The sequence below is a fragment of the Rhodococcus sp. NPDC057529 genome (assembly GCF_042802055.1).
Lineage (GTDB): Bacteria > Actinomycetota > Actinomycetes > Mycobacteriales > Mycobacteriaceae > Rhodococcus_F.
In genome coordinates this window covers 1-40,860 of the sequence record NZ_JBHVEY010000021.1, presented here as the reverse complement: position 1 = coordinate 40,860, position 40,860 = coordinate 1, and the positions used below count along the sequence as shown (strand labels likewise).

Sequence of the window (40,860 nt, the reverse complement as noted above, 5' to 3'; positions counted from 1 at the left end):
CCCCTCCCCGCCCCCCCCTGCTGCCCGCGTCCACACCCCCCTTCTTTTCCCCTGGCCCCTTGTGGTTCTGCTGCCCCCGTGAGTACTTCTCAACCGCCCGCGGTTGAGAAGTACTCACGGGGGTACTGGCCTGGGTATGCGACGTGTAGTTGCCCGGGCGTACGGAGGGCCGGAGGTCCTCGCGGTCGTCGACGCGGAACCGGAGGGTCCCGCACCGGGTGAGGTGGTGATCGAGGTCCGCGCGATCGGGGTCAACCCGATCGACTACAAGCTGTACAGCGGCGCGTTCGGCGCCGACCCGGACGCCCTACCGATGCGGCTGGGCAGCGAGGCGGCGGGCGTCGTCGCGGAGGTGGGTGACACTGCCACGGGACCTGCGGGCCCGATCGCGGTGGGCGACGAGGTGATCGCGTACCCGGTGTCCGAGTCGTACGCGGACCGGCTTGTGGTGTCCGGTGATTCGGTGGTCCCGAAACCGGCGTCGTTGCCGTGGAACGAGGCGGCCGGACTTCTCGCGGTGGGTGCCACCGCGATCGACACCCTCGACACGGCGACCGTCGGCACCGGCGACCTGCTGCTCGTGCACGGGGCGGCGGGCGGCGTGGGGTCGTTGGTCGTGCAGTTGGGGCGGGCCCGCGGCGCCACGATCATCGGCACGGCGCGCCCCGAGCACCACGACTACGTGCGGTCGCTCGGCGCGACCCCGGTGTCGTACGGGGACGGCCTGAGCGACCGGATCCGGGTTCTGGCACCGGACGGGGTGGACGCCGTGATCGACACCGCGGGCAGCGACGAGGCCGTCGACGTGTCCGTGGACCTGGTGCGCCACCCGTCGCGGTTGGTGACGACCGTCCCCGGGCCACGGCCGGTCGAGGCGGGGTTCCGGATCGTGGGGACTCTGGGCGCGGAAGGCATGGAACTGCGTAAACGGTTCCGAGCCGCCCTCGTCGACCTCGCCGGCAACGGCGACGTACGGGTGCGGGTCGCGCGCACGTACGCGCTGTCGGAGGCGGCGCGCGCGCATGCCGATCTCCGGAAGCCGCACGCGGCGGGCAAGTTCATCCTGTTGCCGTAGACGGAACCCGTTCAGTGGAGCAGACTCGCCCGGATCGTCGCCTTCACCCAGTTCCGGTAGTCGTCGACATCCCACCCGCACTGCAGGCGCAGCATCGAATACACCTGCGGCGACACGACCGTGAACAACACGTCGGCGGCCCGCTGAACGGAGATCTCGGGACGCAGCAGTTCGTGCGCCGCGAGTCCCTCGGCGAGGGTCACCGCATTCTCGGCGGACGCCCGTGCCCCCTCGTTCGCGAACCGCCGCATGTCTGCATCCGCTCCCGAGGATTCGATCGACGTCGCCATCAGGGCGCCGGCCCGCTCCAGCACGTCGGTGCTGTACTCCACCATCTGTTCGAGGATCCGCTCCACGGGGTCGCCGTCCCGGGGTGTGCGGGCGGCAGGAGCGGCGTCGGTGTCGCCCTGGATCGCGGCGTGCAGTGCCTCGTGGAACAGTTCCGCTTTGCCGCCCGGGAACGCGGTGAACACCGTGCGGGCCGACACCCCGGCCGCCTCGGCCACGTTCCGCACCGTGGTGCTGACGTATCCCTGCTCGGCGAACAGCCGGGCGGCGGCATCCCGGACGAGGCCGCGGGTCCGGCGCGCCGATTCCGCACGCAGCGGCGAACTGTAGGGCCTCTTGGCGGCATCGGGCACGGTCTCACGATAGACGCATTCGATTCATCGATCGTGCAACCAATGCGGCACGGCGATCCGCCGCGCCTGGACCAGGCGACGCGTTCGGTGCCTACGACTTCGGGTGTTCCACCCAGGCGTCGGAACCGGGAAACACGAGGGCCTCGTGGCCGTCGTCGTATCGGACGAGATAGGGCGGTTCGCCGTTCTCCCCGTGTACCTCCACGACCTCGGCGGTCGTCTCGTGCACCCCGACCACCCTGCCTTGTACGTGCAACCGGTCTCCCACTGCTACGTGCATGACTGCTCCTCGCGACGTTCGAGTCCGTACTCTCAGCTTGCTACTTCCGGAACCGGGGCGAAAGGGCCGACTCGCCGCCATCTCCGCCGCCGTGTGCCATCGTGGGGGCATGGCTACGTATCGATACCTCGACAAGGACCGTAACGTGCTCGAGGAGCAGGACTTCGGCACCGTGCAGGACGCCGAGGAACACCGGCTGTCGGTCCTCGGCGCCGAGATCATCGAGGAGGTCGAGGACTCCGGCCCGCCCGAGAGCTGACTGCCCTGCGCGGCCCGCCCGGTCGAGGCATGCTGATCGGGTGCACACATTCGAGGTATGGGCCCCGATCCCGGCATCCGTCTCCGTGGAGGTCGACGGCAGGCGCCACGACATGACCCCGTCACCCGACGGGTGGTGGCGGGCCGACGTCGACGCGTCACCGGACTCCCGGTACGCGTTCCTCCTCGGCGACAGCGACACCCCGCTCCCCGATCCCCGGTCGCCGCGCCAGCCCGACGGCGTGGACAGCGCGTCCCAGCTCCACACGCTCGACGAGAGCCTCTGGACCGACTCGCAGTGGACCGGGCGGCAGCTCGCCGGTTCCGTCGTCTACGAATTGCACGTCGGCACGTTCACCCCGGAGGGCACGTTCGCCGCTGCGGTCGGCCGGCTCGACCATCTCGTCGACCTCGGTGTCGATTTCGTGGAACTGATGCCGGTCAACGGGTTCAACGGAACCCACAACTGGGGATACGACGGCGTCCTCTGGTACACGGTGCACGAGGGCTACGGCGGACCGGACGGGCTGCAGACCCTCGTCGACGCGTGTCACGCCCGCGGTCTCGGCGTGGTCCTCGACGCCGTCTACAACCACCTCGGACCGTCGGGGAATTACCTCGACCGGTACGGCCCGTACCTGGCGCAGGGCGCCAACACCTGGGGCCGGAGCATCAACCTGGACGGACCGGACAGCGGCGAGGTGCGGCGCTACATCATCGGCAACGCGCTGCGCTGGTTCCGCGAATTCCACATCGACGCGCTCCGCCTCGACGCCGTCCACGCGCTCGTCGATCACACCGCCACTCACCTTCTCGAGGATCTGGCCGTCGAGACCCGCCGGCTGTCCGCGCACCTGAGGCGGCCGCTGACGCTCGTCGCGGAGAGCGACCTCAACGACCCGCGCCTGATCACGTCGCGGTCGGCGGGCGGCTACGGCCTCGACGCCCAGTGGGACGACGACGTGCATCACGCCATCCACGCGGCCGTCTCCGGTGAGAGACAGGGCTATTACGGAGATTTCGGTTCGATGGCCTGCCTCGCGGACACGCTGCGTCACGGTTGGTTCCACGCGGGCACGTTTTCGACGTTCCGGGGTCGCATCCACGGCAGGCCGCTGGACACACGGCGGATCCCGGCGAGTTCGCTGGTCACGTACACGTGCACGCACGATCAGATCGGCAACCGGGCAATCGGCGACCGCCCCGGCACGTATCTCGATTCCGGGCAGCTCGCCGTGAAGGCGGCGCTCGTGCTCTGCTCGCCGTTCACGCCGATGCTGTTCATGGGCGAGGAATGGGGGGCGAGCACCCCGTTCCAGTTCTTCACCTCACACCCGGAGCCGGAGCTCGCGCGGGCGACGGCGGAGGGACGCAAGGCCGAGTTCGCCGAGCACGGCTGGAGCACGGACGACGTTCCCGACCCGCAGGACCCGGCGACGTTCGAGCGGTCCAAGCTCGACTGGGACGAACCGGCCCAGCAGCCGCATGCCCGGCTGCTGGACTGCTACCGCTCGCTGCTGCGACTTCGCCGGGGGCGCGCCGAGCTGACGGACCCGTGGCTTGAGAACCTGTCCGTCGACTACGACGAGGCGCAGCAGTGGATCGTGGTGCACCGCGGCGCACTTCGCCTGGCCTGCAACCTCGGTGCCGAACCGGTGACCGTCCCGGTCGGCGGCTCCCCCGTGGTGTGGTGGGAGCCGCCGACGCAGGACGAGACCGGGTCGGCGACGGTACTACCGGGTCATTCGTTCGTGGTGCTCGACAGCTCACCCTGACGGTCGCGCAGCATCCGCAGGACGAGGATCGCGGTCGCGAACAGGATCACGGCGGTCGCGCCCGCGGCGACGTGCATGCCGTCGACGAAGGCAGACTGCGCGGACTCGAGGAACACCGTCCGCGCCGCCTCGGGGAGATGCTGCGCCTCCGCGACCGCGGCGCCGAGCGTGCCCTGGGCGGGCTCGATCTGTTCCTGCGGCAGCATCGACGTGTCGAGGCCGTTCCGGAAGATCGCCATGACGACGCTGCCGAGCACGGCGACACCGAGTGCGATGCCGAGTTCGTACGCGGTCTCGGACACCGCGGAGGCGGCGCCGGCCCGTTCGGGCTCGACGGCGCTCACCACGAGGTCGGACGTCAGTGTCAGCGCGATACCGACACCTGCTCCGGCGAGACCGAAGCCGACCACGAACATCGTCGGGGCACCGTCCACGCCGAGCGTGAGCATCAGTGCCGCACCCACACCCGCGACGGCGAGACCGCCGCCGAGCACGTGGGAGGTGGCCCAACGGCGCACCATCCAGGCCGCCGCGAGCGCGGTGACCGCGCTCATCAGCATGCCGGGCAGCATCAGCACACCCGATTCGAACGCAGTGTTACCCAGCACCAACTGCAGGTACTGCGAGCCGAAGAACAGCACACCGGCGAGCGCGAAGATGGACAGCAGGTTGGTGAGGACGGCGGTCGAGAACGCGGGCTTCGCGAACAGGCCGATGTCGATCATCGGGTCCGTCATCGACCTCTGCCTGCGCACGAACACCACGCCCGACAGGACGCCGACGAGACCGACGCCGAGGAGCAGCGGGTCGATGCCGTGCACCACGGTCTCCTTGACCGCGTACACCAGCGGCAGCATCGTCGTCATCGACAACGCGGCGCTGAGCAGGTCGAACCGTCCCGGTGCGGGGTCCTTCGACTCGGGGATCACGAGCGGTCCCACGGCGATCAGCACGAGCATCACGGGGAGGTTGATCAGGAACACCGAGCCCCACCAGAAGTGCTCGAGCAGCCAGCCGCCGATCAGCGGGCCGGCCGCGGTGCCGCCGCCGGCCATCGCGCCCCACACGCCGATGGCGAGGGTCCGCTGGCGCGGGTCGACGAAGATCGTGCGGATCAGGCCGAGGGTCGCGGGCATCAGCGTGGCGCCGGAGATTCCCTGCAGCACGCGGGCCGCGATCAGCATCTCGGGTGTCGGCGCCCACGCCGCGATCAGCGAGGCGATACCGAATCCGGCGGCGCCGAGGAGCAGCAGGCGACGCCGTCCGATGCGGTCGCCGAGGGTGCCCATGGTGATGAGCAGTCCGGCGAGGACGAACGAGTAGACGTCGATGATCCACAGCAGCTGCGTGCTGCTGGGTTCGAGGTCGGCGCTGATGAACGGCAGGGCGAGGTCGAGCACCGTGCCGTCGACGGCGATGAGGAGGACGGCGAATGCCAGGACGACGAGTCCGAGCCAGTCTCGGCGCGACGCGGAGGGCTGACCTGGTGCGCCGTAGGCGTCGTTGATCCCGCGATCCGTGGAGACAGACATTTATCTTCCTGCGACTTTCCGTTTCGAGAGCTGGCACGAATGTATGAACCGTCCAGCCGGTACAGTTCTGTTACCTTATCGTGAACCGTCCGGACGGTAAAGTTATTTCCCGGGTACAGTCCCTCTCCATGGCTGCCGGTACGCGCGATCGAATACTCGACGCCCTCGAGAAGCTGCTACTCGACGTGGGAATAGCCCAGGTGACCCTCGAGGCGGTCGCCGCGGAGGCCGGGGTGTCCAAGGGCGGGCTGCTCTATCACTTCCCCAGCAAGGAAGCCCTGCTCGCCGCCATGGTGCGCCGGCTCGGCGAGCGGGCCGACGCCCAGCTCGCCGACGCCGTCTCCGGGGGCACCTCGATGTCCGAGTGGTATCTGCAGGTCCCCGACGCGAGCACCACCGAAGAACTCGCCCTCTACCGTTCGACCATCGCCGCGCTACGGAGCGTCGACGGTCAGCACGACGAGATCCAGAAGGCCGTCACCGACGTCATGCGCAGCTGGGACGAGGGCCTTCAAGACGAGATCGACGATCCCGTGCAGGCCGAGATCGTGCGCCTCGTCGGCGACGGCATCTACCTGGCCGCGCTGCTCAGGCTTCCCATGCCCGAGCCCGAGCTGTACAAGAAGGTCGTCGCGCGGCTGCTGCAGAAGGAGCGGCTCAGGTGAGGTAGCGGTACGCGGGGCTTCCCGGCTCCAGGCGTTCCACCTGCATCCGGGACTGCTCCATCCGCTCGAGCAGCTCGCCGAGCCCCTCTGCCTTGCCGAGTTCGATACCCACCAGGGCGGCGCCGGTCTCCCGGTTGTTGCGCTTCACGTACTCGAACAGGGTGATGTCGTCCTCGGGGCCGAGCACCTCGTCCAGGAATCGGCGCAGCGCGCCCGGCTCCTGCGGGAAGTCGACGAGGAAGTAGTGCTTGAGCCCGAGATTCACCAGCGAACGTTCCAGAATCTCGCCGTACCGCGAGACGTCGTTGTTGCCACCCGAGATCAGGCACACCACCGTGGAACCCGGCTCGAACGTGATGTTCGCGAGCGCCGCCACCGACAGCGCGCCCGCCGGCTCGGCGATGATGCCCTCGTTCTGATACAGCTCGAGCATCGCGGTGCACAGCGCGCCCTCGTCGAGATTGGTCATCACGAAGCTCTCCGGATCGAGCCGGATCGTGGACGCCCCGCCGGCCTGGCCCAGCGACGTGTGCGTCACCACCTCGGCGCCGAGGGCGGAGACCACGGCGTAGGGCAGGTCGCCGACCCGCTTGACCGACGCGCCGTCGACGAACGGATCGATCTCCGTCAACGTCACGGGACCACCGGCCACCAGGGCCGCCGTCATCGACGCCGCCCCCGTCGGTTCCACGCCGACGATGGCCGTGCGCGGTGCGTGCGCGTGCAGATATGTCGCGATGCCGGCGATGCACCCGCCGCCGCCGACCGGGACCAGAACGGAATCGGGGGCCGCGCCGAGCTGGGCGAGGATCTCGGCGGCGATGGTGCCCTGACCGGCCGCGGTCCGGGCGTCGTCGAACGGCGCAACCATCGTCGCGCCCGTCCGCCGCACGTCGGCGGCGGCCGCAGCAGCGGCGGCGTCGTACGTCTCCCCCGTCAGGATCAGCTCGACGAACTCGCCTCCGTGCGCACGGATGCGGTCACGCTTCTGCTTGGGGGTGTTCGACGGGACGTAGATGCGGCCGGTGATTTCCATTGTCCGGCAGGCGAACGCGACGCCCTGCGCATGGTTGCCGGCACTGGCCGTCACGACTCCGGCGGCACGCTCGCCGGCGTCGAGCTGGGCCATGAGGTTGTAGGCGCCACGGAGTTTGTAGGAGCGCACGACCTGCAGGTCTTCACGCTTGAGGTAGACGTTCGCGCCGGTCAGGGAAGACAGGCGTTCGCTCCACTGCAGTGGGGTCGCGTCGATCACGTGGGAAATTCGCTCGATGGCCGCGTCGATATCGCCCACTGTCAGGGGCGAGGCGATGTTCTGGGCTGCGGTATCGGGCGATGTGGACACCCGGATATGTTCCCACTCTCCGGCCATGGGATACCAGTCGGGTTCAGCCGCGCGGATCGAAGCGGGACGGTCGCGGCACGTTCCGGGCGTTCGACTTCGCCATTGTCACGGCCTCACCGACACCCCCGTTCGTCACCGTCCCCGACAACGCCGACGCTTTCGCTCTCATCGGGACTCAGGCCGGTTCGAGCACGAACACCGGGATCTCCCGGTCGGTCTTTTTCTGATACTCGGCGTAGTCCGGGAACGCGGCGACGGCACGCTCCCACCACGCAGCCTTCTCGTCGCCCGTCACCTCACGGGCCACCATGTCGCGGGTCGACGAGCCGTCGCGGAGTTCGACGTGCGGCTCGGCCTTCACGTTGTAGTACCAGACCGGGTTCTTCGGGGCGCCGCCGAGCGAGGCGACGACCGCGTACGTCCCGTCGTGCTCGACGCGCATCAACGGCGTCTTGCGGATCTTGCCGGATTTCGCGCCCCGGGTGGTCAGCAGGACGACGGGCCTGCCGCCCAACGTCGTGCCCTCGGCACCGTCGGTGGATTCCATCAACTCGGCCTGATCCGCTGCCCACTTGGACGGACTGGGTTCGTATTCACCTGTGAGTGGCATGCGTCCAGTCAACACCCGCTCCGTGAGAGCCCGCCACCGATTCCACCGAACCAGCACGCATGCGAACGACCGCATCTGTTTGTTCGTTGCGCCGAACTCCGGATTCCGAGTACCCTGATCGCACGCGGGGACGTCCGCTTCCCCCGACCTTCTCCAGTGAGGTGACCTGCGATGACGACACACGACGCTTGGGTGCGCCGCGATGTGCCCCGCAGCGCTCCCGCCCGGACCGTCGATCTCGCCGGCACCGAGTGGCCCCTCTACAAGCTGGAGGCCCTGGCAGTCGCACTGCTGGTGTTCGTCACGATCCTCGTCGTCACGCAGACGCTGCAGGCGGCCGTTCTCACGGCCGCCGCGGCCGCCGTCGTGGTGTGGTGGGCGCGGCGGCTCTTCCCGCCGCGCTCCTGACCTCACCCATCGAAGCGATCATACGGACAGGCAACTCGGTCCGAGCAGCGCCTTGAGGTCGCCCATCAACGCCGACGACGGTTCCACCCGGAGTACGTCGTCCACCTTCCACAACGTGACCTCGGTGCCGCCGATCAACCGCACGTGCACGTCCGACGTGCCCGGATGGCGGGTGAGCACCTGACGCAGCGCGCCGATCTTGTCCTTGGTGCACTGACGCAGCGGCAGACTGACCGCCAACGGCTTCGCAACCCCCACCGCCGAGAGGTCCGGCACCGCAAGGTCGTTGGCGATGAGGGAGATCCGGTCGTCACGGATCGACACACGCGCCTTGACGAGCACCACCGAGTCCTCGGTGACGTCCATCCCGTACACCGAGTAGGCCTGCGGGAAGAACAGCACCTCGATACCACCGGTCAGGTCCTCGAGCTGCGCGGACGCCCAGGTGAGACCGTTCTTGTTGATCCGCCGGTTCACCGACGCGAGAATGCCGCCGACGGTGACCTGGGTGCCGTCCTTGACGTCGCCTTCGAGGATGGTCGGGATCGCGGTGTCGGACTGCGCCGACAGCACGTGCTCGACGCCGTTGAGCGGGTGCCCGGACACGTACAGTCCCAGCATCTCCCGCTCCAGCGCCAACCGGTGCTTGGAGTCCCACTCCTCCTCGGGGATCTTCACGTTGAACACCGAAGCGATCGACTCGTCGGCGTCGTCGCCGCCGAACAGGTCGAACTGGCCGATCGCCTCCGCCTTCTTGGTGCCCATCACCGCGTCGATGGCGTCGGCGTGGACGAGCATGAGCCCCTTGCGCGGGTGGCCCAGCGAGTCGAATCCGCCCGCCTTGATCAGCGATTCGGTGACCTTCTTGGAGCAGGCGGCCGCGTCGATCTTGTTGAGGTAGTCGGAGAAGTCGACGAACTTGGACTTCTCCTTGCGCGCCTTGATGATCGAACCCACCACGTTGGCACCGACGTTGCGGACGGCGCCCATGCCGAACCGGATGTCCTCGCCGACGGAGGCGAAGTTGACCTCCGATTCGTTGACGTCCGGCGGGAGCACGGTGATGCCCATCTTGCGGCAGTCCGCGAGATAGACGGCGGCCTTGTCCTTGTCGTCACCGACCGAGGTGAGCAGACCGGCCATGTACTCGGCCGGATAGTTGGCCTTGAGGTACCCGGTCCAGAACGACACCAGGCCGTACCCGGCGGCGTGCGACTTGTTGAACGCGTACCCGGCGAACGGGAGGATGGTGTCCCACAGCGCCTTGATGGCGGGCTCGGAGAACTCGTTGGCGAGCATGCCCTCGCGGAAACCGGCGTACGCCTCCTCCAGCACCGACAGCTTCTTCTTACCCATGGCGCGGCGGAGAATGTCGGCCTGTCCGAGCGAGTACCCGGCCACCTTCTGCGCGATCTGCATGATCTGCTCCTGATAGACGATCAGGCCGTACGTGTCGGCCAGGATCTCCTTCAGGGGCTCCTCGAGTTCCGGGTGGATGGGTTTGACCTCTTGCCGCCCGTTCTTGCGGTCGGCGTAGTCGTTGTGCGCGTTCATGCCCATCGGACCGGGCCGGTACAGCGCGAGCACCGCGACGATGTCCTCGAAACCGGTGGGCTGCATGCGGCGCAGCAGGTCGCGCATCGCGCTGCCGTCGAGCTGGAACACACCGAGAGTGTCGCCACGCGAGAGCAGTTCGTACGTGGCCGTGTCGTCGAGCGCGAGGGTGTCGAGATCGAGTTCGATCCCCCGGTTCGCCTTGATGTTGTCGATGGCGTCACCGATGACGGTGAGGTTCCGCAGTCCGAGGAAGTCCATCTTCAGCAGGCCGATGGCCTCGCACGACGGGTAGTCCCAGCCGGTGATGATGGCGCCGTCCTGGGCGCGCTTCCACACGGGAATCGCGTCCATCAGCGGTTCGGACGACATGATCACCGCGCAGGCGTGGACGCCGGCGTTGCGGATCAGGCCCTCGAGCCCCTTGGCCGTCTGGTAGATCTTCGCGACGTCCGGGTTGGAGTCGATGAGGGCGCGAACCTCCACCGCTTCCTTGTAGCGCTCGTGATTCGGGTCGGTGATGCCGGACACCGAGATGTCCTTGGCCATGATCGGCGGCGGCAGCGCCTTGGTGATCTGGTCGGCGATCGCGAAACCGGGCTGACCGAACTGGACTCGGGCGGAGTCCTTGATCGCCGCCTTCGTCTTGATGGTGCCGAACGTGATGACCTGTGCGACGCGGTCGCTGCCCCACTTGTCCGTCGCGTAGCGCACCATCTCGCCGCGACGGCGATCGTCGAAGTCGATGTCGATATCGGGCATGGACACGCGCTCGGGGTTCAGGAACCGCTCGAACAGCAGGCCGTGCGGGATGGGGTCGATGTTGGTGATGCCCATCGCGTAGGCGACGAGCGAACCGGCGGCCGAGCCTCGGCCGGGGCCGACCCGGATGCCGACCTCGCGCGCGTGGTTGATGAGGTCGCCGACGACGAGGAAGTAGGCGGGGAAACCCATTTCGAGGATGACGCCGATCTCGTAGTCGGCGCGGGCCAGGTACTCCTCGGGCGGGCCGGCGGGGAACCGGCGGTCCAGCCCGCGCATGACCTCCTTGCGCAACCAGGTGCCCTGCGTCTCGCCCTCGGGGACCGGGAAGATCGGCATCCGGTCGTGGTGCGCCCACACGTCGTCGTAGGACTGGACGCGCTCGGCGATGAGAAGGGTGTTGTCGCACGCGCCGGGGACCTGGTCGTCCCACAGGGCCCGCATCTCCGCGGCGGACTTGAGGAAGTAGCCGTCACCGTCGAATTTGAAGCGGGTGGGGTCGGACAGCGTCTTGCCGGTCTGGATGCACAGGAGCGCCTCGTGGTTCTCCGCGGCGTCCTTCGTGACGTAATGGCAGTCGTTGGTGGCGAGCGGCGGGATCTCGAGCTTCTTGCTGATCTCGAGGAGGCCCTCACGCACGCGTCGCTCGATCGACAGTCCGTGGTCCATCAACTCGAGGAAGAAGTTGTCCTTGCCCCAGATCTCCTGCCACTTGGCGGCCGCCTCGAGCGCCTCCCGGTCGTGGCCGAGGCGCAGCCGGGTCTGGATCTCGCCGGACGGGCAGCCCGTGGTCGCGATGATGCCCTCGTGGTGGGTGGCGATGAGGTCTTCGTCCATGCGCGCCCACTTGCCGAGCTGACCCTCGATCGACGCGAGCGAGGACAGCTTGAACAGATTCCGCAGACCGGTCGCGTTCTCCGCGACCATCGTCATGTGGGTGTATGCACCGCTACCGGAGACGTCGTCGGACTTCTGGCTGCGGTCGCCCCACAGCACACGCTTGGTGTTGAAGCGGGACTCGGGCGCGACGTACGCCTCGATGCCGATGATCGGCTTGATGCCCTGCTTCTTCGCGACGTTGTAGAACTCGCTGGCGCCGTACATGTTGCCGTGGTCGGTCATGCCCACCGCCGACATCTCCAGCCGCGCGGCCTCTTCGAACAGGGGGCCGACCTTGGCCGCACCGTCGAGCATCGAGTACTCGGTGTGATTGTGCAGATGTACGAACGAGTCAGCCACGTGCGCCTCTCTGAAGGTCTGGGAGCCTCACGAGTGTAGGCCCTCGGACCGACAGGTCCGGTCGTCGACGGCGGGTGTCGGCGAAGTCGTGACGCGAGTTACGGGACGGGCGCCTGGGACGGGTCGGGATTGCGGCGCTCGCGCCGGACCCGTACCAGCGCATCGGTACTGAAGATCGCCAGCGCCACCCAGATCAGGGCGAAACCGATCCACCGCGACGCGGGCATGTCCTCGTGGAGAACGGCGACGCCCCACGCCATCTGCAGCGCCGGTGTCAGGTACTGCAGCATGCCGAGTGTGCGCAACGGCACCCGTTGCGCCGCGGCGCCGAACAGCAGCAGCGGCAGGGCGGTCACCGGACCCGCGGCCATCAGCAGCAGGGTGTGCCCGGCGCCGAATCCCAGGAACGTGCCTGCGCCGGTGAGGGCGAGGAACACGAGATAGCCGATCGCGACGGGTGCGGCGACGATGCCCTCGGCCGTGAGGCTCGTCCGCGGGTCGAGCGGCATCACCTTCTTGCACAGCCCGTACAGCGCGAACGAGGCGGCCAGGGTGAGCGCGATGTACGGCGGATGCCCGTAGTCGACGGTGATCACGATCACCGCGACCGCGGCGAGAGCGAGCGCGACGATCTGGGCGGGAACGAGCCGTTCCCGGAAGATCACGACGCCCAGCAGCACGCTCACCAACGGGTTGATGAAATACCCGAGCGCGGTCTCGACCACCCGGTCCGACGTGACCCCGTAGATGTAGGTGCCCCAGTTCACGGCGATGGCCGTCGAGGCGGCCGTGACCAGCAGCCAGGTGCGCGCGCTCAGCCCGCGCAGCGAGTGGAGCCGGCCGGAGACCGCGAGAACGAGAAACATGAGTGCGAGCGTCCACACCACGCGGTGCGCGAGGATCTCCACCGACCCGGCCGGCCCGAGCAGACCGAAGAACGCCGGAAACGCGCCCCACAGCACGTAGGCACCGACCCCGCAGGCCGCGCCCACGGTTTCCGCCTTCCGCGCCGTCACGAATCGGTCCCCGGGACGACCCCGTCGTCGGGTCCGGGCGCGACGGTCTCGACCTGCTCCGGCAGCAGCGGGCGCACCGCGAACCGCCCGGCGACGGCGTCGGCGCCGAGCGCCTCGACCACCCGGACGTCCGGTTCGGACCGCAGCGCGGACAGGGTGTCGTGATCACCGCGGACGACGACGCCGATGACGCACGCGCAGTTCCGGGCGAGTGCCGCCGACGAGACCGCCGCGATCTGCGCCTGTCGCTCCGTCTCGCCCGTCATTGCCTGGGCGCGGCCGGCGGCCAGGACACTCGCCCGGGCGAGGGCCGCGTCGCCTGCCGCGACGGACACGGGTACGAGCGGCGTCTGTACACGGTCGAGCGGCACGCGGAACAGCACCTGCGACACCCGGGCGCCGGATGCGGCGTCCCGGACGGCCTCCGTGGTCACCGGACGCGTGAACGAGACCAGCGCCCAGCGCTCCTGGCCACCGTCCGCCTCGTCGAGCGATCGGTCCGCCCTGGCCAGGTAGTCGGCCACCACTTCCCCGTTGTCCGGGCCCAGTGTGTCCGTCGACACGGGCGTCCGCCGAACGGGGTTCAGTGCCCCGAGTACGACCGTCACCGCGATCAGGACGCCAGCGGTGAGCACCGCCGCCACCGCGGTACCGCCGGGGCGCGGGAACCGCACCTCAGCTCGCCCGCAGAACCCCGAGAGCGTCCTCGAGATCCTTCGGGTACTTGGACGTGATCTCGACCCACCGCCCGTCCGCGGGATGCGCGAAACCGAGCGACCGGGCGTGCAGCCACTGGCGCTCCAGCCCGAGGCGCTCCGCCAGCCGCGGATCGGCCCCGTACGTGAGGTCGCCGCAGCACGGGTGCCGCAGCGCCGCGAAGTGGACGCGGATCTGATGGGTCCGGCCCGTCTCCAGGTGGATGTCCAGCAGGCTCGCTGCCTGGAACGCCTCGACCGTGTCGTAGTGGGTGATGCTGGGTTTGCCGTCGGCGGTGACCGCGAACTTCCAGTCGTTGCTGCGATGTCTGCCGATGGGCGCGTCGATGGTTCCGCTGCTCGGATCCGGGTGGCCCTGCACCAGCGCGTGGTACCGCTTGTCGATGGTCCGCTGCTTGAACGCGCGCTTGAGGAGCGTGTAGGCGCGCTCCGACGTGGCCACCACCATCACTCCGGACGTGCCGACGTCCAGCCGGTGCACGATGCCCTGACGCTCGTGCGCCCCGGACGTCGAGATCCGGAAGCCGGCGGCGGCGAGGCCGCCGATCACCGTCGGACCGGTCCACCCCACGCTGGCGTGGGCCGCGACCCCCACGGGCTTGTCGACGGCGACCACGTCGTCGTCGGCGTACAGGATGTCCATGCCCTCGACGGGCTCCGCCTCGATGGTCAGCGGCCGCGGCGGTTCGGGTAGTTCCACCTCGAGCCACGTGCCTGCGGACAGCCGGTCGGACTTGCCGACGGGCGCGCCGTCGACGAGCACCGAGCCTTCCTCGGTGAGCTGCGCGACCGCGGTGCGCGACAGACCGAGCAGCCGGGCGAGGCCGGCGTCGACCCGCATCGCCTCGAGCCCGTCCGGGACCGGCATCGACCGTGTTTCCCTCACTTCTCTACCCCCTTGCGCGTTCCGTCCGGTTCCAGCCCCACCAGGGTGAGCACGACGAGCAGGATCGCACCGCACACGATCGCGGAGTCCGCCACGTTGAACACCGGCCACCAGCCGACGGAGACGAAATCGACGACGTGCCCCTGCATCACTCCGGGGGCCCGGAAGAACCGGTCGACGAGATTGCCGAGCGCGCCCCCGAGCACCAGCCCGAGACCGAGCGCCCACCACGGCGACCGCAGCGTCCGTCCGATGCGGACGACGCCGATCACCACACCCACGGCGACGAGGGTCAGCAGCCACGTCATGCCGGTGGCCATCGAGAACGCCGCGCCCGGGTTGCGCACGAGCCGCAGCGAGACGAGGTCCCCGATCAGCCACACCGGGCGGCCGGGCTCGATGTGGGCGACGGCGAGAATCTTCGTCAGCAGGTCGGTCGCGAGGATCGTCCCAGCGATCGCGAACAGCAGCAGCCTGCGCTGATGCGTCGCCGGCCGGGGGGCTTCGGCGCCGGACGTGTCACCGTCGTTCCGGTCTTCGGCGTCGGTCTCGTTCTCTGCCGTGGGGTCTTGACTCACCCGTTCATCATCCACTACGGAGGCAAGCCTCCGTTCACGCGCTCCCGCGCGCACTAGCCTGGGGGCGTGCCACTGTTCTCGAAAGCTCTGCGACCCGGATTCTGCCTACTCGCCGCAACCCTCTCCCTGGTCGCTCTGACCGCCGGGTGCGGAGGTGACGGCGACTCCTCGGAGTCGACCCCCGCAGGGTCCACGTCCACTCCCGCCGAAGTGACCGTTCCGATCTCCGCCACCACCGTCGAACTGATCCAGCCCGGCGAGGAACCGCGGGAGGTGATCTCGCGCAGGCCGCCGGCAGGGGTCACGCAGGACGTCCAGCTGACCACGGACGCGCAGGTGTTCCAGCAGATCGACGACCAGCCCGCCCAGGATTTCTCCTCCCCCCAGGTGACGCTCCCCCTCACCGCCGCCGTCGGCAGGGCGACCGACGACGCGGACGGCGGCACCACCGTCGACCTCACGCTCGGCGACGTCACCAGCCCCGACGACCGTCTCGGCAGCGCGCTCGAAGCCAGTGCCGGTTCCGGCGCCGGTTTCACCGTCGATCCCACCGGAGCGATCACGGCGCTGCGACTGCGACCGGACGCCGAAGCCCAGGACATCGCCCGCTCCGCGATCGAGCAGGCCTTCTACCAGGCCGTATACCGCACGGTCCCGTTTCCGGCGGAACCGATCGGCGTGGGCGCCCGGTGGACGATCCGCCAGCAGGTGATGAGCGGCATCGCCCTCGACCAGACGACCGTGGCCACGCTGACCGCGCGGGACGGCAACCGCCTCACCGTCGACTACACGATCGACCAGAAGCCGAAGTCCCCCGTGTGGGAGCTGCCCGGAGAGGCAGGCACCCTGAACGTCGACCAGTACGTGATGCAGGGGTCGGGCACCATGACCGTCGACCTCGGCCTGCCGCTGCCGGTGTCCGGGACCGTGACCGTGGGCGGCGACCAGCAGTACAGCGACCCCGACGGCGCCACCCGCCTGCACCAGACCACGTCGAACTCGGTCCGGTGGGGTTCCTGATGCGCCGCGGACCCGTCGCCGCCTCCTGTTCCCTGCTGGCCGTGCTCGTGCTGTCGGCGTGCTCGTCGAACGCGTCCGGCGACGCGGGCGACGCCGAGTCGCTGCAGCCGCTCGGTCCGGTGGTGACCGCCGCGCCGGACGCGGCGGGCGCACCGTTCGCCGATCCGGCATCGCTGAAGGCAGCGCTCCTCGACGTCGGCGACCTGCCCGTCGGATTCACGCCCGTCCCGGATCCCGAGGACGATCTGGGGCTGCCGCCGGCATCGGAGTCGGCGGACTCCGACAAGTCGAGCACGGATCCCACGGATTGCGGCGCGGTGCTGTCACCGGTCGCGGACCAGCGCGCGGGAGCGGCGGCGTCGGCGTCCGGGTGGTTCACCGGCCCGGGCTTCGCGACCATCGACCAGGATGCGGCGAGCTACACCACCGGCGCCGACGCGTCCCAGGCCTTCGCCGCGGTGCAGGAGCGGCTGGCCGGTTGCACCGAGTACACCGGCACGGACGCCGACGGCGTGCAGGTGCAGTACCGGATCGGGGGCCGCGAGCAACAGCCCGCGGGCGACGCGTCGACGGCGTTCCGGCTCGTCACCACCAGCGAGGGCGTCAGTCTCGTCTCGGACGTGGTGGTGGCCGTCGTCGGCAGCACCGTCACTCAACTGGTCGCGACGGGACAGGATCCGATCGACGCCGGCGTCTTGACCGACCTGACGAGCACCGCCGTGGCGAAGCTCGCGCCCGCACCCGCCGGCTGAACCGGCCCCCAGAGACGACCGATGCCGGCGTCCCCGAGGGGACACCGGCATCGGTGTGGAAACGCGGCGATCCGTCAGGACCGCACGGTTCGGCCTGGAATCAGGCAGGGCATGCAGGCGAGGTCAGCTGCGCGAGCGACACGATCTGGCATGCGGTGATCTTCGACAGCTTCCACGTTCCGTTCTCGCCGGGAACGAAGATGGCCGGAACGCCACCCTGCTGGACCTGGCCGTTGACGGTCAGCTGCAGCTGGCCGCTGGCGGTGCCGTCACCGTTGTCGATGACCGGGTCGAGAACGGTGACCTCGGCGTTGTTCGCCTTGGCGGCCGCGGCGACCTGGTTGATGAGCTCCGGATCCTGCTCCGAGCCCTCGACCATCGCGGACTTGACCTCGAGCGGCGTCGCCGGGTCGAGGCCCTGCACCAGAAGCGCGTTGAGATCGGCCGCGGTGGGCACCTCGATGGCTTCCGAGGTCTCGGCAGCTGCGGAAGTCGTCGTCGTGGTCTTGGCCGCCGTGTCGCCGTCGTCGGAGCCACACGCGGACATCGTGAGGGCTGCGGCGATTGCTACTCCGGCAACCGTGATCTTACGAAGCTTCAACTCAATAACCTCTTCATTCTCGGTGTTCGTTCTCGGACGATCTGAGCTCGTTCGCTACCCGGGCGACATTACCCAAGGGTAGGCATCAGCGCCCGAGGCTACCTTCTCGTGGAGCCGGTCTCCACTCCCTCCTCCGGGCGGCGGGTCCGGTCACGCGAGCGAGCCTTCCACATCGGCCGGTTCGAGGTGCCCGTCGTCCTCCTTGAAGGTGCGGGCCTTCCCCGGACCCGTTGTGCGCGTTTCGAATCGGACGGTCACGACACCGTGCCCGGCACCCTGCACCCAGCCGTGGCCGAAGTCCGGGTGCGTCACGTCGAGCCCGGGATGCCACCGGGTGTCGATCGCCCGGGCGGGCACGGGGACGGGCGTGGAGAGGCCGTCGTCACCGGCCGCCTCCGTGATCTTCGACTCCTGGTAGCCAGGGACGTCCAGGTCCAGTTCGGGGAACAGCGAGCCCTGGCGCACCGTCGACAGTCCGGCGTACCCCACCCCGACCAGACGCACCGGGCCGAGTTCGATCGGGTCGATCACCTGCCGCTGCGCGGCAGCGACGAGGATCTGACGATCGAGTGTCGCGTAGGGCAGCGTGACCGAGCGCGTCACGATGCTCATGTCCGCCTTCTTCAGCTTCAGCACCACCGTGCGCGCGGCCCGGCCGTCCTTCTGCAGGCGCACGAACGCGGACGCCGCGCTCGACTCGACAGCGCCCCGCAACTCCGCCATCGTGACGATGTCGGTGGCGAAAGTCGTCTCCGCACTGACCTGTTTGGACTCGGCGCGCTCGGCGACCGGCCGGTTGTCGATGCCCTGCGCCAACCGGTGCAGGCCCGGTCCGATCGTGGTGCCCAGAATCGACGCGACCTCCGATTCGGGGGTCCGCGCGAAACCGCCGATGGTCTCGATGCCGAGCCGCTTCAGTTTCTCCTCCGCGACCGGGCCTATGCCCCACAGCTTCCGCACCGGGAGCTCGTCCAGCACCGCGTGCTGCTCGTCCGGTGAAATCACCGTGATCCCGTCGGGTTTGGCGAGACCGGACGCGATCTTGGCCACCTGTTTCCCCGACCCGGCCCCGATCGACGCGACGAGCCCCGTCTGCTCGAGGACCAGGGCCCGCAGACCCTCGCAATAGCGCCCCACCGCGGCCGCATCCGCTCCGGCCAGTTCGGTGGGTTCGCCGAACGCCTCGTCCATCGACAGTTGCTCGAGCACCGGCATCGGCCCGCGGAGCGCGTCGAACACGGACTTGCTCAGCATGCCGTACAGCCGGCCCCGCGGCGGCAGCACTACCGCGCCCGGGCCCACCAGTCTCCGGGCCTGATGCATGGGCATGGCCGACCGCGCGCCGAACACCCGGGCCTCGTAGCTGGCCCCGGCGACGACCCCGCGTCCACCGAGACCACCGACGAGAACCGGGCGGCCACGGAGCGTCGGCCGGGTGAGCTGCTCGACGGACGCGAAGAACGCATCCATGTCGAGGTGCAGCACCCACCGACGACTCACCTGGTGCAAAATACCCGCCCGGTCCGACAGGTCACGCCTTCGTGATCGCCGCCCGCACACCCTCGCCGAGTTCGACGGCGCCACCCGGCGCCTCGGCCAGTTCCAGCTCGACGGCGAGGATCTCGCCCGCGATCAGTTCCCGGTGTGCGAGCGCCCAGTCCCGCCGTTCCGCGGGCACGTCGAGGACGACGGTGATCCGATCGGACACCTCGAGCCCGGCCGCGCGGCGCGCGTCCTGCAACTCGCGGATCCGGTCCTTCGCCCAGCCCTCGGCTTCCAGTTCCTCGGTGACCGCCGAGTCCAGGACCACCAGACCGGCACCGTCGGGCAGGGCCGCCGTCGACTCCGGTTCGGCGGCGACGAGCCGCTGCGTGTACTCCTCCGGCAGCAACTCGATCCCGGCCGCGACGACGACGCCGTCCGAATTCTCCGACCAGTCACCGGACTTCACGGCCTTGATGACGGTCTGCACGTCCTTGCCCAGCCGCGGCCCCGCGGCACGCGCGTTGACGACGAGCTCGAAGCGGCCGTGCACGTCCACGTCGGTGGTGAGGTCGACCTTCTTGACGTTGACCTCGTCGGCGATGAGACCGAGGTACGGGCGCAGCCGCTCCGCGTCCTCGGACGCGACCGTCACCTCGGGCAGCGGCAGCCGCACCCGCAGATTCTGCGCCTTGCGCAGACCCAGCACCGTCGAGCACACCGACCGGACCTCGTCCATCGCCGACACCAGCTCCACATCCGCGGGCAGCTCACCCTGGGCCGGCCAGTCCGCGAGGTGCACGGACCGTCCGCCGGTCAGTCCCCGCCAGATCACCTCGCTGATCAGCGGCAGCAGCGGAGCGGCGAGCCGGGTGACCACCTCGAGCACGGTGTGCAGGGTGTCGACAGCGTCCTTGTCCTCGTCCCAGAAGCGCGAACGCGACCGCCGCACATACCAGTTCGTCAACGCGTCGCAGAACGTGCGCAGTTCGTCGCACGCCCCGGCGATGTCGTTCGTCTCGAGCGCGCCGGTGATGACGTCCCGGGTGCCTGCCAGCTTCGCGAGGATGTACCGGTCCAGGACGTTCGTCGAATCCGTGCGCCACTCACCGGACGTCGGCGCGTACAACTGCAGGAAGCTCCACGCGTTCCACAGCGGCAGCAGCGCCTGCCGGACACCCTCGCGGATGCCCTGCTCGGTGACGACGAGGTTTCCGCCGCGCAGGATCGGCGACGACATGAGGAACCAGCGCATGGCATCGGAGCCGTCGCGCTCGAACACCTCCTTCACGTCCGGGTAGTTGCCCTTGGACTTGCTCATCTTCAGGCCGTCCTCGCCCAGGACGATGCCGTGGGCCGCAACGGTCTTGAACGCGGGACGATCGAACAGCGCCGTCGCCAGTACGTGCAGCGTGTAGAACCAGCCGCGCGTCTGCCCGTTGTACTCGACGATGAAATCGCCCGGGAAGTGAGCAGTGTCATCCCCCGTCGCTCCGCTCGCCCCGATGAACCATTCCCGGTTCTCGAACGGGTAGTGCACCTGCGCGTACGGCATCGACCCGGACTCGAACCAGCAGTCCAGGACCTCCGGCACGCGCCGCATCATCGACTTCCCGGTCGGGTCGTCCGGGTTCGGGCGCACCAGGTCGTCGATCATCGGGCGGTGCAGATCCGTCGGCCGCACCCCGAAGTCACGCTCGAGTTCGTCGAGGGAGCCGTACACGTCCGTGCGCGGGTACGCCGGGTCGTCGGACACCCACACCGGAATCGGGCTGCCCCAGTACCGGTTGCGGCTGATGTTCCAGTCGCGGGCACCCTCGAGCCACTTGCCGAACTGACCGTCGCGGATGTGCTCGGGCACCCAGGTGATGTCCTGGTTCAGCTCCACCATGCGGTCGCGGAACTTGGTGACCGCGACGAACCACGACGGAACCGCCATGTAGATCAGCGGCTGTCCGCTGCGCCAGCTGTGCGGGTACGAGTGCTCGATCGTCTCGTGCCGCAGCAACTTTCCAGCAGCCTTGAGGTCCTTGATGATCACCGGGTTCGCGTCGAACACCAGGAGACCCTCGTACGGCGGCACCATCGCCGTGAACTTGCCGCCCGGGTCGAGCGGCTGCACCAGTTCGATGCCGTTGCGGACGCAGTAGTCGTAGTCCTCCTCACCGAAAGCCGGTGCCATGTGGACGATTCCGGTACCGGACTCGGTGGTCACGTAGTCGGCGGACAGCACCACGTGCGCGTTGGCGTGGCCGGCGAAGAAGTCGAACGGCGGGTCGTAGCTGAGCCCGACGAGCTCGGCACCCTTGTGCTCGGACAGTACCTCGGGCGCCTCGCCGAGTTCGCGGGCATAGTGCCCCAGCCGGTCCTTCGCGAGTACGTACCGCTTCCCGTCACCGCCCGCGACCTGCACGTAGTCGATGTCCGGGTGCACCGCGACGGCGAGGTTGGACGGCAGTGTCCACGGCGTGGTGGTCCAGATGACGGCGTTGGCGCCGTCGAGCGGGCCCTCACCGCGCAGCGGCATGTCGACCGTGACGGCGGGATCCTGGCGCATCTTGTAGGCGTCGTCGAGCCGCGTCTCCTGGTTCGACAGCGGCGTCTGCTCGTACCAGCTGTACGGCAGCACGCGGAAGCCCTGGTAGATCAGGCCCTTGTCGAACAGTTCCTTGAACGCCCACATGACCGACTCCATGAAGTCGAGGTCCAGGGTCTTGTAGTCATTGTCGAAGTCGACCCACCGGGCCTGACGGGTGACGTAGTCGCGCCACTCGTCCGTGTAGCGCAGCACCGACGACTTGCAGTACTCGTTGAACTTCTCGAGACCCATGACGTCGATCTCGGACTTGTCCTTGATGCCGAGTTGCTTCTCCGCCTCCAGTTCGGCGGGCAGCCCGTGACAGTCCCAGCCGAAACGTCGCTCGACCTTCTTGCCGCGCATGGTCTGGAACCGCGGCACCAGGTCCTTGACGTACCCCGTGAGGAGGTGGCCGTAGTGCGGGAGACCGTTCGCGAACGGCGGACCGTCGTAGAACACGAACTCGGGGGCGTCGCCGCGCTGGGCGACCGAGGCGCGGAAGGTGTCGTCCTCGTCCCAGCCGGCGAGCACCCGCTGCTCGATCTGGGGGAACCGGACGCCGGCGTCCTGGGAGACGCCGTAGTCGACCTTGGGGTACGACTCGTTGCTGCTGGTCACGTTGCTGGTGTCGGTCACCGCGATCTCCTCGTGCCTGACGTACTCGGCACGGGGACGACGGGGACGCCTCCTGCGTCACCACCGCGGTACCACCCCGCTTGCGCCCCGGAGGGCGCCTCTCGGTGCCGGGCTGTGACGGGCCCACCCGTTCGGTTCTACTGAGCCAGCGTGCCGGCCGTTCTTCCGAAGGCTCCCCGGTGATGGCCGGATCGTCGCCGCGAAACTCGGTGCATGTGAATTATTCGCTGAATGCAGTCTAGCCGCCACCGCCGGACGGCAGCTCAGTCGGTCTCGTCCGACCCGGACGTCGTGTCGGTATCCGCCGCCGGACCGCGTTCACCGGAGACGCCGCTCGCGGGTTGCCCCGGGACGACCGCGGCCTTCTTACCCGCGAGGGCGCTGACGAGCAGCAGGACCGCCCCGGCGACGCACACCACGATGCATCCCCAGGCCCACACGACCGAACCGGTCATGAGAGCCACCACCAGGAGAGCGAACCCCACCGCTGCAAGAGCGAGTGTCACGACCAGCACGGCTCAACCTCTATCCGGGCCGCTGGCTGGGCAACTACCGCGCGCTCAGTCAGCTATTGCCCTTGGCGTAGGACTGGCTGTAATTGGACTGCGATCCACCCTGCGCGAACGAATCCTGACCGCCGTCCACCGGAACCGCGGATCCCCGCTGCTCCAGCTCCTCGAGCTGCGATTCCAGGTACGACTTCAGGCGCACACGGTATTCGCGCTCGAACGTCTTCAGCTGCTCGATCCGGCCTTCCAGCACCGAACGCTGCTGGTTGATCGTCGCCATGATCTCGGTGTGCTTCTTCTCCGCGTCCGCCTGCAGCGCGTCGGCCTTCTCCTTGGCCTGGCGCAGCTGGGTCTCGGAACGGGTCTGAGCGTCGGTGATCAGTGCTTCCGACTTCTGGCGGGCGTCCGAGATCATCGTCTCGGAACGGGTCCGCGCGTCGCTGACCAGCTGCTCCGAGTTGGTGCGCGCGTTGCCGAGCAGCTGCTCGGATTCGGTCTTCGCGTCGCTCGTGAGCCGGTCTGCCATCTCCTGGGCGAGACCCAGGACCTTGGCGGCCTGCATGTGAGCGTCGGCGCCCTGGGCGGGAGCGGCGGCAGCCGCGGCGGCCGGAGCCGGAGCGGGCGCCGGAGCCTTGGGCTGCTCGGCGACGCGAGCGGGCTCCGCCTTGGGGGCCGGAGTCGGTGCTGCGGACGCGGAGCGGGGAGCCTTCTTCGCATCGGCGAGCTCCTTGTCGAGCTCCCCTACTCGCTGCCGAAGGTCGGCGTTCTCCTCGATCAGGCGCGACAACTCTTGCTCGACGAGGTCGAGAAACGCATCGACTTCGTCTTCGTTGTAGCCCCGCTTACCGATCGGTGGCTTGCTGAACGCGACATTGTGCACATCAGCGGGAGTCAGCGGCATGGAAGGATCCCTTCACGCGTCATTTGGCGGTCTAGCAAGCATTCAGTTACAGCGCAGTCTACGTAACGGTGAAACAAGACTGGATCAATGGGGTCCATTCTGTCACACCACTCCCGTGGCACGCGCTTGTCCCTGAACGATCGACATCAGGATGAAGACGATGAACAGCAAGACCATGATGGATAGATCCAACCGCACCCCACCGAGATTGATCGGGGGGATCAACCGCCGGAGCAGTTTGACCGGTGGATCGGTGACCGTAAAAATCGCTTCGAGAATGACGACCACGACGCCGGTTGGCCGCCAGTCTCGTGCGAAGGTCCGTACGAACTCGACAATGATTCTGCCGATGAGTAGCAGCCAAAAGACAAACAGTATCAAGTAGATCACCGAGAACAAGGCCACACCTTCACTCTGCCTGAGAATGTCCGGCCGATCAAAACGAGCCGCGTGGCCAGGGCGTTCTGCGCCACAGCCGTCGCGGCTCGCGTCGTGTCGGACGTTCGGATCCCGATGGTCGTTTCCCCCGCTCCCCGGCCTACTTCTGGCTGTAGAAGCCGGTTTCCGCGATGCGGCGGCGTTCCTCGGCGGACACGTCGATGTCTGCGGGTGAGAGCAAGAACACCTTCGTGGCCACCTTGTCGAACGACCCGCGCAGCGCGAACGCCAGCCCGGCGGCGAAATCCACGAGGCGCTTGGCGTCGGCGTTGCTCATCTCGACCAGGTCCATGATTACGGGGGTACCGTCCCGGAACCGCTCGCCGATGGTGCGGGCCTCCCCGTAGTCGCGGGGGCGGAGCGTGGTGATCTTGGACAGGGGTCCACCTTCGTCGAAGAGGGGTCCGCGACGGCTCTCGACCCGGTCGGATCGCGTGTCGACGGCGAGCGCGCCGCGGGTGCTGCCGCGCACAGCACCGCTCGCGCTGGGACGGGCCGACCGGACGGCCACCGGTTCCACCCGGGACGAGTGCCGGGGGCCCTCGTACCGGTCGAAGTCGTCGTCGAGGTCGTCCCGGCGGCCGGGCGCGTAGGCGGCCTTGCTGAAGGCCGGCTCCGCGAAGTCACGGTCGTCACGGTCGAGGTAGGGGTCGCGTCCACTGTCACGCGCCGGTCGAGCGGGCCTGCGCGCAGGTTCCGGCTCGTCCAGGTACTCGTCCTCGTAGTCGTCGAGGGGAACCATGCCGAAGTAAGCCTTGAACTTGTGCAGACTGCTCATTGATCGACCTTCCTTGGCGCGGCGGACAGGATCCAACTGCGACCGGTCGCAGCGGTGTGGACGGGTTGGCGATCACCTGGGCGATCTATTTCGAGGTTATAGGCCTCGCACCCAACAGCGCGGTTCCGACACGCACGCAGGTGGACCCGTGTCGGACGGCGTGCTCGAGATCATTCGTCATGCCTGCCGAGAGTTCCGTCGCATCCGGATGGTCGCGCTGCAGCCGCGCGTGTATGTTGTGCAGTTCCTCGAAGGCCGCGTCCGGGTCGGCCTCGATCGGCGGAACCGCCATCAGCCCGCGGTACTCGAGTCCCGGCGACGATTGCACCTGCGCGGCAAGACGATCGAGGTCGCCGATCGCGGCGCCGCCGCGCTGCGGGTCGCCGTCCAGACTGACCTGCAGCAGCACCCGCAGCGGCGCGGGCCGCTCCCCCGCCTCCAGTGCGGTGGCCGCCGCGCGGCCGAGGGCGCCGACGAGCCGTTCGCTGTCCACCGAGTGGATGGCGTACGCCCAGTGCGCGACGGCCTTCGCCTTGTTGCGCTGCAGGTGCCCGATCATGTGCCACCGCACCGACGGGTCCGGCACCGCCGTGCGGAACTCCGCGATCTTGGCGGTGGCCTCCTGCTCGCGCGACTCCCCGAATTCCCGGCAGCCGAGGTCGTACAGGATCCGCGCATCCGATTCGGGGAAGAACTTGGTGACGGGCAGCAGCGAGACCTCCGCGGGATCGCGACCGGCGTCCCGGCACGCCGCGTCGAGCCGTGCGCGCACGGCACCGAGCGCAGCCTCGATGTCCCCGACCCTGCTCATCGTGTCCACTCCCACACCCGAATCCCTCGCCGTCGCCGCCAGTCGAAACCGGCGATCGTTCACTCGCTGTCCTGCCCAGTATCCATCCAGATCACCGCCGCGAGCCGACCGGTCGGGGCCTGGCGGCGATGACTGAACAGCGTCTGGTCCTCGATGGTGCAGCGCGGATCCTCCGCCACTCCGGCGACACCCGCGTCGAGCAGTTGCTTCCGCAGGCCCGCCCGCAGATCCAGACCGGGGGTCCCCTTGACGGTGCGGACGGCACTGCCGGGAAGGAATTTCTCGACGTCCGCCTGCATCGCCGCGGGCACTTCGTACTGCCTGCCGCTCGCCGCCGGACCCAAAAACGCGCCGATCCGGTCGATCCGCGCTCCCTGCTCGACCATGACGTCGAGCACCCGCGGAACGATGCCGATCCGGGCGCCGATCCGCCCGGCGTGGACGGCGGCGATCACCCCGGCCTCGTCGTCGGAGAGCAGCACCGGGACGCAGTCGGCGCTGAGGGTCGCGAGCGCGAGCCCCCGCACCGTCGTCACCAGCGCGTCCGTCGCGGGCACCGCCGTGTCGGTGGGCCCGTCGACGACGGTCACGTTGCGGCTGTGGATCTGCTCCATCCACACGAGGTGGTCGAACGGCACGCCGATCTCGCTTGCGAGCCGGCGCCGGTTCGCCTCCACCGCAGCCGGATCGTCGCCGACGTGATCACCGAGGTTGAACGTGTCGTACGGTGCGACGGAGTGTCCTCCGGCGCGGGTGGTGACGACCCGGCGAACCCTGAACTCGGGGGCGGTCGGCGAACTCAACGACGCATGAAGGAGGGCACGTCGACTTCGTCTTCACCCTCCTCGTCGGACACCGGCACCGCGCGGGACTGCCCGTTTCCGGGAAGCGGCGGCAGACTGCTCGGGCTCTGGTGCGAGCTGATCGTCTCGCGGGTTACCGACATCGGTTCACTGCCCTGCTGCTCGGCGGACTGCCCGACCTCGCCCGCCCTCCCGGCGCCGATGGCGCTGCGCCCGGCAGCACCCGACTCGACCGGCCTGCGGGTGGGGGTGCCGCCGTCGAACCCGGCGGCGATGACGGTGACCCGCACCTCGTCGCCGAGCGAATCGTCGATCACGGTGCCGAAGATGATGTTGGCGTCGATGTGGGCGGCTTCCTGCACCAGCGACGCAGCCTCGTTGATCTCGAACAGGCCGAGGTCGCTGCCACCGGCGATCGAGAGCAGCACGCCGCGCGCACCCTCCATCGACGCCTCGAGCAGCGGGGAGTTGATCGCCGATTCCGCGGCCTTGATGGCCCTGCCCTCGCCGCGCGAGGACCCGATGCCCATCAGCGCGCTACCCGCGCCGGACATGACGCCCTTGACGTCGGCGAAGTCGACGTTGATCAGTCCGGGGGTGGTGATGAGGTCGGTGATGCCCTGAACACCGTTGAGCAGGACCTCGTCGGCGCTGCGGAACGCGTCCATGAGGCTGACCGCGGCGTCGCCGAGCTGCAGGAGGCGGTCGTTGGGGATCACGATGAGGGTGTCGCACGATTCGCGCAGCGACTGGATGCCGGTGTCGGCCTGGCCTCCGCGGCGCTTGCCCTCGAAAGAGAAGGGCCGGGTGACGACGCCGACGGTGAGGGCCCCGAGCTTGCGCGCGATACTCGCCACGACCGGTGCGCCACCGGTGCCGGTGCCGCCGCCCTCGCCTGCGGTCACGAACACCATGTCGGCGCCCTTGAGGACTTCCTCGATCTCGTCCTTGTGGTCTTCTGCGGCCTTGCGGCCGACTTCGGGATCCGCGCCGGCGCCGAGCCCGCGGGTGAGTTCCCGGCCGACGTCGAGCTTGACGTCGGCGTCACTCATCAGCAGTGCTTGCGCGTCGGTGTTGACGGCAATGAACTCGACTCCCTTGAGTCCCTGCTCGATCATCCGGTTGACTGCGTTCACGCCGCCGCCGCCGATGCCGACGACCTTTATTACGGCGAGGTAGTTGTGCGGGGGCGTCATCGGCTCTCGCCTTCCATGAGTGTGTATCACGCTTTCGTACAGATCAGCCCAGCCTGAACCCTCAACCTCAACCATAGGGTTACGGTTATGTCAAGTGGTGCTCGACTAGAGCGAAACGCTATGCACCGTCATACGGATACGCCATTAGGCGCGCCGAGACGCGCCGAGTTATTTGACGAACTCGCCCGCAACTGTTTCGCATCCGGGTCACGACCCCTCACCGCACCGTCGGCAGGTCCGGACTCGACACGTCGTACGTCTGCCCGGGCTGCGTGAGCAGCGGCAGGGTGACCGCAGCCTTGCGCTCGGACTTCTCCGTGCCACCCCACACCACGATCCGGCCGTCGAGCAGCGTCACCGCGATATCCGAAATCGACTTCGCGGCAACCTGTCCCACCTGACCGCGCAGCTGGGGCGGCATCGACTCCAGCACCTCGATCGCCGCCTCCGTCGACGGGTCGCCCCACCCCGGCTTCTCCGTCACCAGACGCGGCACCCCGGGCGGCGGCGGCGCGATCTCGTAATCCACGGCCTCCGCGTCGAGGAGGTGGGTGCCACCGGGGCTGTCGACGAACACGACGGGCACCCGCTCGGTTACCGTCACGCGGATGGTGGACGGATACACCCGCTGCACCCGGGCGGACGCCACCTTCGGGATCGCGGCGACCCGCAGGGCCGCGCCCTCCGTGTCGACGCGGAGCAGCGGCTGTCCCTGCGGCACCGCCAGCGTCTGGCGGATCTGCTCCTCGGAAATCGACGTCGCCCCCGCGACGTCCGTCTGACGCACCGACAGCAGCGGCGTGAACCACGCGACGAGACCGAGCGCCACCACCACGACGACACCGACGACACCCATCACGGCGGGCCGCCGGTACCACGGACGGCGCGGCGTCTCCACCACCGCGGACTTCCGTGCCGCCGAAGCCGATTCGCGCGTGCGCCGCGTGCCGGGGTCGGTGACGGTCGAGCCGCGCCTGCGCGAGGACGTCCGGTCGCCCGCCGCCGCGCGTGCGCCGGGTCGCGGACTGCGCTCGGCGTCGCGGCGGACGGGGCGGTCCGGCCGCTCGGACCGGCCGCGGCGCTCCCGTGTCATCGCGACGGGTGGTGGTGCGGGGCCGCACGCAGAGCGTCGAGGATCTGGTTCCCGAGCATCGTCACGTCGCCGGCACCCATGGTGATCACCACGTCACCGGGGGACGCGAGTGCCGCGACCTGACGCGGCGCCTGCGACAGGTCCGGCTGGTAGTGCACCGGCTTCGACACCGACAGCGCGACCAAGGCGCCGCTGACGCCCGGGAGCGGTTCTTCCCGCGCGCCGTACACATCGAGCACCACGACCTCGTCGGCGAGGTCCAGTGCGTGCCCGAATTCCTCGGCGAATGTTGCTGTGCGGGAATACAGGTGCGGCTGGAAGACCACGATGACGTTGCCGCTGCGCACCGAGTCCTCGGATTCGCGGCGGTCGGCCTCGTGGGGCTGGCGCACCAGATCGGCGGCGGCGCCGAGCACGGCCCGCACCTCGGTCGGGTGGTGCGCGTAGTCGTCGAACACGCGCACCCCGTGCTCGCGGCCGGTGAACTGGAACCGGCGGTGCACTCCTCCGAAACCGGCGATGCCCTCGAGGATCTCGTCCACGTCGGCGCCCGCCTCCCGGGCGGCGAGGAGCGCGGCGAGCGCGTTGAGTGCCATGTGCCTGCCGGGCACATTCATCCGGATCGTTCTCGGCGCCTGCTCCTCGGCCAGCTGGAACTGCAATACCCCGCCGACGTCCCTGGCCTCGAAACTCAGCAGCCGCGCACCGACCTGCACACCGTCGCTCGGAGCGAATGCCCCGTCCGCGTCCGCGGCGCTGCCGTAGCCGAGCACCCGCACCCCGGGCAGTCCCCGCGCCGCCACCCGCTGCGCGAGCGCCGCCGACCCCGGGTCGTCGAGACAGGCGACGAGCAGCCCGCCGTGCGACAGCCGGGCCGCGAAATCGTCGAACACCTGGATGTACGCCTCGGGGCTGCCGAAGTAGTCGAGGTGGTCGGCCTCGACGTTGGTGACCACGACGACGTTCGGGTCGTATTGGAGCAGCGAACCGTCACTCTCGTCAGCTTCGGCGACGAACACGTCGCCGCTGCCGTGGTGGGCGTTGGTGCCGGCCTCGTTCAGTTCGCCGCCGACCGCGAACGACGGATCGAACCCACAGTGCTGCAGCGCCACCACCAGCATCGACGTCGTCGACGTCTTGCCGTGAGTGCCCGACACCAGCAGGGTGCGGTGCCCCTGCATCAGCGAGGCCAGCACGGCAGGCCGCAGGATCACGGGAATCCCGCGCCGGGCCGCCTCCACGAGTTCCGGGTTGTCCTTGGGGATGGCGGCGTGGGTGGTGACCACGACGGTCGGGCCGCCGGGCAGCAGGTCGAGTGCGGAGGCGTCGTGGCCGATGCGGACCTGCGCGCCGCGGGCACGCAACGCGAGGACGCCGCGGCTCTCCTTGGCGTCCGAACCGGACACCTGTCCGCCTCTGGCCAGCAGGATCCGAGCGATTCCGGACATTCCGGCGCCGCCGATCCCGACCATGTGGACACGTTCCAACTGCGCGGGCAGGTCGGTCATCGGGTTCCCCTCGTCTGCGCGGCCACGTCGATCACGATGCGCGCAACCTCGGCGGCTGCGCTGCGGTGACCCGCGCCGGCCGCGCGTCGCCCCATGTCCTCGAGCTGTGCGGGGTCGCGCAGCAGGGGGATCACGGTCTCCGCGACGAATCCGGCGGACAGGTCTCCGTCGGCCACAATCATTCCACCTCCGGCGGCCACGACCGGCCGCGCGTTCAGTTCCTGCTCACCGTTGCCGTGTGGCAGCGGCACGTACACCGCGGGAAGGCCCACCGCCGACACTTCCGCCACCGTCATCGCCCCGGACCGGCAGATCACGGCGTCCGCCGCCGAATACGCGAGGTCCATCCTCGACAGGTAGGGAACCGCCACGTACGGCGGGCCGCCCGGGGTCGCCGGAACGTCGAGGGTGTTCTTCGGTCCGTGCGCGTGCAGTACAGCCACCCCGGCCGCCGCGAGGGACTCCGCCGCACCCGACACGGCCTCGTTCAGCGACCGCGCGCCCTGCGAACCGCCGAACACGAGCAGCACCGGGCCGTCGGCGGGGAGGCCGAAGTGTGCTCGCGCCTCCGCGCGCAACGCCGCCCGGTCGAGACCGGTGATCGACGCCCGCACCGGGATACCGAGGATCTCGGCGTCGGAGCGCCCCCGTGCCGACACGCCGGAACCGGCGACCGCGGCCAGGACGCGGGCGGCGCGGCGGGCGCCGATCTTGTTCGCGATCCCGGCGCTGGCGTTCGCCTCGTGCACGACGATCGGAATGCGGCGCCGGCGGCGGAGCAGGCCGGGGCCTGCCGCGAGGTATGCGGGCAGCGCGACGTACCCGCCGAAACCGACGACGACGTCGGCACCGGTCGCGTCGAGCACCGCGCGGGTGCGGCGCACCGACGCGCGCACGCGCCCGGGCAGCCGCAGCAGGTCGAGGGTGGGTTTACGGGGCAGCGGCACCGGCGGAACGAGCTCCAGGGGGTAGCCGCGCTCGGGAACCAGCGTGGTTTCGAGGCCACGCGCCGTGCCGAGAGCGGTCACCACCGCGGTGTCGTCGATCGCCTTGATCGCGTCGGCCACGGCCAGGGCCGGTTCGATGTGCCCGGCGGTACCACCGCCGGCCACGATCACCGACAGGGTGGACTTGTCGCCGTTCACCTACGAAATCCTCGCTCTCCTGCTCGGCCACCCGAGCTTCGCTGTTGACGTGCACCGCGTTCGGGGGTGCGGCCCTTGCCGCGTTCGGGGCGGCCTTTCTCGTATGTGATGCTGCGGGTCCGCGGGGCCATCTCGCGACCGGCCCGGCGACGCGCCTCGGCCCGCCGCACCGCCTCCGCGCGCGCCGCGTCCGCACGCACCGGTGAATACGCCTCCGGTTTGCGGAGCCTCAGCAGACGGCCGAACGGGCCGTCCTGCCCGGAGTGCAGCGCGGCGACCGCCTCCGGTTCGTGCCGCGCCGCGTTGGCGACGAGACCGAACATGAACAATGTGGTGGCCGTCGACGTGCCGCCCGCCGACACCAGCGGCAACTGCAGACCGGTGACGGGGAGCAGCCCGATCACGTATCCCACGTTGATGAACGCCTGCCCGGTGATCCACACCGTCGCGGTTCCGGTGAGCAGCCGCAGGAACGGGTCGGCGGATCGGGCGGCGATGCGCAGGCCCGTGTAGACGAACAGTCCGAACAGGCCGAGGACGGCGGCGCCGCCGAGATATCCGAGTTCCTCGCCGATGATCGCGAAGATGAAGTCGTTGTGCGCGTTCGGCAGGTAACTCCATTTCGCGCGGCTCTGCCCGAGTCCGCGTCCGAGGATCCCGCCGTCCGCGAGCGAGTACATCGCCTGCCGCGACTGGTATCCGATGCCCTGCGGGTCGGAACCGGGATTGAGGAACTCACGCACGCGGGCGGAGCGGTAGCCGGCGGTGAGCGCGAGGATCACGATTCCGCCCAGGCCGGTGCCGAGAATGGCGACGAACAGCTTCAGCGGCAGACCCGCGAACCACAGCAGCGCCATCAGGATGATTGCCAGCGAGACCGTCGTCCCGAGGTCCGGCTGCAGGATGATCAGGACGAACGCGACGAGCGCGGCAGGCACCAGCGGCACCAGCATGTCCCGGATACTCGAGATGTCGCTGCGCCGCGACGCCAGGATGTGCGCGCCCCACACCGCCAGTGCAATCTTGGTCAGCTCGGCGGGCTGCAACGAGAATCCGGCGACCACGAACCAGCCACGGGTGCCCTGGGACACGGTGCCGATGCCCGGTATCAAGACCAGGACCAGCAGGATGATCGTGACCGCGAACGCCGGGAACGACAGTGCGCGCATCACCCGGACGGGGATCTGCAGCGCCGCATAGAACAGACCGAGTCCGAGAGCCGCGAACAGCGCCTGCCGGGTGAAGAGGGTGTAGGCGGAGCCGTCGGAGGCGTAGGCCTCGACGCTCGAGGACGACAGCACCATCACCAGGCCGAGGACCGTCAGCAGAAACGCGATGGTCACCACCAGGTGGAACGATGCCAGCGGCCGCGACAGCCACGCCCCGATCCGGGTGCGCGGACCGCGGGGAGGGGTCGTCCGCGTGCGGGGACTCGACGGTGCGCGCTTGGCGACCCCGGGTGCGGTGGCGGTGCGGGCCGGGGACCGCTGTCCTTCGGGGACGCGGCGGGTGCGGGCTCCGGCGGAGGTCATCGCAGCGTCCTGGAGATGTCCGAGTCGCCGAGCCTGCCGACGGCGTCCGCGAAGCTGCGCCCCCGGTGACCGTAACTGTCGAACATGTCGAGCGACGCCGCCGCGGGCGCCAGAACCACGGCATCGCCTGCCGTTGCCAGCGCAGCCGCCTCACGCACGACGACACCCATCACGGCGTCGCTGTCGGTGTCCGCCGGCAGCACCACCCGGTGCGTCGCGGTCTGCGGGACTGCACTCACACCTGCATCGTCTCCCGTTTCGACGGTGACCACGGGAACCTCGGGGGCGTGTCGCGCAAGCGACTCTGCGATCTGCCTCGCATCGCGGCCCAGCAGGACGGCGCCCGCGAGGCGGCCGGACACCTCACGGACGAGGTCGTCGACCCGCGCACCCTTCAGCAGACCGCCGGCGATCCACACCACCCGGTCGTGGGCGAGTATCGACGGGCGGGCGGCGTGCGGGTTGGTCGCCTTGGAGTCGTCGACGAACGTCACGCCCCCGACCTCGGCGACGCGCGCCGCCCGGTGCGGTCCGACGACGTGGGCGGCCAGGCCTGCTGCGACAGCGGCAGGCGGGACCCCGATCGCCCGGGCGAGAGCCGCCGCGGCCAGCGCATCCATCAGTCCGGCGGGCCCGGGCGGGGTGATCCCGTCGGCCGGGGCCAGCCGCTCGCCGTCCGCGAACGCGCGGTCGACGAGATGCCCGTCCTCGACGCCCAGTTCGCCCTCCGCGGGCACTCCCAGCCGGAAACCCAGGGTGCGCGCAGCGAGGGACGAGGAGAAGAGTGAGGACGCGACTTCGTCGTCGAGGCCGAGCACCGCGACCTCACCGGTCAGGGCGCGGGCCTTCGCGTCGATGTACGGCTGCATGCCGCCGTGCCAGTCCAGGTGATCCTCGGCGATGTTGAGGATCGCGCCCGCGGTGGGCCGGATCGACGGCGCCCAGTGCAGCTGGAACGACGACAGTTCGACCGCCAGCACGTCCGCCCGCGGTTCGGTCCGCCGCAGCGCGTCGAGCACCGGCAGCCCGATGTTGCCGCAGGCCAGGCTCGGCAACCCGGCCGCCTCGAGAACGGACTGCAGCATCGAGGTCGTCGTGGTCTTGCCGTTGGTCCCGGTGACCACCAGCCATCGCCGCGGCGGACCGTAGAGCCCGGCCCGGTCCACGTGCCAGGAGAATTCGATGTCGCCCCAGATCGGCACCCCGTCGCCGGCGGCGACCGACAGCAGCGGTGCGTCCGGGCGGAACCCCGGGCTTGTCACGACCAGCGCGAACTCGGCGACCTTCTCCCGTTCGGCGAGCAGATCGTCGATCGGGACGGTCGCCGCCCCGAGCCGCGCACATTCGGCGAGCGCGTCGACGTTCGAGTCGGTGACGGTGACGTGCGCTCCGAGGTCACGGAGAGGGTCGATGGTGGCGCGGCCCGAGACACCCGCACCGGCGACGAGGACACTGTGGCCCCGCAACCAGTCGAGCCCGCCGTGTTCCTCCGTCATGGCGTCAGCCCCCGATCGCTGCCAGGTACTCGCTGTAGAACAGCGCGAGGCCGATCGCGGAGGCGATGGCGGCCAGCAACCAGAAACGGATGATGACCGTGGTTTCCGCCCACCCGGCGAGTTCGAAGTGGTGGTGGAACGGCGCCATCCGGAACACGCGTCTTCGGCTCGACCGGAACACCGCGACCTGGATCACCACCGACGCCGCCTCGGCGACGAACAGCGCGCCGATCACGACCATCAGCAGTTCGGTGCGTGTCGTGATCGACAGTCCGGCGAGCATGCCGCCGAGTGCCAGCGAACCGGTGTCGCCCATGAAGATCTTCGCGGGCGCCGCGTTCCACCACAGGAATCCGATGCACGCACCGGCGCCGGCCGCGCAGATCAGGGCCAGGTCGAGCGGATCGCGGACGTCGTAGCAACCCTTGCCGGGGCTCGTCTCGCACGCGTTGCGGTACTGCCAGAACGTGATGATCACGTATGCACCGAGCACCAGGCTCATGGAACCGGCGGCGAGGCCGTCGAGGCCGTCGGTGAGGTTGACCGCGTTCGACCACGCGCTCACCAGCAGGTAGCAGAAGGCGACGAACACGACGGAGCCCATGGTGACCGTCGCGATGTCACGGACGTACGAGAGGTGCTCGCTGCCCGGGGTGAGGTCGTTCGCGCCCCGGAACTGCAGCGCGAGGATTCCGAACGCCACCGCCGCGATGAGCTGCCCGACGAGCTTCGCCGTCTTGTTCAGTCCGAGGTTGCGCTGCTTGCGGATCTTGATGAAGTCGTCGAGGAACCCGACACCGCCGAGCGCCGTCGTGAGACCGAGCACGAGGAGTCCCGACGCCGACGGCCCGTCCGCGTCGTACCCGATGCCGATCAGGTGCGAGCCCCAGTAACCGGCCCACAGTCCGGCGAGGATGGCGACGCCGCCCATCGTCGGGGTGCCGCGCTTCGACTGGTGACTCGCCGGACCTTCGACGCGGATCTCCTGGCCGAACCCCTGACGGGAGAAGGCCTTGATGAGGACGGGGGTCAGCAGAATCGAGACGGCGAGCGCGATGCCCGCCGCGAAGAGGATCTGTCTCACCGCGTAGCCTCCGAACCCTTCTGTCCCGTGCTTCCCGCCAACACCGTGTCCGCGACCTCCCACAATCCGATGGACTGCGACGCCTTGACCAACACCAGATCGCCCGGCGCCAGTTCCTTCTCGAGCAGTGCGACCGCACCGGCGATGTCGGGGACGAGGATCGACTCCTCACCCCACGAACCCTCCATGACCGCACCCTGGTGCATGGCACGGGCGGGCCTGCCGGTTCCGACGACGATCAGCCTGGTGACATCGAGCCGGACCGCGAATCTGCCGATGGCGTCGTGTTCGACCACTGATTCTGGACCCAGTTCGGCCATCTCTCCGAGCACCGCCCAACTCCGGCGCGCCGATTCCCGGCCCGACCTGGCCATCGAGACCAGAGCTTTGAGGGCGGCCCGCATCGAGTCGGGGTTCGCGTTGTACGAATCGTTGACGACGGTCACACCGTCCGGCCGGTCGCGGACGTCCATCCGGCGCCCCGAGACGGCGGCGGCGCCGGAGAGCGCCTGCGCGATCCGGCCGAGGTCCGCACCGCATTCGAGCGCTACCGCCGCTGCAGCGAGTGCGTTGCCGACCTGGTGCTCACCGTGCACGGCGAGTTCGACGGGGACGCTGCCCGCTGCCGTCGTGAGAGTGAAACGCGCCCTTGCCCTCTCGTCGAGCACGATGTCGGTGGCCCGCACGTGCGCGGACTCCGACCGGCCGACGAGCACCACCCGCGCCGACGTGCGCGGGGCCATCGCCACCACCAGCGGATCGTCCGCGTTGAGGATGGCGACGCCACCGTCTTCCGCCGAGGGCAGCGACTCCGGGAGTTCGCCCTTGGCGGCGGCGATCGCGTCGCGCGACCCGAACTCGCCGAGGTGCGCCGTGCCCACGTTGAGGACCACCCCGATCTTCGGAGGCGCGATCGCGGCGAGGGACGCGATGTGGCCGCGGTCGCGGGCCGACATCTCCAGAACCAGGAATCCCGTGTCTGCGTCCGCGCGCAGCGCGGTCCACGGGTGGCCGAGTTCGTTGTTGAACGATCCGGGCGGCGCGACGACGGGACCGAGCGGGCGCAGGACCGCGGCGAGCAGATCCTTCGTCGACGTCTTGCCCGCCGATCCGGTGACGCCGACGACGGTGAGGCCCTTCGCGGTGAGGTCGTCGACGGACGCGCGCGCGAGCTTCGCGAGTGCCGCGAGCACGGCGGCGCCCGATCCGTCCGTGTCGTGTTCGAGCGCCATCGCCTTGCTCGGACCGGCGCCGGGAGTCGGGGTGACGACGACGGCGGGTACCCCGACCGGACGCGCGGCCAGCACTGCGACCGCGCCGGCCTCGACTGCCGCTGCCGCGTGATCGTGTCCGTCGACGCGGGCGCCGGGCAGGGCGAGAAACAGTCCGCCGCCGGTGACCTTGCGCGAGTCGAACTCGACCGTTCCCGTCACCTCGGCCGACGGGTCGGCGACGTCGTGCAGTTCGCCGCCCACGATCTCGGCGATCCGAGCGAGTGTCATCGGGATCATCGTGCTCCTCCGACCTGTCGCTCGATCGCGTCGCCCAGTACGTCGCGGTCGTCAAATGGGTACTTCACCCCGTGTATCTCCTGACCGATCTCGTGTCCCTTGCCTGCGACCAGAACCACGTCGCCTGCCTGCGCCCAGCCGACGGCGTCGGCGATCGCCTTCGCTCGGTCCGCTACTTCCCACACCTGTCCCCGCTCGGATTCGGGCACCGCGAGAGCGCCCTCACGGATCGCGGCCCTGATCGCTTCCGGATCCTCGGTGCGCGGGTTGTCGTCCGTGATGACGAGCAGGTCGGCTCCCCGCGCGGCCGCGGCGCCCATCAGGGGCCGCTTACCCGCATCGCGATCACCCCCGGCACCCACGACGACGGCGACGCGGCCACGCACCTGCTCGCGCAGCGTCGCGATCACGGCCTCGACCGCTGCCGGCTTGTGCGCGTAGTCGACGACGGCGAGGAAGTCCTGCCCCCGGTCGATTCGCTGCACCCGCCCCGGCACGTCGACCCCGGCGATGCCCGCGACGGCGTCGCGCGGATCGACGCCCAGCGCGGCGCACAGCGCGACGGCGAGAGAAGCGTTCGCGACGTTGTACTGCCCCGGCAGCCGGAGTTCCACGTCGAGCGTCGTGCCTTCGGCGGTGGTGAGCGCGAACGTCTGCGAGCCCGCGGGTGACACCGTCGCCGGGCCCGCCGTCCACACCGCGCCGTCGGCGTCCGGCGTGGTCGCGACCGTCGTCACGATCGAATGAGCGCCGCGCGCGACCTCGGCCATCCGCCGGCCCCACACGTCGTCGACGCAGATGACCGCGTGCTGCGCGTGCACGGACGAGTCGGCCGCGAAGAGTCGCGCCTTGGCGGCGAAGTAGTCCTCGAAGTCGCGGTGGAAGTCCAGGTGGTCCTGGGAGAGGTTCGTGAACGCGCCCACGTCGAAACGGACTCCGTCGACGCGGCCGAGAGACAGCGCGTGACTGGACACTTCCATGACGACGGTGTCGATCCCCTGCTCGAGCATCACGGCGAACAGCGCGTGGAGTTGCGGCGCCTCGGGGGTGGTCAGGGCACTCGGCACCCGGCGGCCGCTCATCCGGGTCTCGATGGTGCCGACGAGACCGGTCGTCCGGCCGGCCGCGTTGAGGGCGCCCTCGACGAGATACGACGTCGTGGTCTTCCCCGACGTCCCGGTGATGCCGATGACCTGCATCTTCTCCGAGGGCCGGCCGTAGATGGTGGCCGACAGCTCACCGAGCACACCGCGCGGGTCGTCGTGGACGAGCACCGGGGCGTCGGAGCCCAGCGCGGACACCAGCGCGAATCCTGCCTCGTCGGTGAGGATCGCGGTCGCTCCACGGTCGAGAGCGGCGGCGGCGAATTCCGCGCCGTGTGCGCGGGCCCCCGGAAGGGCCGCGAACAGATCACCCTCCACGATCCCCTGGGCGCGCAGATCCACTCCGGTGACGATGACGTGCTCGGCGGTGCCGGTGGGTGCCTCGACCCTCGCTCCGGCGAGCGCGGCCAGAGCGCTCACCGTGGTACGGACCGGCTGGGTGGGGCGAAGACCGTCTGTGACCTTCACCTCCACTGACGCCGACTGCGGGCGGGACGGAACAGGCACCGGGCTCCTCTCGGATGTCGACTCTCACTGACAACGGCGTAGTGCACGGATCGATACAGCGTGCTACCTCGGCAGTTCCCTGCATCCACGGCAAATGCGCGTGTCCGCTGAACGGCCGACGTGTCAGATTACCGCGAGCGCTCCCGGAACCCGATTCGGCCGACCTTCGCTCAATCGGCCTGCAGCACCAGCCTGCGTCCGGGGTCCGGGGACATCGGCACGCTGTCGCGCTGCAACATCCACGACGCGATGTTGTGGAACAGCGGGGCGGCGGACTGCCCACCGGAGCCGTCCGCGCTGCGTGTCGGCGCGTTGAGCATGATCCCGACGACGTACCGCGGATTGTCGGCCGGGGCGATGCCGGCGAACGTGATCCAGTAGTTCGAGTTCGAATAGCACTTGCACGCGGGATCGACCTGCTGGGCGGTGCCCGTCTTGCCGCTGATCTGGTACCCGTCGACGGCGGCCTGCACCCCGGTGCCGCGCTGGTTGCCCGTGTCGTTCTGGGTGACCGACCGGAACATGTCACGCACGGTGGTCGCGGTCTGCGGGCTGACGACCGTCACCTCCTCGGGCGCCTCGGTCTCGGTCCGGTTGCCGGACGCGTCGACGGTCGCCTTGACGATGCGCGGCGGAATGCGGACGCCGTCGTTGGCGATCGCCTGGTACATGCCGGTCATCTGCAGCAGGGTCATCGACAGGCCCTGCCCGATCGGCAGGTTCGCGAACGTGCCCCCCGACCACTGGTCCCGGCTGGGGACGCTGCCCGCGCTCTCTCCGGGAAGCCCGACGTCCGTGCGCTGGCCCAGGCCGAACCTGGACAGCATGTCCGCGTAACGGTCCTCCCCCACGCGCTGGGCGAGCATCAGGGTGCCCACGTTCGACGACTTACCGAACACCCCGGTGGCCGTGTACGGCGCCACCCCGTGATCCCACGCGTCCTTCACGGACACACCCGACATCTGAATGCTCCCGGGAACCTCGAGAACCTCGTCGGGTGAGGTCAGCCCGTACTCGATCGCGGCTGCCGCGGTGACGATCTTGTTGACCGATCCCGGCTCGAACGGCGTGCTCACCGGCAGGTTGCCCATCTCCACCGTCCGCGGGTTGTTGCCCACCCCGATCGCCGGATTGAACGTGCTGTCGTTCGACATCGCGAGCACCTCACCGGTGTGGGAGTCGAGCACGACCGCCGACGCGTCCTTCGCTCCAGACTTGTCCTTGGCCATCTGCACCTGCTGCTGGACGTAGTACTGCAGATCGGAGTCGATGGTGAGTTCGACGCTCGATCCGTCCACCGCCGGTTGCTTGTCGCGCCAGCTTCCGGGAATCACCGCGCCGTCGGAGCCCCTGTCGTACGTCTGGGAGCCGTCGGTACCGGCGAGGGTGGAGTCGAGCGAATCCTCGAGGCCGAGCAGTCCGTGGCCGTCCCAGCCGGTGGCGCCGACGAGGTTGGCGGCGAGAGACCCGCCCGGGTACTCGCGGATGTCCTGTCGTTCGAGGCCGACCTCCGGGAACTTGTCGCTGATCTGCGCGGCGATGTTCGGGTCGACGCTGCGCGCCAGGTAGACGAACGTCTCGTCGCCGTGCAGCTTCTCCTTCAGATCCTTCTCCGGTGCGGCGTCGCCGAGCCGGTCGTGGATCTCCTTCGCGATCGCGTCGAGTCGCGCATCGACGTCGGGGGCGGTGTCGCTCTTGGCTTTTGCCTCCTCGAGTTCCTTCCGCACCCGCGTGGGCTGGAATGTCAGCGCCTTCGCTTCCATCGTGAAGGCGATCGGATTGGAGTTGCGGTCGGTGATCGACCCGCGCAGCGCCGGATCCACCTCGGTGGTCGTGCGCTGGTTCGCTGCCTCCGCGGACAGTTGCGGTGCGTCGATGACCTGTATCCACAGAAGCTGCACGGCGGCGAGGCCGAGCGCCAAGAACATCAGTCCGCGCCCGATCTTCTGCCTGAACGGAAAAGACGCGGTCCCGGCGCCCGTGGGGCGCCGGGGACGATTTCTCGGTGCGCTTCGACTCACCGGCGACCACCGGAG

The 40,860-nt window shown here is 69.3% G+C and carries 36 protein-coding genes; 7 read left to right on the top strand and 29 right to left on the bottom strand.

What is annotated here, in order from left to right:
• Nucleotides 1–136: 136 nt before the first annotated feature.
• Complete coding sequence (locus ACFU5V_RS32435; protein ID WP_378704049.1) at nucleotides 137–1,075, top strand: NADP-dependent oxidoreductase; 939 nt, start codon at nucleotides 137–139, stop codon at nucleotides 1,073–1,075.
• 11 nt (nucleotides 1,076–1,086) lie between these two features.
• Here the strand turns inward: ACFU5V_RS32435 and ACFU5V_RS32430 are convergent, their stop codons facing one another.
• Nucleotides 1,087–1,716, bottom strand: a complete 630-nt coding sequence (locus ACFU5V_RS32430; protein ID WP_378704047.1) for a TetR/AcrR family transcriptional regulator — start codon at nucleotides 1,714–1,716, stop codon at nucleotides 1,087–1,089.
• A 91-nt stretch (nucleotides 1,717–1,807) separates the two neighbouring features.
• Nucleotides 1,808–1,996, bottom strand: coding sequence for a DUF1918 domain-containing protein (locus tag ACFU5V_RS32425; protein ID WP_005247576.1), 189 nt, complete (start codon nucleotides 1,994–1,996; stop codon nucleotides 1,808–1,810).
• Between the two features lie 109 nt (nucleotides 1,997–2,105).
• Here ACFU5V_RS32425 and ACFU5V_RS32420 point away from each other — a divergent pair, with 109 nt between their 5' ends.
• Both ACFU5V_RS32420 and treZ read left to right on the top strand, forming a co-directional pair.
• Nucleotides 2,106–2,255 carry a hypothetical protein gene (locus ACFU5V_RS32420; protein ID WP_378704046.1) on the top strand — a complete coding sequence of 50 codons (150 nt, stop codon included), beginning with the start codon at nucleotides 2,106–2,108 and terminating at the stop codon, nucleotides 2,253–2,255.
• Between the two features lie 40 nt (nucleotides 2,256–2,295).
• Entirely contained in the window at nucleotides 2,296–4,029 is a 1,734-nt protein-coding gene (gene treZ / locus ACFU5V_RS32415; RefSeq protein ID WP_378704045.1) for a malto-oligosyltrehalose trehalohydrolase, read from the top strand.
• Here treZ and ACFU5V_RS32410 read toward each other — a convergent pair.
• Nucleotides 3,996–5,561, bottom strand: a complete 1,566-nt coding sequence (locus tag ACFU5V_RS32410) for an MFS transporter (protein WP_378436589.1) — start codon at nucleotides 5,559–5,561, stop codon at nucleotides 3,996–3,998. The two genes, treZ and ACFU5V_RS32410, sit on opposite strands and share 34 nt — an antisense overlap.
• Nucleotides 5,562–5,689: 128 nt before the next feature.
• Here ACFU5V_RS32410 and ACFU5V_RS32405 point away from each other — a divergent pair, with 128 nt between their 5' ends.
• Nucleotides 5,690–6,226, top strand: coding sequence for a TetR/AcrR family transcriptional regulator (locus ACFU5V_RS32405; RefSeq protein ID WP_378436587.1), 537 nt, complete (start codon nucleotides 5,690–5,692; stop codon nucleotides 6,224–6,226).
• Here ACFU5V_RS32405 and ilvA read toward each other — a convergent pair.
• Together ilvA and ACFU5V_RS32395 are read right to left on the bottom strand one after the other, a co-directional pair.
• Nucleotides 6,219–7,571, bottom strand: a complete 1,353-nt coding sequence (ilvA, locus tag ACFU5V_RS32400) for a threonine ammonia-lyase IlvA (protein WP_378436585.1) — start codon at nucleotides 7,569–7,571, stop codon at nucleotides 6,219–6,221. The genes ACFU5V_RS32405 and ilvA overlap by 8 nt on opposite strands.
• Before the next feature lie 175 nt (nucleotides 7,572–7,746).
• Nucleotides 7,747–8,181: a nitroreductase family deazaflavin-dependent oxidoreductase gene (locus ACFU5V_RS32395; protein ID WP_378436583.1), complete on the bottom strand. Its 435-nt coding sequence runs from the start codon at nucleotides 8,179–8,181 to the stop codon at nucleotides 7,747–7,749.
• A gap of 171 nt (nucleotides 8,182–8,352) precedes the next feature.
• On the opposite strand from ACFU5V_RS32395, the gene ACFU5V_RS32390 reads away from it, so the two are divergent.
• Nucleotides 8,353–8,589, top strand: a complete 237-nt coding sequence (locus ACFU5V_RS32390) for a hypothetical protein (protein WP_378704043.1) — start codon at nucleotides 8,353–8,355, stop codon at nucleotides 8,587–8,589.
• An 18-nt stretch (nucleotides 8,590–8,607) separates the two neighbouring features.
• Here ACFU5V_RS32390 and dnaE read toward each other — a convergent pair whose 3' ends face one another.
• From dnaE to lspA, 5 genes are all read right to left on the bottom strand, one after another.
• The gene (dnaE, locus tag ACFU5V_RS32385) at nucleotides 8,608–12,144 is read right to left on the bottom strand and encodes a DNA polymerase III subunit alpha (RefSeq protein ID WP_378704041.1); all 3,537 of its coding nucleotides are present in this window, start codon (nucleotides 12,142–12,144) and stop codon (nucleotides 8,608–8,610) included.
• Between the two features lie 98 nt (nucleotides 12,145–12,242).
• On the bottom strand, nucleotides 12,243–13,160 hold the full coding sequence (rarD, locus tag ACFU5V_RS32380; RefSeq protein WP_378704039.1) for an EamA family transporter RarD: 918 nt from the start codon (nucleotides 13,158–13,160) through the stop codon (nucleotides 12,243–12,245).
• Nucleotides 13,157–13,834: a hypothetical protein gene (locus tag ACFU5V_RS32375; protein WP_378704037.1), complete on the bottom strand. Its 678-nt coding sequence runs from the start codon at nucleotides 13,832–13,834 to the stop codon at nucleotides 13,157–13,159. Before ACFU5V_RS32375 ends, rarD begins: the two co-directional genes overlap by 4 nt.
• Before the next feature lies 1 nt (nucleotide 13,835).
• A complete protein-coding gene (locus ACFU5V_RS32370; protein ID WP_378436572.1) occupies nucleotides 13,836–14,762 on the bottom strand; it encodes an RluA family pseudouridine synthase in 927 nt (308 codons plus the stop codon).
• On the bottom strand, nucleotides 14,759–15,355 hold the full coding sequence (gene lspA / locus ACFU5V_RS32365; protein WP_378436570.1) for a signal peptidase II: 597 nt from the start codon (nucleotides 15,353–15,355) through the stop codon (nucleotides 14,759–14,761). Before lspA ends, ACFU5V_RS32370 begins: the two co-directional genes overlap by 4 nt.
• 51 nt (nucleotides 15,356–15,406) lie before the next feature.
• On the opposite strand from lspA, the gene ACFU5V_RS32360 reads away from it, so the two are divergent.
• Entirely contained in the window at nucleotides 15,407–16,360 is a 954-nt protein-coding gene (locus ACFU5V_RS32360) for a hypothetical protein (protein ID WP_378436568.1), read from the top strand.
• On the top strand, nucleotides 16,360–17,112 hold the full coding sequence (locus tag ACFU5V_RS32355) for a sensor domain-containing protein (RefSeq protein WP_378704035.1): 753 nt from the start codon (nucleotides 16,360–16,362) through the stop codon (nucleotides 17,110–17,112). Before ACFU5V_RS32360 ends, ACFU5V_RS32355 begins: the two co-directional genes overlap by 1 nt.
• Nucleotides 17,113–17,212: 100 nt before the next feature.
• Here ACFU5V_RS32355 and ACFU5V_RS32350 read toward each other — a convergent pair whose 3' ends face one another.
• From ACFU5V_RS32350 to ACFU5V_RS32260, 19 genes are all read right to left on the bottom strand, one after another.
• Nucleotides 17,213–17,713, bottom strand: coding sequence for a hypothetical protein (locus tag ACFU5V_RS32350; RefSeq protein WP_378433765.1), 501 nt, complete (start codon nucleotides 17,711–17,713; stop codon nucleotides 17,213–17,215).
• 150 nt (nucleotides 17,714–17,863) lie between these two features.
• A complete protein-coding gene (locus ACFU5V_RS32345) occupies nucleotides 17,864–19,198 on the bottom strand; it encodes a DNA polymerase IV (protein ID WP_378704150.1) in 1,335 nt (444 codons plus the stop codon).
• Between the two features lie 46 nt (nucleotides 19,199–19,244).
• A complete protein-coding gene (gene ileS / locus ACFU5V_RS32340; RefSeq protein WP_378433766.1) occupies nucleotides 19,245–22,409 on the bottom strand; it encodes an isoleucine--tRNA ligase in 3,165 nt (1,054 codons plus the stop codon).
• 263 nt (nucleotides 22,410–22,672) lie between these two features.
• On the bottom strand, nucleotides 22,673–22,924 hold the full coding sequence (locus ACFU5V_RS32335) for a hypothetical protein (protein ID WP_378433767.1): 252 nt from the start codon (nucleotides 22,922–22,924) through the stop codon (nucleotides 22,673–22,675).
• A 49-nt stretch (nucleotides 22,925–22,973) separates the two neighbouring features.
• Nucleotides 22,974–23,819, bottom strand: a complete 846-nt coding sequence (locus ACFU5V_RS32330; RefSeq protein WP_378704033.1) for a DivIVA domain-containing protein — start codon at nucleotides 23,817–23,819, stop codon at nucleotides 22,974–22,976.
• Between the two features lie 102 nt (nucleotides 23,820–23,921).
• Nucleotides 23,922–24,224 (bottom strand): YggT family protein, encoded by a 303-nt coding sequence (locus ACFU5V_RS32325; protein WP_012688051.1) that lies wholly within the window; start codon nucleotides 24,222–24,224, stop codon nucleotides 23,922–23,924.
• A 133-nt stretch (nucleotides 24,225–24,357) separates the two neighbouring features.
• Nucleotides 24,358–25,035 (bottom strand): cell division protein SepF, encoded by a 678-nt coding sequence (locus ACFU5V_RS32320; RefSeq protein WP_378433769.1) that lies wholly within the window; start codon nucleotides 25,033–25,035, stop codon nucleotides 24,358–24,360.
• Nucleotides 25,036–25,120: 85 nt separating this feature from the next.
• Nucleotides 25,121–25,855, bottom strand: coding sequence for a YggS family pyridoxal phosphate-dependent enzyme (locus ACFU5V_RS32315; protein ID WP_378704148.1), 735 nt, complete (start codon nucleotides 25,853–25,855; stop codon nucleotides 25,121–25,123).
• 50 nt (nucleotides 25,856–25,905) lie between these two features.
• Nucleotides 25,906–26,649 (bottom strand): peptidoglycan editing factor PgeF, encoded by a 744-nt coding sequence (gene pgeF, locus ACFU5V_RS32310; protein ID WP_378704032.1) that lies wholly within the window; start codon nucleotides 26,647–26,649, stop codon nucleotides 25,906–25,908.
• Nucleotides 26,646–27,845: a cell division protein FtsZ gene (gene ftsZ / locus ACFU5V_RS32305; protein WP_378433771.1), complete on the bottom strand. Its 1,200-nt coding sequence runs from the start codon at nucleotides 27,843–27,845 to the stop codon at nucleotides 26,646–26,648. Before ftsZ ends, pgeF begins: the two co-directional genes overlap by 4 nt.
• 217 nt (nucleotides 27,846–28,062) lie before the next feature.
• Nucleotides 28,063–28,938 carry a cell division protein FtsQ/DivIB gene (locus tag ACFU5V_RS32300; protein ID WP_378704031.1) on the bottom strand — a complete coding sequence of 292 codons (876 nt, stop codon included), beginning with the start codon at nucleotides 28,936–28,938 and terminating at the stop codon, nucleotides 28,063–28,065.
• Nucleotides 28,935–30,446, bottom strand: a complete 1,512-nt coding sequence (gene murC / locus ACFU5V_RS32295; RefSeq protein ID WP_378704030.1) for a UDP-N-acetylmuramate--L-alanine ligase — start codon at nucleotides 30,444–30,446, stop codon at nucleotides 28,935–28,937. The genes ACFU5V_RS32300 and murC overlap by 4 nt, the downstream gene beginning before the upstream one ends.
• Nucleotides 30,443–31,591, bottom strand: a complete 1,149-nt coding sequence (gene murG, locus ACFU5V_RS32290; RefSeq protein WP_378433774.1) for an undecaprenyldiphospho-muramoylpentapeptide beta-N-acetylglucosaminyltransferase — start codon at nucleotides 31,589–31,591, stop codon at nucleotides 30,443–30,445. Before murG ends, murC begins: the two co-directional genes overlap by 4 nt.
• Nucleotides 31,588–33,123 (bottom strand): putative lipid II flippase FtsW, encoded by a 1,536-nt coding sequence (ftsW, locus tag ACFU5V_RS32285; RefSeq protein ID WP_378704027.1) that lies wholly within the window; start codon nucleotides 33,121–33,123, stop codon nucleotides 31,588–31,590. Before ftsW ends, murG begins: the two co-directional genes overlap by 4 nt.
• Entirely contained in the window at nucleotides 33,120–34,619 is a 1,500-nt protein-coding gene (gene murD, locus ACFU5V_RS32280) for a UDP-N-acetylmuramoyl-L-alanine--D-glutamate ligase (protein WP_378704026.1), read from the bottom strand. Before murD ends, ftsW begins: the two co-directional genes overlap by 4 nt.
• 4 nt (nucleotides 34,620–34,623) lie before the next feature.
• Complete coding sequence (gene mraY / locus ACFU5V_RS32275; protein ID WP_012688061.1) at nucleotides 34,624–35,703, bottom strand: phospho-N-acetylmuramoyl-pentapeptide-transferase; 1,080 nt, start codon at nucleotides 35,701–35,703, stop codon at nucleotides 34,624–34,626.
• Nucleotides 35,700–37,214 (bottom strand): UDP-N-acetylmuramoyl-tripeptide--D-alanyl-D-alanine ligase, encoded by a 1,515-nt coding sequence (gene murF / locus ACFU5V_RS32270; protein WP_378433777.1) that lies wholly within the window; start codon nucleotides 37,212–37,214, stop codon nucleotides 35,700–35,702. Before murF ends, mraY begins: the two co-directional genes overlap by 4 nt.
• Nucleotides 37,211–38,824, bottom strand: a complete 1,614-nt coding sequence (locus ACFU5V_RS32265; RefSeq protein WP_378433778.1) for a UDP-N-acetylmuramoyl-L-alanyl-D-glutamate--2,6-diaminopimelate ligase — start codon at nucleotides 38,822–38,824, stop codon at nucleotides 37,211–37,213. Before ACFU5V_RS32265 ends, murF begins: the two co-directional genes overlap by 4 nt.
• A 170-nt stretch (nucleotides 38,825–38,994) precedes the next feature.
• Nucleotides 38,995–40,845: a peptidoglycan D,D-transpeptidase FtsI family protein gene (locus ACFU5V_RS32260; RefSeq protein ID WP_378704146.1), complete on the bottom strand. Its 1,851-nt coding sequence runs from the start codon at nucleotides 40,843–40,845 to the stop codon at nucleotides 38,995–38,997.
• Between the last annotated feature and the right edge of the window lie 15 nt (nucleotides 40,846–40,860).

Bases quoted from the DNA above. Each gene is read 5' to 3' on its own strand.
- ftsZ (WP_378433771.1), bottom strand. From the start codon at position 27,845: ATGACGCCCCCGCACAACTACCTCGCCGTAATAAAGGTCGTCGGCATC.
- ACFU5V_RS32405 (WP_378436587.1), top strand. From the start codon at position 5,690: ATGGCTGCCGGTACGCGCGATCGAATACTCGACGCCCTCGAGAAGCTG.
- ACFU5V_RS32395 (WP_378436583.1), bottom strand. From the start codon at position 8,181: ATGCCACTCACAGGTGAATACGAACCCAGTCCGTCCAAGTGGGCAGCG.
- ftsW (WP_378704027.1), bottom strand. From the start codon at position 33,123: ATGACCTCCGCCGGAGCCCGCACCCGCCGCGTCCCCGAAGGACAGCGG.
- ACFU5V_RS32420 (WP_378704046.1), top strand. From the start codon at position 2,106: ATGGCTACGTATCGATACCTCGACAAGGACCGTAACGTGCTCGAGGAG.
- ACFU5V_RS32355 (WP_378704035.1), top strand. From the start codon at position 16,360: ATGCGCCGCGGACCCGTCGCCGCCTCCTGTTCCCTGCTGGCCGTGCTC.
- ACFU5V_RS32390 (WP_378704043.1), top strand. From the start codon at position 8,353: ATGACGACACACGACGCTTGGGTGCGCCGCGATGTGCCCCGCAGCGCT.
- murD (WP_378704026.1), bottom strand. From the start codon at position 34,619: ATGACGGAGGAACACGGCGGGCTCGACTGGTTGCGGGGCCACAGTGTC.
- ACFU5V_RS32330 (WP_378704033.1), bottom strand. From the start codon at position 23,819: ATGCCGCTGACTCCCGCTGATGTGCACAATGTCGCGTTCAGCAAGCCA.
- ACFU5V_RS32410 (WP_378436589.1), bottom strand. From the start codon at position 5,561: ATGTCTGTCTCCACGGATCGCGGGATCAACGACGCCTACGGCGCACCA.
- murF (WP_378433777.1), bottom strand. From the start codon at position 37,214: ATGATCCCGATGACACTCGCTCGGATCGCCGAGATCGTGGGCGGCGAA.
- ACFU5V_RS32435 (WP_378704049.1), top strand. From the start codon at position 137: ATGCGACGTGTAGTTGCCCGGGCGTACGGAGGGCCGGAGGTCCTCGCG.
- murC (WP_378704030.1), bottom strand. From the start codon at position 30,446: ATGACCGACCTGCCCGCGCAGTTGGAACGTGTCCACATGGTCGGGATC.
- ACFU5V_RS32320 (WP_378433769.1), bottom strand. From the start codon at position 25,035: ATGAGCAGTCTGCACAAGTTCAAGGCTTACTTCGGCATGGTTCCCCTC.
- ACFU5V_RS32425 (WP_005247576.1), bottom strand. From the start codon at position 1,996: ATGCACGTAGCAGTGGGAGACCGGTTGCACGTACAAGGCAGGGTGGTC.
- ACFU5V_RS32300 (WP_378704031.1), bottom strand. From the start codon at position 28,938: ATGACACGGGAGCGCCGCGGCCGGTCCGAGCGGCCGGACCGCCCCGTC.